Annotated in this window: 44 protein-coding genes, 2 tRNA genes and 1 pseudogene (1 of these 47 running past the window's edge); 22 read left to right on the top strand and 25 right to left on the bottom strand. The window is 64.3% G+C overall.

Translation table 11 applies throughout. From position 1 onward, the window contains the following. Window positions 1–1,209 carry the end of an error-prone DNA polymerase gene (locus GTZ99_RS10410; protein WP_161718620.1) on the top strand. 1,983 nt of this gene lie to the left of the window's left edge, so the window shows 1,209 of its 3,192 coding nt (coding positions 1,984–3,192); the start codon falls outside the window, past its left edge; its stop codon occupies window positions 1,207–1,209. A gap of 15 nt (window positions 1,210–1,224) precedes the next feature. Here GTZ99_RS10410 and GTZ99_RS10405 read toward each other — a convergent pair whose 3' ends face one another. The 6 genes from GTZ99_RS10405 to GTZ99_RS10380 all read right to left on the bottom strand — a co-directional run bounded on the left by GTZ99_RS10405 (window position 1,225) and on the right by GTZ99_RS10380 (window position 8,797). Then, a complete protein-coding gene (locus tag GTZ99_RS10405; RefSeq protein ID WP_161718618.1) occupies window positions 1,225–2,220 on the bottom strand; it encodes an aldo/keto reductase in 996 nt (331 codons plus the stop codon). A gap of 98 nt (window positions 2,221–2,318) precedes the next feature. Continuing rightward, window positions 2,319–3,755, bottom strand: coding sequence for a methyl-accepting chemotaxis protein (locus GTZ99_RS10400; RefSeq protein WP_161718617.1), 1,437 nt, complete (start codon window positions 3,753–3,755; stop codon window positions 2,319–2,321). A 115-nt stretch (window positions 3,756–3,870) separates the two neighbouring features. Next, a complete protein-coding gene (locus tag GTZ99_RS10395; protein WP_161718615.1) occupies window positions 3,871–4,800 on the bottom strand; it encodes a Gfo/Idh/MocA family protein in 930 nt (309 codons plus the stop codon). Between the two features lie 3 nt (window positions 4,801–4,803). Next, on the bottom strand, window positions 4,804–5,796 hold the full coding sequence (gene araD1 / locus GTZ99_RS10390; RefSeq protein ID WP_161718613.1) for an AraD1 family protein: 993 nt from the start codon (window positions 5,794–5,796) through the stop codon (window positions 4,804–4,806). Between the two features lie 52 nt (window positions 5,797–5,848). After that, on the bottom strand, window positions 5,849–7,378 hold the full coding sequence (locus GTZ99_RS10385; RefSeq protein ID WP_161718611.1) for an aldehyde dehydrogenase (NADP(+)): 1,530 nt from the start codon (window positions 7,376–7,378) through the stop codon (window positions 5,849–5,851). Window positions 7,379–7,456: 78 nt separating this feature from the next. After that, a complete protein-coding gene (locus tag GTZ99_RS10380; RefSeq protein WP_161718609.1) occupies window positions 7,457–8,797 on the bottom strand; it encodes a sugar MFS transporter in 1,341 nt (446 codons plus the stop codon). 197 nt (window positions 8,798–8,994) lie between these two features. Between GTZ99_RS10380 and GTZ99_RS10375 the strand changes: the two genes are divergently transcribed. After that, window positions 8,995–10,086 carry an aldose epimerase family protein gene (locus tag GTZ99_RS10375; protein ID WP_406818595.1) on the top strand — a complete coding sequence of 364 codons (1,092 nt, stop codon included), beginning with the start codon at window positions 8,995–8,997 and terminating at the stop codon, window positions 10,084–10,086. 9 nt (window positions 10,087–10,095) lie between these two features. Further along, the gene (locus GTZ99_RS10370) at window positions 10,096–11,886 is read left to right on the top strand and encodes an IlvD/Edd family dehydratase (RefSeq protein WP_161718605.1); all 1,791 of its coding nucleotides are present in this window, start codon (window positions 10,096–10,098) and stop codon (window positions 11,884–11,886) included. A 15-nt stretch (window positions 11,887–11,901) separates the two neighbouring features. On the opposite strand, the gene GTZ99_RS10365 is transcribed toward GTZ99_RS10370, so the two are convergent. After that, a complete protein-coding gene (locus GTZ99_RS10365) occupies window positions 11,902–12,639 on the bottom strand; it encodes a FadR/GntR family transcriptional regulator (protein ID WP_161718603.1) in 738 nt (245 codons plus the stop codon). Window positions 12,640–12,751: 112 nt separating this feature from the next. Further along, on the bottom strand, window positions 12,752–14,824 hold the full coding sequence (locus GTZ99_RS10360; RefSeq protein WP_227711260.1) for a beta-galactosidase: 2,073 nt from the start codon (window positions 14,822–14,824) through the stop codon (window positions 12,752–12,754). A gap of 352 nt (window positions 14,825–15,176) precedes the next feature. Between GTZ99_RS10360 and GTZ99_RS10355 the strand changes: the two genes are divergently transcribed. Together GTZ99_RS10355 and GTZ99_RS10350 are read left to right on the top strand one after the other, a co-directional pair. After that, entirely contained in the window at window positions 15,177–17,423 is a 2,247-nt protein-coding gene (locus GTZ99_RS10355; protein WP_227711259.1) for a TonB-dependent receptor, read from the top strand. A 154-nt stretch (window positions 17,424–17,577) separates the two neighbouring features. Next, window positions 17,578–19,170, top strand: a complete 1,593-nt coding sequence (locus tag GTZ99_RS10350; RefSeq protein WP_161718599.1) for an alpha-N-arabinofuranosidase — start codon at window positions 17,578–17,580, stop codon at window positions 19,168–19,170. Window positions 19,171–19,405: 235 nt separating this feature from the next. Here the strand turns inward: GTZ99_RS10350 and GTZ99_RS10345 are convergent. The 7 genes from GTZ99_RS10345 to pepN all read right to left on the bottom strand — a co-directional run bounded on the left by GTZ99_RS10345 (window position 19,406) and on the right by pepN (window position 26,528). After that, window positions 19,406–19,479: transfer RNA gene (locus GTZ99_RS10345), tRNA-Gly, on the bottom strand. A gap of 78 nt (window positions 19,480–19,557) precedes the next feature. Further along, a complete protein-coding gene (locus GTZ99_RS10340) occupies window positions 19,558–20,094 on the bottom strand; it encodes an adenine phosphoribosyltransferase (protein ID WP_161719187.1) in 537 nt (178 codons plus the stop codon). Between the two features lie 93 nt (window positions 20,095–20,187). Continuing rightward, entirely contained in the window at window positions 20,188–21,006 is an 819-nt protein-coding gene (locus GTZ99_RS10335; protein ID WP_161718597.1) for a cytochrome c1, read from the bottom strand. Between the two features lie 26 nt (window positions 21,007–21,032). After that, window positions 21,033–22,313: a cytochrome b gene (locus GTZ99_RS10330; RefSeq protein ID WP_161718595.1), complete on the bottom strand. Its 1,281-nt coding sequence runs from the start codon at window positions 22,311–22,313 to the stop codon at window positions 21,033–21,035. An 11-nt stretch (window positions 22,314–22,324) separates the two neighbouring features. Beyond that, window positions 22,325–22,888: a ubiquinol-cytochrome c reductase iron-sulfur subunit gene (gene petA / locus GTZ99_RS10325; RefSeq protein WP_161718593.1), complete on the bottom strand. Its 564-nt coding sequence runs from the start codon at window positions 22,886–22,888 to the stop codon at window positions 22,325–22,327. Between the two features lie 234 nt (window positions 22,889–23,122). After that, entirely contained in the window at window positions 23,123–23,902 is a 780-nt protein-coding gene (gene pgeF, locus GTZ99_RS10320; protein ID WP_201742486.1) for a peptidoglycan editing factor PgeF, read from the bottom strand. Then, a complete protein-coding gene (pepN, locus tag GTZ99_RS10315; RefSeq protein WP_161718591.1) occupies window positions 23,895–26,528 on the bottom strand; it encodes an aminopeptidase N in 2,634 nt (877 codons plus the stop codon). Before pepN ends, pgeF begins: the two co-directional genes overlap by 8 nt. A 61-nt stretch (window positions 26,529–26,589) precedes the next feature. On the opposite strand from pepN, the gene GTZ99_RS10310 reads away from it, so the two are divergent. Beyond that, entirely contained in the window at window positions 26,590–27,381 is a 792-nt protein-coding gene (locus GTZ99_RS10310) for a Rossmann-fold NAD(P)-binding domain-containing protein (protein ID WP_161718589.1), read from the top strand. Here the strand turns inward: GTZ99_RS10310 and GTZ99_RS10305 are convergent. The 5 genes from GTZ99_RS10305 to GTZ99_RS10285 are packed head-to-tail and all read right to left on the bottom strand — an operon-like array spanning window position 27,378 to window position 32,089. After that, entirely contained in the window at window positions 27,378–28,277 is a 900-nt protein-coding gene (locus GTZ99_RS10305) for a DMT family transporter (RefSeq protein ID WP_161718587.1), read from the bottom strand. The genes GTZ99_RS10310 and GTZ99_RS10305 overlap by 4 nt on opposite strands. Next, window positions 28,277–29,278, bottom strand: coding sequence for a threonine aldolase family protein (locus GTZ99_RS10300; protein ID WP_161718585.1), 1,002 nt, complete (start codon window positions 29,276–29,278; stop codon window positions 28,277–28,279). Before GTZ99_RS10300 ends, GTZ99_RS10305 begins: the two co-directional genes overlap by 1 nt. Window positions 29,279–29,324: 46 nt before the next feature. Beyond that, complete coding sequence (locus GTZ99_RS10295) at window positions 29,325–30,935, bottom strand: TadE/TadG family type IV pilus assembly protein (RefSeq protein WP_161718583.1); 1,611 nt, start codon at window positions 30,933–30,935, stop codon at window positions 29,325–29,327. A gap of 33 nt (window positions 30,936–30,968) precedes the next feature. Beyond that, a complete protein-coding gene (locus GTZ99_RS10290; RefSeq protein WP_161718581.1) occupies window positions 30,969–31,514 on the bottom strand; it encodes a TadE/TadG family type IV pilus assembly protein in 546 nt (181 codons plus the stop codon). After that, the gene (locus GTZ99_RS10285) at window positions 31,514–32,089 is read right to left on the bottom strand and encodes a TadE/TadG family type IV pilus assembly protein (protein ID WP_161718579.1); all 576 of its coding nucleotides are present in this window, start codon (window positions 32,087–32,089) and stop codon (window positions 31,514–31,516) included. Before GTZ99_RS10285 ends, GTZ99_RS10290 begins: the two co-directional genes overlap by 1 nt. 290 nt (window positions 32,090–32,379) lie before the next feature. Here GTZ99_RS10285 and GTZ99_RS10280 point away from each other — a divergent pair, with 290 nt between their 5' ends. Next, a complete protein-coding gene (locus GTZ99_RS10280; RefSeq protein WP_161718578.1) occupies window positions 32,380–33,378 on the top strand; it encodes a GDP-mannose 4,6-dehydratase in 999 nt (332 codons plus the stop codon). 329 nt (window positions 33,379–33,707) lie between these two features. On the opposite strand, the gene GTZ99_RS10275 is transcribed toward GTZ99_RS10280, so the two are convergent. Next, window positions 33,708–34,298, bottom strand: a complete 591-nt coding sequence (locus GTZ99_RS10275) for a cytochrome b (protein WP_161718576.1) — start codon at window positions 34,296–34,298, stop codon at window positions 33,708–33,710. A 147-nt stretch (window positions 34,299–34,445) separates the two neighbouring features. On the opposite strand from GTZ99_RS10275, the gene GTZ99_RS10270 reads away from it, so the two are divergent. From GTZ99_RS10270 to GTZ99_RS10255, 4 genes are all read left to right on the top strand, one after another. Next, complete coding sequence (locus GTZ99_RS10270) at window positions 34,446–35,921, top strand: glycosyltransferase family 2 protein (RefSeq protein WP_161718574.1); 1,476 nt, start codon at window positions 34,446–34,448, stop codon at window positions 35,919–35,921. 100 nt (window positions 35,922–36,021) lie between these two features. Further along, the gene (locus tag GTZ99_RS10265; protein WP_161718572.1) at window positions 36,022–39,351 is read left to right on the top strand and encodes a transglutaminase family protein; all 3,330 of its coding nucleotides are present in this window, start codon (window positions 36,022–36,024) and stop codon (window positions 39,349–39,351) included. Further along, a complete protein-coding gene (locus GTZ99_RS10260) occupies window positions 39,341–41,830 on the top strand; it encodes a circularly permuted type 2 ATP-grasp protein (protein ID WP_227711258.1) in 2,490 nt (829 codons plus the stop codon). Before GTZ99_RS10265 ends, GTZ99_RS10260 begins: the two co-directional genes overlap by 11 nt. Further along, window positions 41,827–42,723 carry a transglutaminase family protein gene (locus GTZ99_RS10255; RefSeq protein ID WP_161718570.1) on the top strand — a complete coding sequence of 299 codons (897 nt, stop codon included), beginning with the start codon at window positions 41,827–41,829 and terminating at the stop codon, window positions 42,721–42,723. Before GTZ99_RS10260 ends, GTZ99_RS10255 begins: the two co-directional genes overlap by 4 nt. Before the next feature lie 105 nt (window positions 42,724–42,828). On the opposite strand, the gene GTZ99_RS10250 is transcribed toward GTZ99_RS10255, so the two are convergent. Both GTZ99_RS10250 and GTZ99_RS10245 read right to left on the bottom strand, forming a co-directional pair. Beyond that, window positions 42,829–45,279, bottom strand: coding sequence for a TonB-dependent receptor (locus GTZ99_RS10250; protein WP_161718568.1), 2,451 nt, complete (start codon window positions 45,277–45,279; stop codon window positions 42,829–42,831). Window positions 45,280–45,608: 329 nt separating this feature from the next. After that, window positions 45,609–45,683, bottom strand: a tRNA-Thr gene (locus tag GTZ99_RS10245). 54 nt (window positions 45,684–45,737) lie between these two features. Between GTZ99_RS10245 and GTZ99_RS10240 the strand changes: the two genes are divergently transcribed. From GTZ99_RS10240 to GTZ99_RS10200, 9 genes are all read left to right on the top strand, one after another. After that, entirely contained in the window at window positions 45,738–46,040 is a 303-nt protein-coding gene (locus GTZ99_RS10240; RefSeq protein ID WP_227711257.1) for a hypothetical protein, read from the top strand. 136 nt (window positions 46,041–46,176) lie between these two features. Next, the gene (gene gpmA / locus GTZ99_RS10235; RefSeq protein WP_161718566.1) at window positions 46,177–46,863 is read left to right on the top strand and encodes a 2,3-diphosphoglycerate-dependent phosphoglycerate mutase; all 687 of its coding nucleotides are present in this window, start codon (window positions 46,177–46,179) and stop codon (window positions 46,861–46,863) included. A gap of 3 nt (window positions 46,864–46,866) precedes the next feature. Continuing rightward, the gene (gene purE, locus GTZ99_RS10230) at window positions 46,867–47,358 is read left to right on the top strand and encodes a 5-(carboxyamino)imidazole ribonucleotide mutase (protein WP_161718564.1); all 492 of its coding nucleotides are present in this window, start codon (window positions 46,867–46,869) and stop codon (window positions 47,356–47,358) included. Window positions 47,359–47,377: 19 nt separating this feature from the next. Continuing rightward, complete coding sequence (locus GTZ99_RS10225) at window positions 47,378–48,433, top strand: 5-(carboxyamino)imidazole ribonucleotide synthase (RefSeq protein ID WP_161718562.1); 1,056 nt, start codon at window positions 47,378–47,380, stop codon at window positions 48,431–48,433. Window positions 48,434–48,440: 7 nt separating this feature from the next. After that, window positions 48,441–48,926, top strand: a complete 486-nt coding sequence (locus GTZ99_RS10220) for a dihydrofolate reductase (protein WP_161718560.1) — start codon at window positions 48,441–48,443, stop codon at window positions 48,924–48,926. A gap of 10 nt (window positions 48,927–48,936) precedes the next feature. Continuing rightward, window positions 48,937–49,866: a bifunctional riboflavin kinase/FAD synthetase gene (locus tag GTZ99_RS10215; protein ID WP_201742485.1), complete on the top strand. Its 930-nt coding sequence runs from the start codon at window positions 48,937–48,939 to the stop codon at window positions 49,864–49,866. 87 nt (window positions 49,867–49,953) lie between these two features. Further along, window positions 49,954–52,797, top strand: coding sequence for an isoleucine--tRNA ligase (gene ileS / locus GTZ99_RS10210; protein WP_161718558.1), 2,844 nt, complete (start codon window positions 49,954–49,956; stop codon window positions 52,795–52,797). Beyond that, window positions 52,794–53,363: a signal peptidase II gene (gene lspA, locus GTZ99_RS10205; RefSeq protein WP_161718556.1), complete on the top strand. Its 570-nt coding sequence runs from the start codon at window positions 52,794–52,796 to the stop codon at window positions 53,361–53,363. Before ileS ends, lspA begins: the two co-directional genes overlap by 4 nt. Window positions 53,364–53,369: 6 nt before the next feature. Beyond that, window positions 53,370–53,777 carry a DUF3035 domain-containing protein gene (locus GTZ99_RS10200; protein ID WP_161718554.1) on the top strand — a complete coding sequence of 136 codons (408 nt, stop codon included), beginning with the start codon at window positions 53,370–53,372 and terminating at the stop codon, window positions 53,775–53,777. A 77-nt stretch (window positions 53,778–53,854) separates the two neighbouring features. Here the strand turns inward: GTZ99_RS10200 and GTZ99_RS10195 are convergent, their stop codons facing one another. Then, window positions 53,855–55,168, bottom strand: coding sequence for a hemolysin family protein (locus GTZ99_RS10195; protein ID WP_161718552.1), 1,314 nt, complete (start codon window positions 55,166–55,168; stop codon window positions 53,855–53,857). Between the two features lie 54 nt (window positions 55,169–55,222). Beyond that, window positions 55,223–56,017 (bottom strand): 3'(2'),5'-bisphosphate nucleotidase CysQ, encoded by a 795-nt coding sequence (locus tag GTZ99_RS10190; RefSeq protein ID WP_161718550.1) that lies wholly within the window; start codon window positions 56,015–56,017, stop codon window positions 55,223–55,225. Between the two features lie 133 nt (window positions 56,018–56,150). Between GTZ99_RS10190 and sucC the strand changes: the two genes are divergently transcribed. Both sucC and GTZ99_RS10180 read left to right on the top strand, forming a co-directional pair. Continuing rightward, window positions 56,151–57,353, top strand: a complete 1,203-nt coding sequence (gene sucC, locus GTZ99_RS10185; protein WP_161718548.1) for an ADP-forming succinate--CoA ligase subunit beta — start codon at window positions 56,151–56,153, stop codon at window positions 57,351–57,353. A gap of 170 nt (window positions 57,354–57,523) precedes the next feature. Then, window positions 57,524–57,671, top strand: a pseudogene (locus GTZ99_RS10180) (electron transfer flavoprotein subunit beta/FixA family protein); the annotation flags it as partial.

Below are 57,671 nucleotides of genomic sequence, written 5' to 3'. Positions count from 1 at the left end.
GCGGCCGGCTATAGCGATGCCGAGGCCGACCGCCTGCGGCGCGACATGGCCGCGTTCCGCCGCAATGGCCAGATCGAGGAGAACCACCGCAACCGTTTCCTCTCCGGCATGGTCGAGCGCGGCTATGCGCATGATTTTGCCGAACGCTGTTTTGAACAGATCAAGGGCTTTGGCGATTACGGCTTTCCCGAGAGCCACGCGCAGGCTTTTGCATGGTTGTCCTATGTCTCGTCATGGCTGAAATGCCGCCACCCGGCGGTGTTCACCGCCGCGCTGCTGAACAGCCAGCCGATGGGGTTTTACGCGCCAGCGCAATTGGTGCGCGACCTACAGGAACACGGGGTCGAAGTGCGCCCCGTCGATGTCAACGCCAGCGCGTGGGACTGCTCGCTGGAGCGCGACGGGGCGGGCGCATTGGCGCTGCGGCTGGGTTTTTCCCGGCTGGATGGGTTTCGTGCGGAATGGGCGGCCGCGATCACCGCCGCCCGCGCGGCCCACGGCCCCTTTGCCCATGCCGAAGCATTGGCCGCCCGCGCCAACCTGCCACCGCAAGCCTTGCGCAAACTGGCAGATGCCGATGCGTTTGGCTCGCTGGGCCATGGCCGCCGCGATGCCTTGTGGGAAGTGCGCCGCCTGCCGCCGCGCCAATTGCCGCTGTTTGCCGCCAGTGACGCCCCCGAATTGGGCGCAGAGCCTGACGCCGCCCTGCCCGCCATGCCCCCGGCAGAAGAGGTGGTGGCCGATTACCAGACTTTGCGCCTCTCGCTAAAGGGGCATCCGTTGCAATTCCTGCGCGAACGCCTGAACGATCAGGGCATCGTCAGTTGCGCGCAGGCCCAGGCCATGCCCGATGGCCGCCCGGTGCGCGTGGCAGGCGTGGTGCTGACCCGTCAGCGGCCGGGCAAAGGCAACGCCGTGTTCATCACCATCGAGGACGAGACCGGCATCGCCAACGCCCTGTTATGGGCGCGCGACATGGAGGCTCAGCGCCGCGCCGTGATGGCCGCCCGCCTGATGCTGATCGAGGGCAGCATCCAGCGCAGCAAGGAAGGCGTGGTGCATGTCATGGCCCGCCGCATCATTGATCGCACCGATCTGTTGGGCCAATTGAGCGAGACGGATGCAGCTCCCTCCAGCCGCATCCGCCCACCCTTGCGCAGTCACCCGCGCAATGTCCGTATCCTGCCAAAATCGCGCGATTTCCATTAGGCAGGCACAGGCCGGTTACAGCCCGGTCATAGCCTCGGACGCCGGGGTATAGCGCGCGCCGTGGATCTCGATCGCGGCCAGCCGCGCGGCAATATCGGCCAGATCCTGATCGTTCAGCACCACCTGCGCCGCGCCCAGATTTTCCTCCAGCCGGTGCAGCTTGGTCGTGCCGGGGATGGGCACGATCCACGGCCGCTGCGCCAACAGCCAGGCCAGCGCGATCTGTGCCGGGGTGGCGTTGTGGCGCGTGGCAATCTCGCGCAGGGCATCAACCAGCGCCAGATTGGCCGCCATCGCATCGGCCTGAAACCGGGGCAGCGAGGCGCGGAAATCCCCCGCGCTGACGTCATCGGCGCTGGTCATCGCGCCTGTCAGGAACCCCTTGCCCAGCGGCGAATAGGGCACCAACCCAATCCCCAGCTCGCCACAGGCCTCCAGAATGCCGTTGGTTTCGACCTGCCGCGTCCACAGCGAATATTCGTTCTGCACCATGGCCACAGGCTGCACCGCATGGGCGCGGCGCAGAGTGGCGGCGCTCGGCTCGCTCATGCCGAAATGGCGCACCTTGCCCTGCGCGATCAGGTCGCGCACCGTGCCGGCCACATCCTCGATCGGCACCTTGGGATCGACGCGGTGCTGATAGAACACGTCCAGCGTCTCCACCTGCAACCGCTTCAGGCTGGCCTCGGCCACGGCGCGGATGCGTTCGGGGCGGCTGCACACGCCCTGCATCGCGCCGGTGTCAGGATCGATGGCAAAGCCGAACTTGGTGGCGATCGTCACCTGCCCCTTGAACGGCGCCAGCGCCTCGCCCACGTGGCGTTCATTGACCCATGGCCCATACACTTCGGCCGTGTCGAAAAAGGTGACGCCGCGTTCCACGGCTGCGCGGATCATGGCGATGCCATCTTCCTTGGCCAGCGTGTTCGCATAGCCAAAGTCCAGCCCCATGCAGCCATAGCCGATGGCCGAAACGGTGGGGCCATGGCGGCCCAATTGGCGGGTAATCATGCTGCGCACTCCTGTCGTCTGACGTTGGTGCCGATATAGCCCGCCGCGCGGTCGTCGATTAGCCGTTTAATCCGGCATGAACCTGTGAAACACCATCATCAATCCGCCGCAAAGGCGCAACGCAGCGCCCCCCAATGGCGGCCCTGCACGGTGATCGGACAGGACACATGCTTCATCAGCACGAATTTGCCGCCGCCCATGTCCCGGCGATAGATCTGCAACAGGAATGGATCACGGCTGCGCGCCGATGACAGCCCCACCTTGTCCGCATACTGACGGCGGTTGCGGCTGTGGGCGGTGTTCCACACCGGGTCATGCCCCTGCGGCTGGGAATAGATCCGGTTGTGCGTGGCTATATAACCGTTGCGATCGGTGGTCGCGGCAAAGACAATCCGCCGGTCCAGTTCCAGCAGCGGTTCCTGTATTGCAGGCAGGGTGGCATCGGTGAAATCGGTATGGCGCGCCATGTGCTGGACCGGGTTGGTGCCGTGGATCGGGTGATAGGCCTCGTCAAACAATTCGCCCAGACTGATGCGCCCCGACGCCACGCCCTGTTCAAAGGCGGCGTTGATCCGTGCGGCGGCGGCCATGGTCGCCTCGAGGATGGCGGTGTCCTGCGTCTTTACCTCGGCGCGGGCGATGGTCCACAGCAACACCTCGGCCACATCCGACAGATCGTTCAACCCTTGCGATGCCTCGCCAATCTCGGTCGAGGTGGCGATCAGCGCGTTGCTGACATGGTTGATCGTCTCGGTCAGGCCGTTGAAGGCGCGCTCGTGCTCTTCGGTCACGGCGATGACATGGCCCGACTGTTCCCGGATCTCGTGCAGATTGGCGGCGGCGCGGTTGGTGATCTCGATGATGGTGCCGGTCTCTGCCTCGACGGCTGTGGCAACCTTGATGTTGTTCTCACCCTGCGTGATCAGTTCGCGCGCGCTGGAGGTCACCTGGTTCAGCGTCTTGTCGATCTCCTGCGTCGCGTTCTGGGTCTTGTTGGCCAGCATGCGCACCTCATGCGCGACCACGGCAAAGCCCTTGCCGGCATCACCCGCCCGCGCCGCCTCAATCGCGGCGTTCAGCGCCAGCAGGTTGGTCTGCATCGCGATCGAGCGGATGTCGTTCGATATCTTGGAGGCTTCGCCCAACGAGGATTGTAGCGCCGACAGCAAGGTCGAGGCATCGCGCACCGCGCCGGCCAATTGCTGCGTCTGGGCCAGCGAAGTGGCGATCTTGGTGCTCGTCGTGTCCAGATGGTCGGCCGCGCTGGCGATGGTGCCAACGATCTGGCGCATCTCTTCGGTCAGGGCCGATGTTTCGCGGGTAAAGGCGGCGGTGGCGTGCTTCAACTGCCCGGCCGCGTCGCTGCCGCTGCGGCTTTCCTGCGCGATATGTTCGGCATTGCCGACGATATCGCTCAACCGGATCGCCAAATGGCTGATGTGACCATAGATGTCGCTGGCAAGACGCGCGAAATCATCACCATGCGAGACATGGTCTCCATGGCCAAAGGCATCTGTGGCAAATTGCGTGGCCATGCGGCGTATCCTTGCGCCCGCTGCGGATCAGGGCGCAAGGATATGGTTAATCCCGCTAAACCTCGGTCAAAACCGACATCAGAATAGATACCTAATGCCCCGGCAGCGCGGAACGCTATTCCACAAATGGCTCGACCAACCGCCGCTGCCCCAGCAAAAAGGCATCCGCCACATGGCGCAGCGGCGCCACATCCACATCGCTGATGCCATCGGCGATCAGTCGGGCAAAGCGGGCATATAGCGCCGCATATTCGCGATCAGGTCCTTCGTGCAAGGCGTGGGGCAGAACCAGCCGGGCATGCCCAATCGCCACCGACAGCCGCAGCGTGCCGTCATCGGTCTCGACCGTGATGTCCCAAGTCGGCGCGCCGGTTTCCCGCCAATCCATGTTCATGGACATCTGCGTGCCCGACACATCGGTAAAGGCCACATCGGCGGCAATCGGCGCATCGCGGTTGGCGGGCACATACAGCACCGCCTGCGTCGCGTGAAAGGGTTGCGGCAGAATATGTGTGGCAATCGACAAGGCATTGATGCCCGGATCAAACACGCCCAGACCGCCCGCCTGCCAAATCCATTCCTGCCCCGGATGCCATTCGCGCACATCCTCGCGCCAGACGATGCGCACCGCGCGGATCTGGCGCTCGGCCAACCACGCCTTGGCCAGATCGACCCCTGCGGCATAGCGCGAATGCCACGAGGCAAACAGCGTGCGTCCACGCGCATCGGCGATGGCGCGCAATGTCTCGACCTCGGCCAGCGTGGCGCCGGGCGGCTTTTCCAGAAAGACGTGCAGGCCATGGTGCAAGGCCTGCACCGCCAGCGCATGGCGCACCTGCGGCGGGGTGCACAGCGCCACCGCATCCACCGCGATGCCCGATGCCATCAGCGCGTCCAGCGTGGCAAACCACGGCACGTCCAATTCAGGATCATGGTGGCTGACCGCCGCCACCAGATCAAAGTCCGGATTGCCCGCGATGGCCGGCAAATGCTGATCGCGGGCAATCTTGCCCACGCCGATCAGCGCAAAACGAATGGCCCCCATGTCTTACAGCGCCTTGACCAGGACAGGATCGGCAGCGGCCCGTTCCAGCCGGTTGCGCAGCGGCAGGGCAAAGGGCGCGGCGGCGATTTCGAATACATCGCCCGGCTGCGTGCGCACGTCATCGGAAAACGACAGCGTGGCCGTGCCAAAGAAATGCACATGCACATCGCCTGCGCGCCGGAACAGGCCATATTTGAAATGGTGCTGTTCCAGATTGGCGATGGCGTGCGACATGTTGGCCTCGCCCGACAGGAACGGCTTTTCCCAGATCACCGCGCCATCGCGCCGGATCAGACAGGTGCCGCGCACATCGTCGGGCACGGCATCAATCAACAGTTCCGCCCCCAAAGCCGCAGGGCGCAGCTTGGAATGGGCCAGCCACAGGTAATTGTGGCGCTCGGTCACATGGTCGGAAAACTCGTTCGCCAGCGCCAGCCCCAGACGATACGGCGTGCCATCCGGCCCGATCAGATAGACCCCGGCCAGTTCCGGCTCCTCGCCGCCATCCTGCGCGAAATCGGGCATGACCAACGCCTGCTCGGGCCCGACCATCTGTGAACCATCGCCCTTGTAAAACCATTCGGGCTGCTGGCCGGTCTGTCCGGGGGCAGGCTTGCCGCCCTCCACGCCTTCCAGAAACATGCGCATGGAATCGGTCAACTGCTCGCCCGCTGCGGCTGCCGCATGCATCTTGTTGCGCCCCTCGGCCGAGCCAAGATGCGTCAGCCCCGTGCCCGTCATCCACAGATGCGCCGGATCATCATGATCAATCGGGGCCAGCAACCGCCCCGCTGCCAGTTCAGCGGCAATATCCACCGCCGCGCCCTTGCCGGCGACCTCGGCCTCGGCCGCCAACGCACGGCCCGCCGCAATTGCCCGCAACGCCAGTTCGCGGGTGGAGGCCACGCCGTTCAGGAACCACGCCTGATCGCCATCAGCCAGAATGACAGAACGCGCGCCATCATCGGCGCGATGTTGCAACAGGCGCAAGGCCATGGAAAATTCTCCTTGCCCCCACGTCACAACGTGAGGGCCCATCAACAAAAAGTCAGGCCAGGCGCAACACGCCATCGATCAGGCGCGGCGCACCATCCCCACGCGCATCATCGCGCAGTTCGGGCGGCAACAGCGCGGGCGCGATGTTCTGATAGCAAACCGGCCGCAGGAAGCGCTCAATCGCCAGACTGCCAACCGAGGTGCTGCGCGGATCGGTGGTGGCCGGGTAAGGCCCGCCATGCACCATCGCGTGGCACACCTCGACCCCGGTGGGCCAGCCATTGGCCAGAATGCGGCCAACCTTGCGCTCCAGCACCGGCAGAACGCGCGCGGCCAGATCGCCGTCCGCCTCGTCCAGATGCAAGGTGGCGGTCAATTGCCCCTCCAGCCCGCGCAGCACGGTCAGCAATTCCGCTTCGTCGGCGCAGCGCACCAGCAACGAGGACGCCCCGAACACTTCATGCGCCAGCGCCGGATTGGCCAAAAAGGCCGCCGCCGTGGTTTGGAACAGCGCGGCGCCACAGCTGGTCGCTTCGCCCGGCGCGCCAGCGGCCAGTTGCGTCACGCCCGACGCAGCCGCCAAATCCGCAACACCGTCACGATAGGCCGCGCCAATGCCGGCCGTCAGCATGACCTGCGCAGGCGCTTGCGCGACAGCCTCTGCTGCTGCGGCGACAAATGCGTCCAGCCCCTCGCCCTCGATCGCCAGCAACAGGCCGGGGTTGGTGCAAAACTGCCCCGCCCCCATCGTCAGCGACCCGGCAAACGCCGTGCCCAATGCCGCGCCACGCGCCTGCAAGGCGGCCGGCATCAACAGCACCGGATTGATACTGCTCATTTCGGCATAGACCGGAATCGGCACGGGGCGCGATGCCGCCAGCGCCGCCAAGGCCAAACCACCCGCGCGCGAACCGGTAAAGCCCACCGCCGCAATGCGTGGATCACGTACCAATGCCGCGCCCAGTTCCTGCGAAGGTCCAACCAAATGGCCAAACACCCCTGCGGGCAGGCCACAGGCAGCCACCGCGCGGGCAATGGCGGCGGCGACCAGCGCGCCGGTTTCGGGATGGGCCGGGTGCCCCTTGACCACCACCGGACAGCCCGCCGCCAGCGCCGAGGCCGTGTCGCCACCCGCCGTCGAGAAAGCCAGCGGGAAGTTGGACGCGCCAAACACCGCCACCGGCCCGACCGGAATCATCCGCATCCGCAAATCGGGACGCGGCAAAGGCGCGCGATCGGGCATCGCGGGATCAATGCGGATGCCCTGCCACGCGCCATCGCGCAACACCTGCGCAAACAGGCGCAACTGGCCCATGGTGCGGCCACGCTCGCCCTCCAGACGGGCACGCGGCAGACCGCTTTCACGGCAGGCGGCAACGATCAGGTCATCGCCAATCGCCAGAATCTCGTCCGCGATCGCCTCCAGAAAGGCGGCGCGGGCGTGGCGGTCAGTGGCGCGATAGGCATCAAAGGCGGCGTCTGCGGCGGCGCAGGCGGCCTCGACCTGCGCCACGCCATCAACGGCCAGAACCGGACCGGACGGCGCGCCCGTCGCGGCGTCGATCGAACGAAATTCAGTCATCGCAAAACTCCAGTCATGCGGGCAGACGTGAGGGCAGTGCCATCGCACCCGCGCCCACGCCTTTAGTCCGAGTAGAAATCAGAGCCCGGCCGCGTCGGCATCAGGCAAGGCATGCGTGGGACGCGAACCCCACAGCGCATAGAACACCACATAGAGCTCGCAAACGGCGGTCAGGATGAAGGACGCCTGCAATCCGTAGTGATCCGCCAAATAGCCCTGCACCGCGACCAGCGCGCCGCCTGCGATCGCCATGATCAACAGGCCCGAACCTTCTTCGGTCAAGGCGCCCAGCCCGCGAATGCCCAGCGTGAAGATGGTCGGGAACATGATCGAATGGAACAGGCCCACCGCAATCAGCGCCCACATCGCCACAGGTCCGCTGCTGACCACGGTGATCACCATCACCACAAAGGCGCCCAGCGCAAAGACCGCCAGCACAATCCCGGCATCCACCTTTTGCATCACGGCCGAGCCGATGAAGCGGCCCACCATCATCCCGCCCCACAACAGCGTCAGATAGCGCCCAGCCTGTTCCGTCGTCATCGCGCCGACATCGGGCCGGCTGACAAAATTGACGAACAGATTGCCCACCCCGATTTCGGCGATCAAATAGATGAAGATCGCCGGCACGCCCCAGACCAGATTGCGGTGTTGCCACAAGGGGTGGTTCCAGAACCGCTGGAAAGCCGACCCCACCGGGGCCTCAACCGAACGCACACGTCGGGCCGCAGCGCCCATCGCCGGCAGCGGAAAACGCGCAATAACAACCGCCAACACCACCAGCACCGCCGCCACAAGCAGATAGGGCAACATCACGGACTGCGCATCGGCCAGACGTTCGGCCGGGGTCAGGACGGTGCCAGCCGTGGCCGTGCCACCCTTGGTCCGGCCCAGAATCAGCCAGGCGCCAAACATCGGCGCCAGCATCGTTCCGGCCGAATTCATCGCCTGCACCAGATTCAACCGCGAAGAGGCCGTCTCGGGCTTGCCGATCACGGCCACATAGGGATTGGCCGCGACCTGCAACAAGGTGATGCCGCTGGCGATCACAAACAGCATGATCAGCGTAATACCATAGGACGGGATCGAGGCGGCCAAGACCATCCCCAGCGCGCCCGCCGCCATGATCAACAGCCCGGTCACCAGCGATTTCTGGTAACCGATCCGCTCGATCAGCTTGGCCGCCGGGATCGAGGCGAAGAAATAGGCGATGAACCAGACCGATTCAATCAGCGCCGCCTGAAAATAGCTAAGATCAAACACGCTGCGCAGATGTGGCAACAGCGTGCCATTGATCACCGTGATAAAGCCCCACATGAAAAACAGCGTCGCCAACAGTGACAAGGCCGACCCATAACGCGCCGTTTGGCCATGGGCGTTATCGATCTGGGCTGCGGTGCCGGATGTGACGGGGGGCATGCGGTTCCTCTCTGATAGCGGGGCAAGACTAGCCATCTGCGATGGGCAGGCATAGCGGCTTGCGCTTGCTTTAATTGTCGGACTATAGTGAGGGTGCGGTCGCGTCAATGGCCGATACCGACCGGGAGAGGTTCGCAATGCAATTTTCTGTCATCAGGTCCAGCCATCTGGCCTGCGCAGCCTTCATCGCACTGACCATGACGGCGCCCGCCCATGCGGCCTCGGCACAGCGTGAAAACGCGGGAAAACTGGGCGATGGCAGCGCGGTGGAAGCCATCACCCTGCGCGCCGCCAACGGCGTTTCGGCCCGTATCCTGACCTATGGCGCGACGCTGCAATCGCTGATCGCGCCCGACCGGCATGGGCGGCGCGCCGATGTCATTCTGGGCTATGACGACCTAGCCTCCTATGTTGATCACCCCAACTATTTCGGGGTGACGGTGGGTCGCTATGCCAATCGGATCGCCAATGGCCGCTTTGCGCTGGACGGGGTGACCTATCAATTGCCGCAGAACAACAATGGCCAATCGCTGCATGGCGGCGGCCGTGGCTTTGACAAGGCGCTGTGGCGGGTGGTCGCGGTCAAGTCAGGCCCGGTGGCAAAGGTGGTGCTGGCCCACGTCAGCCCGGATGGCGATTCGGGCTATCCCGGCACGCTGACCACCACGGTCACCTATACGCTGGATGAAAAGGGCAATCTGGGCATTCTGTTCGAAGCCTCCAGCGACAAGCCCACGATCGTCAACATGACCAATCACGCGCTGTTCAACATGGCGGGCGAAGGCAGCGCGGGCGGCGCGATGGACAACCGCCTGACGATCCCGGCACGCGCCTATACGCCGGTGACGGCCACGCTGATCCCGACCGGAGAACTGCGCCCTGTGGCCGGCTCGGCCTTTGATTTCCGCAAGGCGCGCCGGTTGAATGACGCGCTGCGCGATGGGCGGGACGCGCAAATCGTTGTCGGGCGCGGATATGACCACAATTACGCGCTGGACAAAGGCGTCACGCCCACGCCCCAACTGGCCGCGCGGCTGACCGATCCCGCCTCTGGCCGTGTGCTGGAGGTGCTGTCGACCGAGCCCGGCCTGCAATTCTATTCCGGCAATTTTCTGGATGGCACGCTGATTGGCAAGCATGGCCATCTCTATCGCATGGGCGATGGCATCGCGCTGGAACCGCAAAAGTTTCCCGATGCCCCCAACCAGCCCGGCTTTGTTTCGGCCCGGATCGATCCGGGCAAACCCTATCGGCACGCGATGATCTATCGCCTGTCCGTCTCGCAGTAAGAAAGCGTCATGACCGAAAAACCCAAACTCCGCAGCCGCGCCTGGTTCGACAATCCCGACAATATCGACATGACCTCGCTCTATCTGGAGCGCTATCTGAATTTCGGGATCAGTCTGGAAGAGCTGCGTTCTGGCCGCCCGATCATTGGCATCGCCCAGACCGGCAGCGACCTGTCGCCGTGCAACCGCCACCATCTGGTGCTGGCCGAACGCCTGCGCGAGGGCATCCGCGAAATGGGCGGGATCGCGCTGGAATTTCCGGTGCATCCGATCCAGGAAACGGGCAAGCGCCCCACCGCTGGCCTCGACCGCAATCTGGCCTATCTGGGGCTGGTCGAGGCGATCTTTGGCTATCCGCTGGATGGCGTGGTGCTGACGACGGGCTGTGACAAGACCACGCCCGCCCTGCTGATGGCGGCGGCCACGGTGAACATTCCCGCGATCGCGCTGTCGGTCGGGCCAATGCTGAACGGTTGGCACAAGGGCGAGCGCACCGGCAGCGGCACCATCGTGTGGAAGGGCCGCCAGATGCTGGCTGCGGGCGAAATCGACGACGAAGGCTTCATCAAGCTGGTCGCCTCCAGCGCGCCCAGCACGGGCTATTGCAACACGATGGGCACGGCCTCGACGATGAACAGCCTTGCCGAGGCATTGGGCATGATGCTGCCCGGCAGCGCCGCAATCCCCGCGCCCTATCGCGACCGGCAGGAATGCGCCTATCACACCGGGCGGCGCATCGTGGAAATGGTCCATGAGGATCTCAAGCCCTCGGACATCCTGACGCTGGATGCGTTCCACAATGCGATTGCGGTGAACTCGGCCATCGGGGGCAGCACGAATGCCCCGATCCATCTGGCCGCGATTGCCCGCCATGTCGGCGTCGACCTGCCGTTGCAGGATTGGCAGGATGTGGGCCACAAGATCCCGCTGCTGGTCAATCTGCAACCGGCGGGCGAATATCTGGGCGAAGACTATTACCGCGCTGGCGGTGTGCCGGCGGTGGTCGCGCAATTGATGGGCCAGGGCCTGATCCGCGAAGGCGCGATGACCGTCAATGGCAAGACCATGGGCGAAAACTGTGCCACGGCCACGATCGAGGACGAGAAGGTGATCCGTCCCTTCCACCAGCCGATCAAGGAAGAGGCCGGCTTTCTGGTGCTGACGGGCAATCTGTTTGACGCGGCGATCATGAAGACCAGCGTGATTTCCGAGGAATTCCGCGCCCGTTACCTGTCCAACCCCAACGATCCCGAAGCCTTCGAGGGCCCGGCGGTGGTGTTTGACGGGCCAGAGGATTACCACGCCCGCATCGATGATCCCGCGGTCGGCATCACGCCCGAAACGCTGCTGTTCATGCGTGGGGCTGGCCCGATCGGCTATCCTGGCGCAGCAGAGGTCGTGAATATGCGTCCGCCCGCCTATTTGATCACCGAGGGCGTCTCGGCGCTGCCCTGTGTGGGCGATGGGCGCCAGTCGGGCACCAGCGGCAGCCCCTCGATCCTGAACGCCTCGCCCGAGGCGGCGGCCAATGGTGGGCTGGCGCTGTTGCAAACGGGCGATCGGGTGCGGATCGATCTGCGCCGGGGCACGGTCAATGTCCTGATCAGCGAGGCCGAACTCGACACCCGTCGCAAGGCGCTGATCGAGGCGGGCGGCTATGCCTATCCGGCCAGCCAGACGCCGTGGCAGGAGATCCAGCGCGCGCTGGTCGGGCAGATGAATTCGGGCGCCATTCTGGAAGGCGCGGAAAAATATCAGCGCATCGCCCAGACCATGGGCCTGCCGCGCGACAACCATTAATTCCCGGAAGCAGGCTCAGGCCGGATCGGTCTGGGCCTGCTCCATCAAGGCGGCGGTGTCATCCAGCGCCAGATCCACCAGCACCCGCATCGCGGCGGCCGCGCCATCGCCATCACTGGCCGCGATCGCGTCATACACCCGCACGTGATCGGGGATGGGGTTGCGTGGCAAGGCGCGCGCGCGCTGTTTATATTGGGTAGTCCAATGCACGGCCGCGCCAATGCTGGCCGACAGCACCATCAGGGCCGGATTGCGCGTGGCGCGCAGCACCGCATCGTGAAAGTCGCGGTCGGCCGCGCGGCCCGCATCGGTGGCCAGCGTATGACGGCGCATGGCCGACAAGGCGTCCTTCATGCGGCGCAAATCGTCACGATCCCGTCGCTGCGCGGCAAAACGCGCGGCGGCCGGTTCCACCACCGAACGCAGCTCAAAAATACCCTGTACGAACGCCGGGTCCGGCTCGCCCGCAAAGGCCCATGCCAGCACGTCAGGGTCCAGCAGGTTCCACCTTTCACGCGGCAGAACGCGCGTGCCGGTCTTGGGGCGGCTTTCCACCAGTCCCTTGGCGCTCAACACCTGCATCGCCTCGCGCAAAGCGCCGCGTGACACATCCATCGCCTCGGCAAATTCCACCTCGGTCGACAGGATTGTGCCGGGCGCATAGACGCCCGACACAATATCCGTGCCCAGCCGATGGGCAATTGCGCCCTGCAACCGTCGGCCGGTCCCGCGCGGCGCACGTTTGGGTGTCACGTCCACAGCAAGTGATGGCGCATCAGCCTCGTCCACTAGTGCCACCTACTTGCATGCACGCCCCCTTTTGCCGCGATCCCATCGGGGATCGCCATGCCTGCGCCGCTCTGGATCAATGCCCATCCTCTTCCAGAATGCGCACGCCCCACGCGGTCAGCGCCAGCTTTTGCCCGGCGCCCACCTTTTGCTGGGTCAACAGATCCTGACCAGCCGCTGGCGCGTCATAGATGGCGCTATTGGCCGAATAGTTCAACACATAGCGGACGTTGTGCCCATTGGTCAGTCGCCCTTTGCGCACGATCAACGGATAGCGCACCGTCTCGCCGCTCTCGGCCCCGGCCTGCCGCACCTCCTCTTGCAGCAAAGCGCCCAACACCTCGTCGCTGGGCATGAAGCCGACATAGGTCACCTGACCACGCCCCCACCCATTGCGGGTAATCGCGGCATAGGACGGCCAGGACGGATGCTTGTAGCGCGCGACGACCTGCGCCGTGGTGGGTTCGACAAATTCCATCCACCACCGCACGGCATTGGCCTTTTCGCCGACCTTGAACGGATCGCCATCCAAGGTCACCCCCACAGGCGCGGCAAATTGCTGATAGCGAATGCCCGCGGCGGCCGCGATGCGTCCCGGCTGATCGGCATAGCGCACGGCGGTGTTTTCATCGGCGAAACCGCTTTTGAAGGTATAGAGCACATGCCCGCCCGCCTTGGCGTAATCGTTCAGCCGGTCGATGTCCGCGTTACTGGCCGCGTACAAGGCGGGCACCACCACCAGCTTGTACCGCGACAAATCGGCCGCGTTGTCGGGTGTGATAAAGTCGACCTCGACATTCTGGCGATACAGCGCATCGTAATAGGCGCGCATCACATCGTTGTAACCGATGGCGCGCCCCTCGGCCTGCGGCTTGAAGCTGTCAAAGGCGGTCAGAGCGGTGTTGCTGACATAGATCGCCACCTTGTTCGCTTTGGTCATATTGGCCAGCTTTGGCCCCAGACGCGCCAGATCAGCGCCGATGGTCGCTGCCTCGCGATAGGTGGCGTTGGGCTGAAAATCCTGCGACAACAGCCCCCGCCAATAGGTTTCGGCCGCATGGGCGGTCGTGCCCCAATGCCAATAGGCCACCATATTGGCCCCCGATGCCAGATGCGCATAGGCCTGTAGGCGCAACTGCCCCGGATAGGGCGTCCATTCAGGAAAGCCCTGCGCGGTGGTTTCCATCACCAGATAGTTCTGCCCGCCCTTGATCGATCGGGCCAGATCGCCGCCCATGGCGATTTCGGCGCCGGTCAGCTTGTCCTGCCCCGGATGATAGATATCCACCCCGGCCACATCCAGCGCCCGGGCGGCCTGCCAATGGTTCACATCGGGCTGGACGCCATAGGAATAGCCGCGCCATTCGAAATCGAAATTTTGCGTCAGGAACTGATCCTTGCGGGCATGGGCACGCACCAAATCGGCCTGCCACGCCAGATATTGGCTGACCAGATCGCGCTGAAACGCGGCAAAGGCGCCCGACAGGCTGGCGTTGATCGACCCGTTGGTGGAGGGGAAATCCTCCCAGCGGTTGATCCGGTTGGACCAGTAATTCAGCCCAAAAGCCGCGTTCAGCGCGTTGAGATCGCCTTTGAACCGGCGCTGCATATGGGCAACAAAGGCCGCCTGCACATTCGGGCCGCTGGTGCCATATGCCTTGGTCTCGTTGTCCAGTTGATAGCCGATCACCGCCGGGTGGTCTTTGACATGCGAGACCAGCGCGACGATCGCGCGCTCAGCCGCCTGACGAAAGGCCGGATTGGTGATGTCCATGTTCTGACGGCGGCCATAGGTGTACGGCCCTTGCGGTGTGATCGCCAGCACATCGGGGTGCTGATTGGCCAGCCATGTCGGGATGGCATAGGTGGGTGTGCCGATGATCACCTTGATCCCGGCCTTGTGCATGGCGGCCAACACGCGATCGATATGGTGAAAGTCAAAAACGCCAGGCGCGGTTTCCATCGTGCCCCAGGTGGATTCGGCGATGCGCACCACGGTGATATGGGCCGCCTTCATCATCGCGACGTCCTGCTCCAGCCGGTCGGCGGGAGCATATTCGTCATAATAGGCCGCACCGAACAGGATGCGGTCGGGCAGCGTTGGCGTTACCGCCTGCGTTTTTGCGATGATTGCTGAAGGTATTGACAAAGAAGCCAAAAATACAGCCGACGCGGCCAAGATCCTGCACTGGTTCGACATGGGCACCCTCTTCTTTTTGACAAACTAAAGCTAAAGTACCAGTTTCCGGATTACTCCCAAACCCATCCGCTGGGCCGGCATTTCAGGCATTTAACGCCCATATTTCAGTATATTTCGGCTGACCGAGCCGGAAACCTGTGCCGTTTGCGCAACACTGGCCGAAAAATCAACCTTTAATTAGTCCAACTTTACCCACCTCACATTGACAACGCTGACAGAAAAATGCCACCGGGCCGCCATCACACACGGCGGCATCTCTGCCCGCCAAAGCAACCAGCAAACCTCGATGGAGAGGCATATCATGAAATCACACCTGATGGTGGGAACCGCTGCGGTTCTCGCCTTTATTGCCGCGCCCGCTTTCGCCCAGGAAGCCCCCGCCCAACCCGCCGCCGAGCCGGCCGTCAACAGCGGCGATATCGTCGTTACCGCCACGCGTCAGTCGACCATGCTGTCCAAGACGCCGATCGCCATGACCGCGATCAGCGCCGAAGGCCTGCGCAATTCGGGCGTGCAGGATGCGCGTTCGCTGGCCGCTGTGGTCCCCAACCTGGCGATCACCGAAAATGGCGACGCTGTGCGCATCTCGATCCGCGGCGTGACCAGCACCGATGGCACCGAAAAGGGCGACCCTTCGGCCGCGTTCCTGATGGACGGCATCTACATCGCCCGTCCCGCCGACCAGCAGGGCAGCTTCTTTGACGTCGAGCGCGTCGAAGTGCTGCGTGGTCCGCAAGGCACGCTGTATGGCCGCAACACCACCGCCGGTCTGGTCAACATCATCACCGCCCGCCCCAAGGACAAGTTCGAAGGCTCGTTTGATGCCAAGTATGGCAACTACGATGCAGTCAACCTGACGGGCATGCTGAACTATGGCTTTGGCAATGGTCTGGGCCTGCGCTTTGCGGCCAACTATGACCGCATGGACAGCACCATCACCCAGCCCAGCGGCGCGATCTATGCCACGGGCGCCTATCGCAACGTGTTCTCCAGCCGCCTGTCGTTCGGCGGCGATCTGGGCAAGCTGAAGTTTGTCATCCGCGCCGACTATTCGCAGCAAAAGGGGTCGCTGTTGAATCAGGTCACGCTGGCCAACTTCTACAGCAACATCAACACGATCGGCGTTGACCCGACCTTCTTGAACCGTTCGGCGGCTGACTATGCGGCGCTGGGCTACAAGCTGGCCAACCCCAGCGCGAAGAACAACAAGAACTACGGCATCATGGGCGAATTCAGCTATCCGCTGACCGATCGCGTCGATGTCACCTATGTCGGTTCGTATCGCAAGACCGACCGCGCGGACGTGCGTGAACTGCTGCTGTTCGGCGTGTTGCAGAACCCGGCGGTGTTCAACGGCAAGTTCAAGCAGGTCTCGCAGGAAGTGCGTGTGGCCTTTGGCCGCGGTCTGCCGCTGCATGGCCAGGTCGGCGCCTATTACTTCAACGAGGAAACCACCCTCGAGTACAATCTGGGCAATCCGCTGGCCTCGCTGATCTCGGCCAACGCGATCGGCTATTCCTTCCCGCAGGGCCCGGTCAAGGCGACCTCGAAGGCTGCCTTTGCCCAGCTGACCTATGACGTCACCAGCGAACTGCACCTGACGGGCGGCATCCGCTTTACCCACGACGACAAGAGCCGCGATGGCAAGACGGTGCTGTACTTCCCGACCGCCGCCAGCTCGTATTGCGGCGCCACCACCTGCGTGCTGAACCTGAACGTGGCCGCGCGCTCGTTTGAAAAGGTGACGTGGAAGGTTGGCCTGGACTATGACGTGCCGGGTCTGGGTCTGGCCTATGCCAGCGTCTCGACCGGGTACAAGGCCGGCGGCTTCAACGATGGCTGCATCACCGGTCAGGGCACCGGCTGTGGCCTGAACGAAAGCCAGCTGTACTATGCCCCCGAAACGCTGACCGCGTATGAAGCAGGCATCAAGTTCAAGCTGCTGAACGGCAAGGTGCGTTTCAACGCCTCGCTGTTCCACTATGACTACAGCAACATGCAGCTGAGCCAGGCGATCACCGTCAACAACGCGCCGCAACTGCTGATCCAGAACGCGGGCACGGCAAAGGTCGATGGCGTCGAAACCGACGTGTCGTTCTCGCCCTGGGCCGGTGGTCAGTTCAACGCCTCGCTGAACTACACCAACGCGCGCTACAGCAGCTTCTTCCCCGCGCTGGCATCGGGCCAGAGCCGCAACTTTGCCGGCATGCCGCTGGATCAGGCGCCCAAGTGGACCAGCACGCTGGGCTATACCCACACGCTGCCGCTGGCCAATGGCGCCTCGATCGAAGCGGGCGTCGCGACCAAGCTGTCGAGCGCCTATTACATGCAGGACCTGTCGTATCTGCTGCTGTTCCGTCAGCCCGGTTACACCAAGACCGACCTGAACGTCAGCTACAAGGCGAACGGCAACCGCTGGTACGTTCAGGGCTTTGTGAAGAACATCGAAAACGCGATCACCGTGGCTTCGGCCTCGTCGGGTATCGCGGCAACGGTGACCTTCCAGGAGCCGCGCACCTACGGCATCCGCACCGGCTACAAGTTCTGATGTCCTCCCTGCCGATAATTCCAATGTCGGCATAAATTGACAGGGCGGGTAGAGTGTCGAACACACTTTGCCCGCCCTCTTTTTTTGGCGCCTGCCGCCACGATACCGGGCCAAGCATCAGTCCGGGCGGATGTGGCCAGACGGAGAAAAGCACATGCGTGGATTTGTCTCAGTGATGACCATGGCCGCCCTGCTGGCCACCTCATCAATTGCTTCTGCCCAAACGCCGGTAAGCGCGCCCGCCCCGATCGCGGGTACCATTGCCGTGGACCAACCCGGCCCCGTCCTGTCGCGCCATATTCAGGGACAGTTCGCCGAACATCTGGGCCGTGACATCTATGACGGCATCTGGGTCGGCCCGGACAGCCCCATCCCCAATACGCGCGGTGTGCGCCGCGATGTGGTCGATGCTCTGCGCGCGATCCGCGTGCCGGTGGTGCGCTGGCCCGGCGGCTGCTTTGCCGACATCTACAACTGGCGCGATGGCATCGGCCCGCGCGCCCAGCGTCCCACGCGCAAGAATGACTGGTGGGGCGGGCTGGAAACCAACGCGTTTGGTACGCACGAATTTTTCGATTTTGCCGAACAGATTGGCGCTGACACCTATGTCGCGATCAACATGGCCACTGCCACGCCGGCAGTGATGCGTGACTGGATGAACTACCTCACCTCGCGCGGGGATGACGCCCTGGCGCAGGAACGCCGCGCCAATGGCCGCGCCGCGCCGTTCAAGGTCGATTTTGTCGGCATCGGCAACGAGGCATGGGGCTGTGGCGGCGCCATGACGCCCGAATATTTCGCCAACGAATATCGCAAATTCGCCACGTTCTTTCACAAGAACGGCTCCACCTTCCACATGCACAACGACAATAGCGCTCTGCGGGTGGCCTCTGGCCCCAACAATGGCGATACCGCATGGATGGAAGCCGTGCTGAAGGCCGCTGGCCCGCAGATGGACGCGATCTCGCTGCATTACTACACCGTCTGGCACGGCGATTGGGAACAGCGCAACACCGCCATGGCCACCGGCTTTCCCGATGCCCATTGGAACGAGATCCTGTTCCAGGCCGCACGGATGGAAGACATCCTCAAGGCCCATATCGCCGTGATGGACAAGGCTGACCCGAAAAAGCGGATCGGCCTGTATGTCGATGAATGGGGCACGTGGTACGCCACGGAAAAGGGCACTGAACCGGGCCACCTGTATCAGCAGAACACGCTGCGCGATGCGCTGGTGGCGGCGATCACGCTCAACATTTTCCACGCCCATGCCGATCGCGTACGCATGGCCAATATCGCGCAGGCGGTGAATGTGTTGCAGGCCATGCTGCTGACGGACGGCGCAAAGCTGGCCAAGACGCCGACATATTACACCTTTGCCATGTATCTGCCGTTTCAGGACGCCACCTTCCTGCCGGTGCAGGTCAGCGCTCCCATGCTGAAGGCCGAAAGCGGCAGCTTCCCCGCGTTCAGCGTCAGCGCCGCCAAGGCCAAGGATGGTCGTACGCATGTTGCCGTGGCCAATGCCGACAAGGACCACGGCTATACGCTGGCGCTGGATCTGGGCGCGCTGAAGGCACGCAAGGTGAGCGGGCAGGTTTTGACCGCCGCCAAGCTGGACGCGCACAATGTGCCCGGCACGCCCGAAGCGATCGCGCCTGCCGCCTATACTGGCGGGCGGATCGTCAAAGGCAAACTGGTACTGAACATTCCGGCCAAGGCCGTTGTGGTGGTTGCGCTGGATTGATGTGATGTCCGGGCATGGCCGTGGTGGTACCCGGCCATGCCCGCATCATCTGGCCATGAACCGGGCGCGCAGCCCGATCCACGCTGCGCCCCGCACCGCGATTGGCCCCCACATTGCCCCCCATTGCGGGGCAACTATCGGCGCACATAGGCGCTCACCAGCGACCGAATAGCGCCAAATCATCCTGTTTTCCGGGCTTTGTCCAGACGGTGGTGAACGGTGATGGTCTGGAAATTGGAGCGGGTAGCGGGAATCGAACCCGCATAACTAGCTTGGAAGGCTAGGGCTTTACCACTAAGCTATACCCGCCCGCTTCAGGTTGATGCGCTTGCCACGCGATGCGCCCCTTCGTCAAGGGCGCCCGCGCGGCTTTGCGGCAATTGCGATTTAGTGGCCGGGGAAATCCATGATCGCGGACACGGCAATATCCTGATCGCGCAATTTGTCCGCGCCGCCCAGATCAGGCAAATCAATCACAAACAGCGCATGGCCCACCTGCGCGCCCGCCTGCCGAAGCAATTGCGCCGCCGCCAGCGCCGTGCCGCCCGTGGCGATCAGATCGTCGATGATGACGATATTCTCACCCGCCGTAATCGCGCCCGGGTCTACCTCCAGCGTGTCGGTGCCATATTCCAGCGCATAGTCGATCGCCAGCACTGGTACCGGCAGCTTGCCCGGCTTGCGCACGGGGATGAAGGGAATGCTTAAGCGCGCCGCCGCCGCCGCGCCAAAGATGAAACCGCGTGCTTCCATGCCGGCGATCGCCTGCGCGCCAGCCGCCGCCGCGCGGTCGGCCAGCAGCGCCACGCTGGCGGCAAAGCCCGCGCCATGACCGATCAGCGTGGTGATATCGCGAAAAAGGATACCGGGCTTGGGGAAATCGGGCACGCTGCGCACCAGCGCCTTCAGCTCGTCGGGGGTCATCATCGGGCCTCCATCAAACGCCTTCCGCCAAAAGAGAAAGCCCCCCGCCTCTGTCCGAGGCAGGGGGCTTCGTCAACGCCTTAGCGCGGTCGATCAGTGCTTCTTGTCAGCCCAGACCGTGCGATAGGACATATAGGCCAGAACCATCGCGAACAGCAGGAAGCCCAGCACCGGCCAGCCGGTTTGATTGCGCTTTTCCAGCTTGGGTTCAGCCGTCCACATCAGGAAGGCCGAGACGTCCGCCGACATCTGTTCGACGGTCGGCTTGGTACCGTCCTTGTACGACACCTGACCTTCGCTCACCAGCGGCTGCGGCATGGCGATGTTCAGGTTGGCAAAGTACGGGTTCCAGTTCAGGCCCGCCGGGATCTTGGCATCCGGGAACTGCTTGAGCACTTCGGCCGGCTGCGGCTGATAGCCGGTCAGCAGCGCATAGATGTAGTTCGGGCCACCATGACGCGCCTTGGCGATCAGCGACAGGTCAGGCGGGCTGCCCTGACCGCCGTACACCACGGGCGGGAAGTGGTCCTTGGCAACGCCATCGTGGGTCTTCACCTCACCGGTGGTGGCGTTGTACTCGGGCACCTTGTACTTGGCGGCGATCGCCTTGATCTCGGCCTCGTTATAGCCAATCTCCTTCAGGTCGCGGAAAGCGACATGCTTGAGCGCGTGGCAGGTGGCGCACACCTCGGTGTAGACCTGAAAGCCGCGCTGCAGCTGTTGCTTGTCGAATTTGCCAAAGGCGCCTTCGAAGCTGAAGCCGCCCTCGGGGCCTTCGGCATGCTTGTGATAGACCGATTCCACAGTGGGCTTGGGCGGCTCGGAGACGTAGCTCGACGCCCCCTTGCCGAAGGACCACAGCAGCGCCACCGAGAAGAAGGCGCCTGCGAGAATGGAGAAGATGCGGATCATGGTTTCTCTCTTTCCTCGTCTTGCGCTTATTCAGCCGGGGCCACAGTGGCGGCCTCGTCCTTGCCCAGCACCGCCTCGGTGATCGAGAACGGCAGCGGCAGCGGCTTCTCGATGGCGGACACCACCGGGATCACCACGAAGAAGTGCAGGAAGTAATACATGGCGGCGATCTGCGAGATCATCACATAGGGTTCAGCAGCCGGCGCGCCGCCGCAGTAGCCCAGCACCAGCACGTCGATCACCAGCAGCCAGTAGAACTTCTTGAACGTGGGACGATAGGTCCCCGAACGCACCGGCGACTTGTCCAGCCAAGGCAGCAGGAACCACACCAGGATCGCGCTGAACATCGCCAGCACGCCCATCAGCTTGGCCGGGATGATGAAGAAGTCAGCGGTAAAGGCGCGCAGGATCGCATAGAACGGCCAGAAGTACCATTCGGGCACGATATGCGCGGGCGTGCTCATCGGGTTTGCCGGGATATAGTTGTCCGGGTGGCCCAGCGCGTTGGGCGCAAAGAACACCATGGCAAAATAGAGGAACAGGAACACGGCCAGACCCACGCCATCCTTGGCGGTGTAATAGGGGTGGAACGGCACGGTGTCGCTCTCGGTCTTGACCTCGACGCCGGTGGGGTTCGACGAACCGGGGATATGCAGCGCCCAGATATGCAGGATCACCACGCCCAGAATGACGAACGGCAGCAGGAAGTGCAGCGAGAAGAAGCGGTTGAGCGCGGCCTGATCAGGCGCGAAACCGCCCAGCAGCCAGATCTGCAACGGTTCGCCCACGACCGGGATCGCGCCGAACAGGCCGGTGATGACCTTGGCGCCCCAGAACGACATCTGGCCCCACGGCAGCACATAGCCCATGAAGGCGGTGGCCATCATCAGCAGGAAGATCAGCACGCCCAGCAGCCAGATCATCTCGCGGGGGGCCTTGTACGAGCCGAAATAGAACCCGCGGAAGATATGCGCATAGACCACGACAAAGAACGCCGAGGCGCCGTTGGCGTGCATATAGCGCAGCAACCAGCCCCAGTTCACATCACGCATGATGTGTTCGGTCGAATCGAACGCAACGCCCGTGTTGGCGGCGTAATGCATCGCCAGCACGATGCCGGTGACCAGCTGGATCACCAGACAGAACCCGGCCAGCACGCCAAAGTTCCAGAAATAGTTCAGGTTGCGCGGCACCGGATAGCCGGCACCGATCGCGTTATAGACGAAGCGCGGCAAAGGCAGCTTCTCGTCCAGCCACACCATCGCCGGGTGGCTCGGCGTGTATTCTTTTGCCCAGGGAAAGCTCATGGGATCTTACCTCAGCCGATCTTGACGACAGTGTCGGAGGTGAATTCGTAGGGCGGCACTTCCAGGTTCTTGGGAGCGGGACCCTTGCGGATGCGGGCGGCAGTGTCATAGGACGAACCGTGGCAGGGGCAGAAATAGCCCCCGAACTCACCCTTCACCTCACCCTCGCCGGCGCCCAGCGGCACACAGCCAAGATGCGTACACACGCCCATGGTGATCAGCCAGTTGGCCTTGCCGGGCTTGGTCCGGTCATCCAGGCTTTGCGGATCACGCAGCGAGCCCACGTCCACCTTCTTCGCCTCGGCGATTTCGGTCGGCGTCAGATTGCGCACGAAAACCGGCTGTTTACGGAACACCGCCTTGATCGCCTGACCCGGCTGGATCTTGCTGATGTCGATCTCGGTCGAGCTTTCGGCCAGCACATCGGCCGAAGGGGCCATCTGGCTGACCAGGGGGTACAGGGTGGAGGCTGCGCCTACCCCGGCCGCGCTAACCGCGGCAACATGGATGAAATCGCGCCGACGCACCCCCTGTGCGGCGTCATCTGAAGTGTCTGCAACAGCAGTCTGTGTCATGATCGACCCTTGCCTTACGCCAATGCCTTGCACCAATAGGCCCTCCGGGTCCGAAGGGCCTGAAACGAAACCAACTTAAGCGCGCTTCGCCGCGTGTATTCAGGTAATCCCCAGCGCCGACGCTCTTTCAGAAATAGCCCCCTGACGGACGCCGGCCTTTTTGGGTTTGATAAACATCAAAACAGGGACTGCCAACCGCCTTTTTCTTGCGACGAGCCGTGAAGCGCGCGCCAATCAGTCCAAACCGATCAGCGAAATCTGCCGCCCATAGTCGGCGCAGGCCTGATGGGTGGATCGGCGGAACGAGAAAAACCTGTCTTCATTCAGATAGGTATCGATGTTCAGGGGGTCGATTCGCACCACCCCTGCGGCCCTTATCCGATGGGCGACATAGGCGCTCAGATCGAATTGCCAGTGCCCTTCGCGGCCCAAAAGAAAATGCGTTTCCTGCCATTCGCCCGCCTGAACAAAGCGCTGGCGGAAGGTTTCGTCCACCTCATAGCTGGATTGGGCGATGCACGGGCCGATGGCGGCGGTGATGCGCTCGGCCCTCGCGCCCAGCTTTTCCATGGCCGCCACGGTCGCCTCGCACACGCCGGTAAAGGCGCCCTTCCACCCGGCATGGGCCGCGCCCACCACGCCTGCCGCCACATCGGCAAACAGCACCGGCGCGCAATCGGCGGTCAAAATGCCCAGCAACAGTCCGGGGCGATCGGTCACCAGCGCGTCGGCATGGGGACGGTCAGCCTCGGCCCAGTCGCCCGCCACCACGCAGGTCGGCGAATGCACCTGATACAGCCCCACCAGCCGCGCGCCCGGCAACACCGCCGCCGCCGCGCGGGCGCGGTTTTCAGCCACGGCGGCCGGATCATCCGCCGATCCCAGCCCCACGTTCAACCCCGCCACAGCCCCCTGTGACACACCCCCGCGCCGCCCCAGAAAGCCATGCGCCACGCCCGCTAGGCCCGCGCTGCGCACGACCTCCACCGGGCCGTCAAACCCTGCCTCAGCCAAGGCTCTTGCTCACCTGCTCGAACGTGTCTTTGGACAGGCCGGGGGTGGCGATGATTCGCTCCAGTTGCGCCTTCATCATCGCGGCGCGCGCCGGTTCGATCCGCCGCCACCGGCCCAGCGGCGGGACAAAGCGCGCCGCCGTCTGCGCATTGATCGGGTCCAGCGCGATGATCAGATCGGCAATCATCCGGTATCCCGCCCCGCTGGCGTCATGGAACGCCCCCGGATTGACCGCCATGGCCATATACAGCGCGCGCACGCGGTTGGGGTTGTGCATGGTGAAATCGGGGTGCCCGGCCAATTCGCCCACATGGCGCAACACATCGCGGTGCAACGACCCCGCCTGAAGCGAGAACCACTTGTCGATCACCAGCGCGTTGCCGGTGTAGCGCTCGCGGAAATCGGCCAGACGGGCGGCCCGCAAAGGCGTCTCCAGCCCGCACAGCACCATCAGCGCGCCCTGACGGTCGGTCATGTTGGTGGCCGCGTCATATTGCGCGGCGGCGCGGGTGGCGGCGTCATCGGGGCGGCCAGCCGCCAGATAGACCAGCGCCTGCGTCTTGACCTTGCGCGCGCCCTTGGCGGCGGCATCATGGCCAAAGGGCACGGCGCTGGCCCGGTCATGCAACGCGGCCAGTTCTTCGGCCAGTTCCGCGCCCAGCCATGCCTTCAACGCCTCGCGCTCGGCATGCAGCAGGCCGGGATCGACCACCGGCAGGCGTTCCGACAAATAGGCGTGGGCGGGCAGGATCATCAGCTCACCCCGCATCAGATCGTCCAGCGCCGCATCGGTCACAATCGCCCGCAAGGCGTTGGCGATGGCAAAGCGGCCCTTGGCGCGGGCGGCATCGCTCAGATCACCCGAGACGGCCGCCACCAGATGGGCGACGATCAGGCTTTGCATCGCCTCATACCGGGCAAAGGGATCATCGTCATGGGCCGCCAGAAACACCAGATCACCCTCTGACGTATCGGTCAACACCGTCACCGGCGCGGAAAAGCCCCGGTTGATCGACAGCACCGGACGCTGGCTATAGCCGGAAAAGCTGTGCGATTCCGATGCCTTGGTCAGGATGATCAGTTCCTCACCGCGATGCGCGCCGGTGGCCGGATCGAACAGGGCGGTGCGCAGCGGGATCGGCACGGGCTGCTTGTCCGGCTGACCGGGGGTGGCGGGCACCTCCTGCGTAAAGTCCAGCGTGACGGTGTCACCCTCGTGGCGCAGGGCAACGGTGACGCGCGGCGTTCCGGCCTGACTATACCACAGGCGGAATTGAGTCAGGTCCAGCCCGGCGCCTTCCTCGATCGCGCGGACGAAATCCTCACAGGTCGCGGCCTCGCCATCGTGTCGGGTGAAATACAGGTCGGTGCCTTTGCGGAACCGTTCCTCGCCCGCCATGACGCGCATCATGCGGATCACCTCGGCGCCCTTGTTATACACGGTCGCGGTGTAGAAGTTGCTGATTTCCTGATAGGAATCCGGGCGGATCGGGTGGGCCAGCGGGCCGCTGTCCTCGGGGAACTGGGCGCTGCGCAGGATGCGCACATCCTCGATGCGCTTGACCGGGGGCGATCCCATGTCGGCGCTGAACATCTGGTCGCGCAGGACGGTGAACCCCTCCTTCAGCGACAATTGGAACCAGTCGCGGCAGGTGATGCGGTTGCCCGACCAATTGTGGAAATATTCGTGCCCGATCACCCCCTCAACCGCGTCGAAATCGGCGTCAGTCGCGGTGTCCGGGTCGGCCAGCACGTAACGGGTGTTGAACACGTTCAACCCCTTGTTTTCCATGGCCCCCATGTTGAAATCGCTGACCGCGACGATGTTGAACAGGTCCAGATCATAGGCCCGGCCAAACGCGTCCTCGTCCCATTTCATCGAGGCGATCAGGCTGCGCATCGCATGGTCGGTGCGGGTTTCATCGCCCTGCCCGTCAATGCTGCCCCGCACCCAGATGTTCAGCGTGACATCACGCCCTTCCATCGTGGTGAACCGGGCGGTGTTGGCCACCAATTGCCCCGCCACCAGCGCGAACAGATAGGACGGCTTTGGCCAGGGATCGTGCCATTCGGCCCAATGCGTGCCATCGCCATTGTCGCCCGTGGCCACGCAATTGCCGTTGGACAACAGCACCGGAAAGGCTGCCTTGTCGCCGCTCATCCGCACGCGATAGATCGCCAGAACGTCCGGGCGATCCGGGAAAAAGGTAATCCTTCTAAAGCCTTCCGCCTCGCACTGGGTGCACAGCATGCCGTTGCTGGCATAAAGGCCCATCAGTTGCGAATTGGCGATGGGGCTGATGGTGGTCTCGATTTCAATGGTGTGGGTGTCATCGGCCAGATCGATCAACAGGTCATGCCCATCCATCCGCCAGTCATTGCGCACCACATCATCCACCCGGATCACGCCGGGGGTCAGCCCATCGCCGTTCAGGCGGATCGTCTGCACGCCATCGCCAGCCGGGTTGCGCACCACGTTCAGCGTGGCCCAAACCGTTGTTTTCTCTAGATCCAGCGTGAAATCCAGCGCCACTTCGGGCACCAGCCAGCGCGGCGGGGTATAGTCCTCGCGACGGATCACGGTGGGGGTGGCAGGGGCGGGCGGTTGGGTCGAGACGCTGTCCATCATCCCCCCTTTCTAGAGCAAGCCTATCGCTTTTCCACCCTTTGCCTTTATGGAAATGCGCATGAAACGGGTGATGATATTCGGTTACGGTTTTGCCGGTCGTGCGATCGGGCGGCAAATGCTTGCCCGTGGGTGGCAGGTCAGCAGCACCGGCAGCGCGGGTGATTTTGCTTTCAATGATAGCAATATGGTGGCGCTTCGACTCGCGCAGGCCGATGTCGTGATCAGTACCGTGCCGCCCGTTGATGGCGCCTGCCCGGTGCTGAGCCATTATGGCGATGGGCTGGCGGGGAAATGGCTGGTCTATCTCTCGTCCACCGGGGTCTATGGCGATGCGCGCGGCGGCTGGGTGGATGAAACCGCGCCGGTCGGAGGCGGGCGCCGATCGGCCCGGGTCATGGCCGATGCGGCGTGGCTGGCGCGGGGGGCGCGGGTGTTCCGCCTGCCGGGGATCTATGGTCCGGGGCGATCCGCGTTCGACCGATTGCGCGATGGGCGGGCGCACCGGATTGCGTTGCCCGATCAGGTGTTCAGCCGGGTGCATGTGGAGGACATTGCCGGGGGCGTGCTGGCGGCGATAGACGGGGACGCGCCGGCGGGGGCGTATAATCTGGCCGATGACCTGCCCACATCGCAAAACACCGTGATCGAGGCAGCCGCCCGCCTGATGGGCATCGCGCCCCCGCCGCTGATGGCGCTGGACGATCCCGGCCTGCCGCCTGCCTCGCGCGCGTTCTATGCCGAGAACCGCCGCGTGGCCAATGGCCGGGCGAAACGGGTGCTGGGCTGGCGGCTGCTCTATCCCACTTATGCCGAAGGGTTGCGGGCGATCTGGCGGGGCGAAAACGCTTAACGCCGCCCCGAAAGCGCCAGCACCAGCCCCAGCATCGCCAGCACCGATCCCCCGATCGACAAGGCGCTCCAGTGGTAGCCTTCGAACACGGTCGAAAGCGCCATCGCCACCACCGGCACCGCCACCCCATTATAGGCCGCCCGCCCCGCGCCCATGGCGCGGATCAGCGCGAAATAGACCGGAAAGGCGATCACCGATCCCACCAGCGCCAGATAGGTCACCCCCGCCCAATAGCCGGGACGCGTTTCGATCACCGGGGCGCCATCGACCACCAGCGCGAACAGCGCATCGGCCAGCGTGCCAAACAGCATCGCCCATGTCAGCATCGGCACCACCGGCATCCGCCGCCCGGCCTGCGTTGCCTGCGCCACATTGGCCACCGAGGCACAGGCCAGCCCGCCCAGCGCAAAGCCCACGCCCGTCAGCACATGGGCGCGATCGACGCTTTGCCATTCCTGCACCATCAACAGCGCGATGCCCGCCATCGCCACCAGCGACCCGGCGACAAACCGCCCCGACATCCGCGTGCCCAGCACCAGCCGCGAGAGCGCCGCATTGGGCACCATCAACAACGCATAGATCACCGCCACCAGCCCGGATGTGACGTAATGTTCGGCGCGATAGACCATCTGGAAATTGCCGAAAAACTGCGCCAGCCCGACAAAAGCGGCCAGCACCATGCCTCCGGGCGGCAAACGCAGGCTTTCGCGCCGCGCGATCGTCAGCGCGATCATACCGATGCTGCCCACGGCAAAACGCCACGTCACCGTCCACGAAGGCGGCGTGGCGCTGATCTGGTCCTTGATCACCAGCCACGTCGATCCCCAGATCAGTGCCAGCAGGACAAAGCCCGCCAGCGCCCGGCCCGACAGCCCCCGATCCTGTGTCGCCCCCATCACAGGCCGGCCAAGGCGCGGGCCAGCGCCGTAACTTCGCCCGCGTCCGCATCCCATGCCGTGACAAAGCGCGCGCCATCCGCGCCCCAGTCGTAAAAGGCAAACCCCTGCGCGCGCAGGGCATCGCGTTCAGTCGCGGTCAGGGTCATGAACACCTCGTTCGCCTGCACCGGGTGCAGCAACCGGCCCGGCGCGGCAGCGGCGATTTCGCCCGCCGCCGCATTGGCAGCCCGCGCATTGGCCAGCCACAGATCGCCCCGCAGCATCGCCAGCAATTGCGCCGCCATGAACCGCCCTTTTGACTGCAAATGGCCAGAGCGTTTGCGGTTGTACCGGGTGATATCGGCCAGATGGGAATCGAAAAACACCAGCGCCTCGGCGTTCATGGCGCCGTTTTTGACACAGCCAAAGGACAGCGCGTCCACCCCGCCATCGCAACTGGCCGCCGCCGGGGTGCAGCCCAGAAACGCCACCGCATTGGCAAAGCGCGCCCCGTCCATATGCAGCCGCAGATCATGCGCGCGCGCGCTCGCGCCAATCGCTGCGACTTGCGCGGGGGTATAGACGCAGCCCGCCTCGGTGGCCTGGGTGATCGAGACCGCCTGTGGCCAGACCTGATGCACATCGCGGCGCAGCGGGGCGATGGCATTGGCGATGGCCTCGGGCGTGATCAGCGCGTGGTCGCCATCGACCAGCATCAAGCCCGCCCCATGTGTAAAGAACCCCGGCGCGCCGCATTCATCCACCTGAATATGGGCGGCGCGGTGGCAGATCACCGCCCGGTGCGGTTGCACCATCCCGGCCAGCGCCAGACAATTGGCCGCCGTCCCGCTGGCCACCCACAGCACCGCGCATTCCCGGCCAAATAGCGCGCCAAACGCCTCGTCCAGCGATTGCGAGAGGGCGTCATTGTCATAGGGCCGGTCGGCGCCATCGGCCCCCTGCATCGCGGCCCAGACAGCGGGGTGAACGGCGGCGGCATTGTCGGACAGGAAAGGCATGGGGCACAGCCTGTGCGCCCCTTGCCCTATCGCGTCAAGCCGCGCCTTATTGCACCAGGTGCGACTGTTGCACCGTCAGCGAGAACAGCGTTTGCAGCGCGGTCGGGATGCTTTGATTGGTTGTCACCTTGTAGAACAGCGGCGACCCGTCCGACCCCACCGAGGCGCAAGCCTTGAGCTGGGTTTCGACGGTGGGCAACAGAGGCACCAGCCAGCTGACACCGGAATGGTAATCAATCGAGGACGCCACATATTCGGTGTACAGAATGGCGATCCGGATGCCCCGGTTCTTGATCGCGGTGCAGCGTGCCAGATGGTCAGACGTCATGTATTGATAATAGCGCCCGCCATACAGATCGTCGTCGGGCATGCCATCGGTGATCAGCAACATCACCCCCTGCGGGCTACTGGCGGTCAGGCCATCGCCCGGGGTGGCCATGGCGGTGTTCATTTCGCCCAGCATGGCATACATGCGGGTGCTGACGGCGTTGTTGCAATAGGTGGTCGTCGGACAGCCCGAGCTGTAGAGATAGGGCTCTGCGGCCGCCAGATCGGGCACTGACGACGCGCTCATGGTGGTGAAATCGGCCATGCTGCTGGTCAGCGTGCGGGCCGAATTGCTTTGCCCCTCGCGCGGATAGTCAAAGCCGTACATCTGCATCTTGTACACCACGCCATTGGCGGTGGCCTGACTGCCGGCATAGGGGATCAACTGCTGCACCGCCGCGCGCGAGTCATCCAGACGCAGGTTGACGTTGCCATAGGATGGGAACCACACCGCCATGTTGCGCGCGATCCACCAGCTGTCGACCATCTTCAGCCGGTTCGAGATCGTCGTGCTGAGCCATTGGGTCGTGCCGTCGGGGTTGTAGACCTGAAACTGGCCCGCGTTGTTGACGTCCTTGAACGCATAGCTGGTCCATGTGGTGGGATCGATATAGATGCGCACGCCCCCCGGCACGCCCGAACGTTGCCCGGCGATGGTGCGGATTTCAACGCCGTCCCAACTGGGGTTCTGGACATGGCAGGCAAAGGCGCAGCCGATGCCATAGCCCGGATTGGACGAATAGGGCGCCGTCACCGCCCGCAGCGCCGAAATGCCCGTGCTGGTCGTGGCCAGCAGCATCGAGGGGCTGGTGTCGAGCACCAGATAGAAATTCATATAGGGCGCCTTGGTCGCCTGCGCCTTGGCCACGCCGGAAATCGGCCACTGGCTCAGCCCCAGCAGGCTGCCGAACAGCGTGTTGACCTTGGCCCGCCACGTCACCACCGCCAGACGGCCGTTGTTCAGCGCGCCCACCGTGCTGATGTCAATGTTCAGGTCCTGCCCCTGATTGAAGCTGACGCTGGGCAGTTCGCCAATATGCCCGGTGAACATCTTGCGCGACACGGCCCCCATGCTGCCTTGCGAGTTCTGCATGTTGGTGGCGCTGACCGCGATCAGCGCGGCCGAGTCCGCCGCCGCGTCGAACTGGCTCTTGACCTTCATCACGCGGGCGTAATCCACGCCAAACCCCACCGCAAAGGTCAGCGGGATCAACACGCCTGCCGCAATCATCAGTACGTTGCCAGAGGTGTCATCGCGCAACCGGCGCGCCAGCACGTGCATCGCGGCAAAGGGAGCGATCAGGCGGCGGATCAGGGCGGGAGCGTTCATGGAAGGGCGACCTTTGGGCACAGGCATCAGGCGTCAATTGGCATTGAGCGGGATCGAACTGGACAAGCGCGGGCTGATCAGCACCGTCTCGGTCATGTTCAGCGTGCGGCTGCGGTACAGCGCGCTGGTATAGGGATAGGTCACCTCGCCATAGATGACATAGGTGCCCACACTGGCCATGGCGGAGGGCATCGCCACGCTTGACCCCACCGTGCGGGCGGTGCCGTTCTGCGCCTGGCTCCACACCACGGTGGCGCTGTTGCCGGTGGCCACCAACAGCTGGGAAATGCGGATCGTCACGCCCGTCGCGTTATAGGGCAGCATCACCTGCGTGCTGGCCGCCATCATGGTCGTCAACTGGCTGGGCGTGACGCTGGCGTTGCGGCTGACCAGATCGGTGATGACATGGGCCGTCACCGTCACCTTGCGCGAGGCGGCAAAGCCATCGGACAGGACATAGGTCATGGTGTAGAGCGAAATCATGATCGGCGCGGCAAAGGCGAATTCGACCACGATCGACCCGGTCTGATCGGCCCACAACCGCCGCCACACCGCGGCCAAAGGACGCAGGGCGCGCATCAGTAATACTCCGTTTTCAGCACGGTGACGGCGGTGATCAGACGGTTGCCGCCCTGATCGGTCACCAGATTGCCGGCAAAGGCCGATGCGGCCGTGGGCCACAGATACATCAACCGCACCACCACGATGTCACCGCGCGAACCCAGCGTATAGTTCATGGTGTTGGTCACCACACCCGACGCGTTATAGGTCAGCGTCACACGGCCCGTGGTGGCCGTGGCATAGGAAGCGGCGGTGTTGACGTCGACATACAGGCGGTTGCACGACATGAACGGGGGCAGCTTGGCACAGGCGGCGGTCTTGAACTGGGCCTGGGTCATGGAGGCGTTCTGGGCCTGACCGGTCATCACAATGCGCCCGGCTTCCTCGACCGTGGATTGCAGGCCCTGTTGCGCCAGAAAAATCAGCGCGATGTTCAAGATGCCCAGCACCAGCGCGATCATCATCGGCCCGATCAGGCCGAATTCCATGGCGATCGCGCCGCTGTCATCCGCGATCAGCTTGCGACCGAATCCGTTTGGCGCCGCCTGTGCGGCGTCAATCTGCGGACGCGCGAATCGCCAGTGCTGCTTCACCGTGGACCTCCTGGAATTACGGGGATTTTCGGGCAAAAGCTTAAACAAGCTGTTAACCCGCGCCGCGCCCGGATTTCCGCGATAAAGCGCGGTTTCCACGCGGCTTTTTCCACAGCCCGTCCCGCAGGCCACCACAGCCGCGCGCCCGGCCGACCTAGGGGCCTTGCCGGATGGCCCAACCCAAACGGAGGCAATTCACCTTTTGGCGGCAGTCATGCTTTGTTAGGCGGTCGGGCGATATGTCGGGGGCGGACACCGGGCATCACACCCCGGCAGGTTGGAGGCGTTTCATGAAGGTTCTGGTGACAGGTGCGGCCGGGTTCATCGGCTATAGCCTGGCGGTGCGGCTGTTGGCGCGCGGCGATACGGTAATCGGGCTGGATGTGGTCAATGATTACTATGACGTCACGCTGAAGGAAGCCCGTCTGGCCCGCCTGCGCGAACTGGGCGGCAACCGCTTTGCCTTTGTCCGTCAGGACTTTGCCGAATATACCCCGCTGGTCGAAGCGCTCAAGGAGCACAGCTTTGACCGCATCGTCCATCTGGGCGCGCAGGCGGGCGTGCGCTATTCGATCACCCACCCGCACGCCTATCTGTCGGCCAATCTGGCCGGCCACCTGAACATGCTGGAAATCGCCCGCCACCGCGGGGTCGAGAATATGGTCTATGCGTCCAGTTCGTCGGTCTATGGCGGCAACACCAAACTGCCCTTTGCCGTCGAGGACCGGGTGGACCAGCCCGTCAGCCTGTATGCCGCCACGAAAAAGGCGGATGAGCTGATGAGCGAAACCTACGCCCACCTCTATCGCGTGCCGCTGACGGGCCTGCGGTTTTTCACGGTCTATGGGCCGTGGGGCCGCCCGGACATGATGATGTGGATCTTTACCAAGGCGATTCTGGAAGGCCGCCCGATCCCCGTGTTCAACAACGGCGATATGTACCGCGACTTCACCTATATCGACGACATCATCACCGGGGTGATGGCATCGCTGGACAATCCCGCCCCCGACGATGGGCTGGAAAAGGCAGGCGGCAGCACCAAACCACACCGCCTGTACAACATCGGCAACCACAAGAGCGAGCACCTGATGAAGGTGGTGGAGATTCTGGAAGAGCAATGCGGCAAAAAGGCCGAGATCGATTTCCAGCCGATGCAGCCGGGCGATGTGCGCCAATCCTTCGCCGATATCGAGGCGATCCGCCGCGACCACGGCTATGAACCCACCACCAGCATCGATGTCGGCGTGCCCAACTTTGTGCGGTGGTACAAGGAATATCACGGGATTTGATGGGGTTGGTGGTTTGGTGCCTCCGGCGGGTTAAGGGCGTTACGCCCTTAACAATCCCCATAATGGCAACGCGGTTTGCTGATCGGCGTCGCACTTGATGGCTATGGCATCGATGTGAAGGCCGCTACGCGGCAGAGCGTATTCCTTGTCTTCCCGCGAAGCGGCTTTACCCATAGCGCAACAGCGCAACGCCAGAACCGCCCCGATTAACGGGATTGTTAAGGGCTCCCGCCCTTAACCCGCCGGAGGCCCCCCCCCTCCAAAACGCAAAACGCGGGAGAAAGGCCAGCGCCCCTCCCCCGCGTACCGTTACGCGAAACCGCGAAACCTTACTTGCCAAACCACATGCGCGAGAGCGACGGCTTGCGGTCGATCAGCGAGTGCTTGAGCGCGCCCAGAATGTGCAGCGCCACGGCCGCGATCAGGACAAAGGCCATGATCTCATGCGCTTCGCCCAGACCGCCGTGCCATGCGTCCTTGGTCACTTCGTCCATGCCGCCAAACACCGGCAGGCGGAAGAAGGGGATGGAACCAAACAGCTTGAGCGGGTTTTCCGCCGCGCCTTTCCATGCCGAATCATGCAGCCAGCCCGACAGCGGCACCAGCACCATCAGCAGGTAGAGCGTGTGGTGGATCGCGGCGGCCAGTTTGGCTTCGGCGGGCTTGGTGCCTTCGGGCAGGGGCGGGGGCGTATGGCCAATGCGCCACAGCACGCGCATCGCCACCAGGCCCAGCACCGTGATGCCGATCGATTTGTGCAGATCGGTGGCCGCGCGCGCGGCGGTGGCGGGAAGCTGTTCCAATTCAACCTGATGCCACAGACCTTCCAGCCCCAGTCCGGCCACCAGGTTATAGATGATGCCGACAGCTATCAGCCAGTGCAGCACGATCGCCACCCCCGAATAACGCTGAATGCTCATGTCCCGCCTCCTGTTACGGTTTGATACGTTGATTGGGTCGCGCAAAACGGACCACTTGGTTAAGGGCCAACCTTGCGACGTTCGTATGACAGACGTGCAGGAACGGCAATCTGCCATTCACCTGCGCTCGACGATTAGGGTGCGATGATGAACTCGATGTCTTCCCAGATGGCGGCTGCTTTTGCGCAGGCATCGCCGCGTCACCGGCGGCGGGCCGTGCCATGGATCAGCGTGGTGATCGGCAGCATCGGGCCAATCCTGTTCCTGATCCTGACGGCGCAGGCATTCCTGCGCAGCAGCATCGCCGGTTGGGCGGTGGGCATCGTCTATATCCTGTATGACACGTTCCTGCTGGGCTTTACGGCGCGGCAGATCCGATCCCTCATCGCGTCGGAAAATGCCGCAACCGCATTGCCCGATGACGCGCCGCGCCCCAGTCTGGGCGTGATCATCGCCGCCCGCAACGAGGCGCCCGTGCTGGGCATCACCATCGACACGCTGGCCGATCAGGACGGCGCGCCCGATTTGATCCTGCTGGCCGATGACGGGTCAAACGATGACAGCCCGGCGGTGATGAAGGCGCTCTATGGGCTGGAGCCGCCGATGCTGGGCACGATCAGCCCGCCCTCGCCCGTGCGGCCCAATCTGCGCTGGCTGCGCCTGCCCCATGGCGGCAAGGCGCGGGCGCTGAACGCCGCGCTGCCGCTGATTGATACCGAAGTGGTGGTGACGCTGGACGCCGACACGCTGCTCGCCCCCGGCGCGTTGAAAGCGATGCGCGATGCCTTTGCCGCCGAACCGCAACTGGTCGCGGCCACCGGCGTGCTGACCCCGATCTGTGGCAAATCGCCCATGGCGCGGGCGTTCCAGTGGTTCCAGTCCTATGAATATGTCCGCAATTTCCTCTCGCGCTATGCGTGGATGGGGCAGAACGCGCTGTTGCTGATTTCGGGCGCCTTTGCCGGGTTCCGCCGCGATGCGGTGATGGAAGTCGGCGGGTTTGACGATGACTGCATGGTCGAGGATTACGAGCTGATCCATCGCCTGCACCGCCACGCCCATGACACGTGTCAGGACTGGACCGTGCGCGTCATCGGCCATGCGCTGGCCAGTACCGATGCGCCGGCCGGGCCGATGGCCTTTTTGCGCCAGCGCCGCCGCTGGTTTGGCGGGTTCCTGCAAACACAGCGCTGGAACCGCGACATGGTGGGCAACGCCGCCTATGGCCGGTTGGGCACGCGGATGTTGCCGGTCAAGGCGCTGGACACGGTGCAGCCGATCTATGGCATGGCCGCGTTCCTGATCCTGATTTATCTGATCGCCACGGGACGGTTTTATGCCGCTGGCCCGATCATCGCCATCATGCTGGCCAAGGTGGCGGTGGACCTGACCTTCCACATCTGGTCGATCGGCATCTACAAACGCTGGACCGGCCAGACCGAAGGGCTGGATCTGGGCCCGGCGCTGCTGGCCAGCTTTGTCGAGCCGTTCTGTTTCCAGTTGCTGCGCCATGCCGGGGCGATCTGGGGCTGGGTGGCGTTTTTGCAGGGCGGGGGCAGTTGGGGCCGGATGCACCGCACCGCGCTCACCGCGCGGGTCGAGGAAGCGCAAGCGGGCGCATGACCCTGTGCCGCCCCCGGCCATGTGGTAATACGCATGCCGGGGGTGGGACGGTCATTTTCGATGTTGCGGTGCAAAATGGTTTGGCGCACAACATGGCCCCATGATCAAGGCCGGGCTTCACCACCTCACCCGCTATTCCTATAGCAAGCCGATCCATCTGGGCCCACAGGTCATCCGATTGCGGCCCGCACCCCACAGCCGCACGGCGGTGCCGAATTATTCGCTGAAGATCAGCCCGGCCAACCATTTCCTGAACTGGCAACAGGACCCGCACGGCAATTGGCAGGCGCGGGTGGTGTTTCCCGATCCGGTCGACCATTTCGCCATCGAGGTCGATCTGTTGGCCGAACTGGCGGTGATCAATCCCTTTGACTTCTTTGTCGAGGATTACGCCGAGACCTATCCCTTCACCTATGACGCCACGCTGGCCGAGGATCTGGCCGCCTATTACGATACCGAGGACCAAGGCCCGCTGTTCGAGGCGATGGTGGAGAAATTCACCGGCCACACGGGGCGTACCATCGACTTTCTGGTCGAAATCAACGCCCATGTGAACCAGACCGTTGGCTATGTCATCCGCATGGAACCGGGGGTGCAGACGCCAGAGGAAACGCTGGAGGTGGGCACTGGCTCGTGCCGGGATTCGGCGTGGCTTTTGGTGCAATTGCTGCGGCGGCTGGGCTTTGCGGCGCGGTTTGTCTCGGGCTATTCGATCCAGCTGACGCCCGATGTGGTGGCGGTGGACGGCCCGGCCGGTGTGGCACAGGACGTGTGCGACCTGCACGCCTGGACCGAGGTCTATGTGCCGGGCGCGGGCTGGATCGGGCTGGACGCGACATGGGGCCTGTTTGCGGGCGAAGGGCACATTCCGCTTTGCACCACCCCGCATTACCGCTCCGCCGCGCCGATCAGCGGCGGTTACACCACCGAGGACGGCAAGCCCGTCGACAGCGATTTCCATTTCGACATGCGCGTGGACCGCATCGCCGAAGCGGTGCGCATCACCAAGCCGTTCACCGACGAACGCTGGGCCAAGGTGCTGGCGCTGGGCGAGCAGGTGGATGCCGACATCCGCGCGCAGGACATGCGCCTGACCATGGGTGGCGAGCCGACCTTTATCGCGGACGGCGATTTTGACGCGCCCGAATGGAATGGCGATGCCGTCGGCCCGACCAAGGCGTTGTACGCCGACCGGCTGATCCGCAAGCTGCGGGACGAATTCGCGCCGGGCGCCTTGCTGCACCATGGGCAGGGCAAATGGTATCCGGGGGAAAGCCTGCCGCGCTGGGGCTATTCGATCTATTGGCGGCGCGATGGCGTGCCGGTGTGGCGCGATGCCAGCCTGATCGCCGGGCAATCGCCCAACCCCGTGCCGTTGAGCGCGGACGATGCCGCGCGCTTCCTCTCGGCCACGGCCACCGCGCTGGGGGTGGAGCCGGACTATGTCCAGCCGGTGTATGAGGACGCCATCGACTGGATCCTGCGTGAGGCCGAGCTGCCCGAAAACACCAGCCCCACCGATCCCAAGCTGGACGATCCCGAAGTGCGCGAACGCTTCATGCGCACGTTCCAGCGCGGGCTGTCGACGCCGATTGGCCATGCCCTGCCGGTGCAGCGCTGGCAGACCAAGGTGCAGCCTGTTCGCCGCTGGATTTCCGAGAAATGGCGCACGCGGCGCGGGGTGCTTTATGCCGTGCCGGGGGATTCGGCGCTGGGCTATCGCCTGCCGCTGGGGTCTTTGCCCTATCTCACGCCGGCGCAATATCCCTATATCCACCCGCAGGACCCGGCCGCGCCCCGTGCGCCACTGCCCGATGCGCGCCAACGCTTGGCCGAACTGGCGCCGCTGCCCTATGTCGCGCCACAGCCACAAATCCACCCCAGCGCGATCGAGGGCGCGGTGCGCACCGCCATCACAGTTGAGGTGCGCCATGGCGCGGATGGCGATTATCTGGTGGCCTTCCTGCCCCCGGTCGAAACGCTGGAGGACTACCTAGAGCTGATCGCCGCGATCGAGACCGTGGCCGAAGACACAAGCCTGCCGGTGCGGATCGAGGGCTATGCCCCGCCCTCCGATCCGCGTCTGGCCGTGTTGAAGGTGACGCCCGACCCCGGCGTGATCGAGGTGAACATCCACCCCGCCGCCAGTTGGGCCGAGCAGGTGGAGATCACCGAAAAGCTGTATGAGGCCGCGCGCCAATGCGGCCTGACCGCTGATCGCTTCATGACCGATGGCCGCGCGGTGGGCACGGGCGGGGGCAACCATATCGTGCTGGGCGGGCCCAGCCTGCTGGACAGCCCGTTCATCCGCCGCCCCGATCTGCTGAAAAGCTTTGTGCTCTATTGGCAGCGGCACCCTTCGCTGTCCTACCTGTTCAGCGGGCTGTGCATCGGCCCGACCAGCCAGTCCCCCCGCATCGACGAGGCCCGCCACGATGGGCTCTACGAGCTGGAGATCGCGCTGGACCAAATCCCCGGCCCCGATCAGCCACAGCCGCTGGCATGGGTGCTGGACCGGTTGTTGCGCAATTCGCTGGTCGATGTGACGGGCAACACCCACCGCACCGAAATCTGCATCGACAAGCTGTTTTCCCCCGATGGCCCCACCGGGCGGCTGGGGCTGGTGGAATTCCGGGCCTTTGAAATGCCGCCAGAGGCGCGGATGAGTCTGGCCCAGCAATTGCTGATCCGCGCCTTGGCCGCGTGGTTCTGGCGCCAGCCGCAGGACGGGATGCTGGTGCGCTGGGGCACGCAATTGCATGACCGCTTCATGCTGCCCCATTGCGTATGGGATGATTTCCTGGACGTGCTGAACGATCTGCGCCGCGCGGGCTATGATTTCGACCCCGTCTGGTTCGAGGCCCAGCGCCAGTTCCGTTTCCCCATCCATGGCAGCGTGCAGGCCGGCGGCGTGCAGCTGGAAATCACCCATGCGCTGGAGCCGTGGAACGTACTGGGCGAAACCGGGGCGATTGGCGGCACGGTGCGCTATGTCGACAATTCGACCGAGCGGTTGCAGGTGCGCGCCACCGGCCTGACACCGGGCCGCCACATCATCACCTGCAACGGCCGCCGCGTGCCGATGACGCCCACCAACCAACCGGGCGAAGCCATCGGCGGCGTGCGGTACAAGGCGTGGTGGCCCGCCAATTGCCTGCATCCGATGATGCCGCCCCATGCGCCTTTGACCTTTGACGTGGTGGACACGTGGAACCATCGCAGTCTGGGCGGTTGTGTGTATCATGTGGCCCATCCGGGGGGGCGCAATTACGATACGGTACCGGTCAACAGCTATGAGGCAGAGGCACGGCGCAAGGCGCGTTTTGCCGATATGGGCCACACACCGGGCACAATCGCTCCGCCGCCCGAGGAGCTGCCGGGAGAATTTCCGATGACGCTGGATCTGCGGCGCGGAGTCCATGTCCGCTGACCCTGTTCTGGATAGCGCGCTGATGGGCGACTGGCTGGCGGCCTATGCCCCGGCGGGTGGGCGCGGGGATCTGTATCGCGGCGCCAGCCCGGATATGGTCGCGCGCTGGCAACAGGTGGCCTGCGGGTTATCGGCGCTGTCTGATGGTCAGCCGTCCGCGTTTCAGGAACAACTGACGCGGCAGGTGCAGGATCTGGGCCTGACCTATCGCCTGACGGGCGATGCGGACGAGCGCGACTGGCCGTTAAGCGCCATGCCGGTGTTGATCGATGCCGCCGAATGGGGGCAGATCGAGGCCGCCCTGATCCAGCGCGCCCGCCTGATGGAGGCGGTGGCCGGGGATATCTATGGCGCGGGGCGGCTGGTGGCCGATGGTCATGTGCCCGCAGCGCTTGTCACCGGCAGCCCCTATTTCGCGCGCAGCATGCGCGGGCTGCGGCCGCTGGCCGACCATTACCTGCATGTCTATGCCGTGGATCTGGCGCGCGGACCGGACGGACAATGGCGCATCCTGTCCGACCGGCTGCGGCTGGCCAATGGAGTGGGCTATGCGCTGGAAAACCGGCTGGCCATCAGCCGCCAGACCGGCAGCCTGCTGGGCGATGTGCATGTGCGGCGCATGTCGGGTTTTTTCGCCGATCTGCGCAGCGGGATTGCCGCCGATTGCGGGCGGGAAAACCCGCGCATCGCGCTGCTCTCGCCCGGTTTGCTGAATCAAAGCCACGCCGAACAGGCCTATCTGGCGCGCTATCTGGGCTTTCCACTGGTCGAAGGGCGCGACCTGATGGTGCAGGAGGATCGCCTGTATCTGCGCACCATCGCCGGGCCCAAACGGATCGACGCATTGTGGCGCTGGCTGGACACCAATGCGCTGGACCCGCTGGCGTTTGACGCGCGCTCCAGTCTGGGGGTGCCCGACCTGTTTGGCGCATGGGCGCGCGGCGGGCTGGAAATGGCCAATTGGCCCGGCGTCGAAGTGCTGGAAAGCCGCGCCATGGCCGCCTTCCTGCCGCGCCTGTGCGGGGTCTTGCTGAACGAGGAACCCCTGTTGCCCAACATCGCCACATGGTGGTGTGGCCAACCGGCCGAGGCCGAGGATGTGATCGCGCGGATCGACGATCTGGTGATCGCCAGCGCTTTTGGCACGCAGGCTGTGGGTCTGCCCGCATCAGGCCGGGTGGTGGGCGCGGACCTGACCGCCGCGCAACGTGCCGAACTGATCGCCGCGATGCGCCGCCGCCCGATGGATTACGCCGGGCAGGAGATCCTGCAAATGGCCACCACCCCCGCGCTGGTGGGGGACGCGCTGGTGCCGCGCCCGTTCACGCTGCGCGCCTTTGTCGCGCGCGACGGGCATGGCGGGTGGAGTGTGATGTCGGGCGGCTTTGCCCGGCTGATTTCGCCCGATGCGATGCCCGGCGCCTTGCTGGACAGTGGCGATCTGTCGGCGGATGTGTGGGTGGTCGATCCCCTGCCCCAACCCCGCCCCGAAGCCATCGGCGATACGCCATCCGCCCCGATCCGGCGCGGTGGTGGCATTCTGGCCAGCCAGACGGCCGACAACCTGTTCTGGTTCGCCCGCTATGGCGAACGGGCCGAAATGACGCTGCGGGTGCTGGGCAATCTGCTGGGCAGCTCGATCGAGGTCGACGGCGCGGGCGAAGGTGAGGCCGAGGCGACCAACGCCATGGTGCAATTGCTGGTGCAATGGGGGGCGATCGCGCCCGATACGGTGGGGCAGCCGCTGGACCGCCTGTGCGCCGCCGCCTTGGCCGAGGCGCAATTGCCCGGCGGCATCCACGCGCTGGTCCGCCGGTTCCAGACGGCCGGACTGGGCCTGCGCCAACGCTTTGCCCGCGATTTCTGGCGGATTGCCAACCGCGCCCTGCCGCCGATCCGCGATACCCACCCGCAGGGGCTGATGCGCTGGACGCGCGAATTGCTGGAACGCTTTGGCGCGCTGGCCGGGCAGATGGCGGAAAACATGGTGCGCGGGCCCGCCTATGACTTTCTGGACATGGGCCGCCGGCTGGAACGGGCGCTGTCGATCTGCCACGTCACCCGCGTGCTGGCCCGGCCGGGCGCCGATGTCGACGCGCTGAACGCGCTGCTGGAACTGTGTCTGGCACAGATCACCTATCGCGCGCGCTATCTGGCGGGGGCGATGCGGTTGCCAGTGCTGGATCTGGTGCTGCTGGACCCGGACAACCCGCGCTCGCTGGTCTATCAGGTGGAACGGTTGTGCGACCATCTGGCGGGGCTGCCACGGTTGCGCGACGACAATCTGCCCGAACGCCCGTTGCGCAGCGCGCGCGGGGTGTTGGCGCTGCTGCAATCCCTGTCGGTCGAGGATATCGACGAGGCCCGGTTGCACGAGATCGAAACCCGGCTGATGACGCTGTCTGAAACCATCGCGGCGCGCTATTTCCTGCCGGTCGAGCGGCAGGCCGCCACAGGGCCAGAGGCGTTGCTGGCATGATCTATGACGTGACGCATACCACCAGCCAGCGTTACGCCGGGCCGGTGCAACTGGCGCAATTCCTGTTGCGGCTGACGCCTGCGCCCTGGCCAGGGCAGGAGGTCACCAATCCCACACTGACCATCACGCCCACGCCCGCCGTATGGCGACAGGAAACGGGCGCTTTTGGCCTGTCGCAGACACGGATCACCATGGGCGGGCCGATCAGCGCTCTGGATATCATCAGCCGGTTTCGCGTGACCGTCACACCGCCCGCCCTGCCCGATGGCGACGGGCCCAGCGTGGCGGCGGTGCGCGCGATGGTGCTGGCATCGCGCGATCTGGGGCCGCGCGGACCGGCGGCCTATTGCCATGCCTCGCCCATCGCGCGGGCAGAGCCGGACATTGCGGCATGGGCCGCGCCCTTGGTGCAGGACGCGATGGGGGTGATCGGCGCGGGCCGGGCGCTGATGGCCGCGATCCATGCCGATTTCCGCTTTGATCCGACCGCCACCACCGCGCAAACCCCGCCCATTCAGGCGTTTCAGGCGCGCCATGGGGTGTGTCAGGACTTTGCCCATATCATGATCATCGCGGCGCGGGCGATGGGTCTGTCGGCCGCCTATGTCAGCGGCTATTTGCGCACCCTGCCGCCCAAGGGCCAGCCGCGGCTGGTGGGGGCCGACGCGATGCATGCATGGGTGGCGCTGTGGTGTGGGCCGGACATCGGCTGGGTGGGGTTTGATCCGACCAACGCCTGTCTGGCCGGTGGCGACCATATCGTGCTGGGCATGGGGCGCGACTATGGCGATGTGGCCCCGCTGGACGGGGTGTTCCACGGCGGCGGCGGCCAATCGTTAAGCGTGGGGGTGGATGTGTTGCCGGTGGACGAGGCCAGCACTGCCCCCGCCTGACTCCGCCTGCCTTAAAAGCAGACGCCCAAAACAGGCAGGGGGCCGGCCGCCGTGTCTGCACACGACCGCGCGGCCCCCGCCTTTTGCCCTAAGCCTGTTGCAGGATCAGAAGCGCATCGTCGCCTGGAACTGCACCGTGCGCGGCATCGCGCCAAAGCCGAACTGATCGGCATGCACGCCCGAAGCCGTCCCCGTGCCGCTGCCGGTCAGCGGGCCGTCAACGCCACCGTTGATGTACTGCTTGTTGGTCAGGTTCTTGCCCAGAACGGCGAACTGCCAGCGGTCATCCTCGGAACCGATGCGCACGGCCATGTCCAGCACGGCATAGGCCGGGTTGCGCGAATCCGGCTGGGCAAAGCCCGACACCAGATAGGCCGACGAATAGCGCACATCCGCGCTGATCCCCGCCTTGAGCGTCGGGCTGATCGAGGTGTCATACGAGAAGCCGATCGCCCCCGTCCAATGCGGCGCCATGCCCAGCCCGCGGCCGGTCAGATTCTGGCGCACGCCTGTCCCGCCCACGCCAATCGCAGCGCCCGTCGCGGTCAGGTTACAGCCTTCGGAAATCGACTGGCCACCATAGCAGGGCGCGACCGAGAACTGGCTGTATTTGGCATCGTTGTAGTTCAGATTGCCATGCAGGTTCAGGCCCGACACCGCACGCGGCGCGAACTCGAACTCCAGCTCGACGCCCTTGGTGATGGCATCGGCCGTCAGCGTCTGGAACGCCACCTTGACCGAGTCGAAATAGTCGATCTGCAGGTTCTTGTACTTGTAGCTATAGGCAGACAAGTTCAGACGCAGCTGATTGTGCATCAGCGTCGACTTCACGCCCGCTTCAAAGCCATGGACGGTTTCGGGGTTGAAGACAAAGTCAGCCGAAGGGTTGGCCGGGTTGACCGAGGCCAGCGAATAGATGCCCCCGTTCGAGAAACCGCCCGACTTGTAGCCGGTCTTGTAGGCGGCATAGAACATGACATCGCGCATCGGCTTATACGTCAGCGTGACGTCGGGCGACCAGTTGTCGAACACCTGATGGGCCGTCACGCGCGAGGCCGAACCCGAAGGCCACACGCCGATAAAGGCCGGGCTGGTATAGGGCTGGATGAACCAGCTGTCCTTGGTCTCGTGGGTGTAGCGCACGCCCGCGTCCAGCTCGAAGCCTTCCAGCAGCTTCCACATCACCTGACCAAAGGCCGAGATCGTCTCGCCATCGGTACGGCTGGCCTTGGTGCCGTCCATATACTGATCGGCGCCCTGTGCCGGGGCGTTGGTCAGGCTGTACGAGACATATTGCGCGAAATCACGGCGGGTCTTCTGGTACAGCACGCCGGCCATCAGGTTCAACGGACCGTCATAGCTGGTCAGCGCGCGCGTCTCGTTCGAGAAAGCGCTCCAGCTGGAATTTTCCGTCGCCCAGACCGAGAAGGCGTTCGAGTCGAACTCGCACGCGCACAGCCAGCGGTTGTTGTTCCAGTTGTAATTGGTGACGTTGGTCAGCGTGACCGAGCCCAGATTATAGCTGAAATTGTTGGTCACCGCGACCGAGCGATAGCGGTTGTACAGGCGGCCATCCTCGGCAAACGGGAAGTTGCGCGCGACTTGCGCGGGCAGATCGTTCTGATGCGTCTGGAAATTGAAGCCGCAGCTGTAACCGGACAGGCCGGTCTTGCCGGTCGGGCACCAGTAGGCGACATAGTTGTACGAGGCGTTCGCCGTGCGGTTCAGGTCAAACGCCACCTTGAACGTATTGGTGATGTCGCTGCTGGGCTGCCACTTGAGCGTGACGCGGCCCAGAATTTCCTTGGCGCCGGGCTGGTCGCTGGAGGTGGGGTTCGAGGTATAGGCCGCGCTGGGCGTGGGCGAATAGGGATAGGTGATGGTGTGGGCGGTTGAGACGTTGTCGTAATAGCCGCCCCAGCCGCGCGTGCCACGCAGCGCCACGCGGATGCCCAGCGTATCGCTCAGCGGGCCCGAAACCATGCCTTCCAGACGCGCCTGCTGCCCCACCACCTCATACGAGGCGCGCAGCGTCGACTGCCAAGTGGCGGTCGGATCGGCGGTCTTGATCGAGATCACGCCTGCGGTCGCGTTCTTGCCAAAGAACAGCACCTGCGGGCCCTTGAGCACCTCGACGCCGGCCAGATCAAAGAAGCCTTCTTCCAGCACGCGGCCCTGACCGTAATAGACGCCATCGACCACCGTGGCGACCGACTGCTCGATACCGATCGAGGTCGAGGACGAGCCGATGCCGCGCAGCGTCACCTGCGCCGCCGAACCGTTCGAGGCATGGCCCACGGTCAGGCTGGGGGTTGCAGCCGCGATCTTTTCGATGCTGGTCATGTCGCGGGTTTCGATGGTCTTGGCCGAAATGGCGGTCACGGCCACCGGCACCGACTGCGCGCTCTCGACCCGCTTGCGCGCGGTGACGATGATGTCGCTCAGGCCGCTGTTGGCCTCGGGCGCGGCGGGCGCGGTCTGGGCCATCGCCTGCGGCGCGGCCAGCGGCAGCACCGTCGCTGCCGATACCAGCAGCAAGTTGCGGAATGTAATCATCTATGCCTCCCCGTTGTAAACAACCGCCGGGCGTCTGTATGGCCCGGTCATGCGCGAACGTTTACGGAGGCAAAGGCGGATCGACGCCTATCCTTATGGCCAATCCAAATAGAGGGTTGACCAACAGCGCAACCCTGTACGCCCGCAAGGAACAGGCACAGCAGCGCTTTTACACAAAACATCTGGCCGGACAGGCGAACTGATCATTGGCTTTTGGGATGATCGAGGGCGTTCACCCGCGCCCGGCACAACGCGCGCGCTGATCGTGATGGGGGCGCAATGAGCCGCAAATCCGGGATGTGGGGGATACCGCCCGCAGGCGGGAACTGTGGTGCTGCTGGGGAGGATTGAACTCCCGACCTCAGCCTTACCAAGGATGCGCTCTACCACTGAGCTACAGCAGCACACCACAGTTTCTCGCCGGTTAGCCCTGCTGGGCCTCGGCTGGAGGCGCGCTATTGGCCGGGGAAAACACGAATGTCAAGCGGTCGATGCAGTTGTTTCTTGAGCAAATACAACAAAGGCGGCACAAGGGGCGCCGAAAGAGCCCCATGATGACCGAAAAATCCGCAGAATCCGGGGCCAGGCCCCAAAGCCGCGAGGATGTTCTGGCCGCCAAGCTGCGCGAGAATCTCCACCGCCGCAAGGCGCAGGCCCGCGCCATCACCCCACCCGCCGCCCGCACAGCAGGCGGCGAATCCGGCGAATCCCGCCCGCAGGATGGCCCGCCCCCCGCGCCATCACCCGAATCACGCGGCTGATCGGCGGGCGGTTGGGTCAAAACGCGCCCTTTCCAAACCCCCCCCAAGGGGCTAGGGGCCGGATAAACAGCGGGATCACGCGCGCGTCGCGCCCGCCAATCTGTGCATACACCCATCAAGAGGGAGTGGGATTACAGTGCCTCGCCTTATTCTTGTCCGTCACGGCCAAAGCCAGTGGAACCTGGAAAACCGCTTCACCGGCTGGTGGGATGTCGATCTGACGCAAAAGGGTGAGGGCGAAGCCCGCGCCGCCGGCGCCCTGCTGCGCGAAAAGGGCATCCTGCCCACCGTCGCCTTTACCAGTTTCCAGACGCGCGCGATCCGCACGCTGCATCTGGCGCTGCATGCCGCCGGTCGCAGCTGGATCCCCGAATACAAGGACTGGCACCTGAACGAGCGCCACTATGGCGGGCTGACCGGGCTGGACAAGGCCGAGACCGCCGCCAAGCATGGCGAGGAACAGGTCAAGATCTGGCGCCGTTCGTTCGACGTGCCGCCCCCGGTGCTGGAAGACGGCAGCGAATTCGACCTGAAGCAGGACCCGCGTTACGCCGGGATTGCCATCCCCAGCACCGAATCGCTCAAGCTGACGATCGAGCGCGTCCTGCCCTATTACGAGCAGGCCATCGCCCCCCAGCTGGCCAAGGGCGAGACGGTGATCGTCGCCGCCCATGGCAACAGCCTGCGCGCGCTGGTCAAGCATCTCTCGAACATCTCGGACGAGGACATCCTCAATCTGGAGATCCCCACCGGCCAGCCCATCATCTATGAGCTGGACGACAATCTGGTCGCCACCGACCGCTACTATCTTTCGGAGCGTTAAGTCATGACCCGTCCCGGTGCTCTCGTCTCGATCGTCATGGGCAGCCAGTCCGACTGGCACACCATGAAAAAGGCCGCCGATATCCTGACCCAGCTGGGCGTGGTGCATGATGTGCGCATCGTCTCGGCGCATCGCACGCCTGATCGCCTGATCGACTTTGCCAAGAGCGCGGCGGACGAAGGGTTCAAGATCATCATCGCGGGCGCGGGCGGCGCGGCGCATCTGCCGGGCATGGTGGCCAGCATGACGCATCTGCCGGTGCTGGGCGTGCCGGTGCAGAGCAAGGCGCTGTCGGGCAAGGACTCGCTGCTCTCGATCGTGCAGATGCCCGCGGGCGTGCCGGTCGGCTGTCTGGCCATTGGCGAGGCGGGCGCGACCAACGCCGGCCTGCTGGCGGCCAAGATGCTGGCGACCAGCGACCCGGCCCTGTCCGAGCGGGTGAAGGCGTTCCGCGTGGCGCAGACCGACAGCGTTGCTGAACGTCCGGTCGACTGAGCGGAGCAGAATTGGCGCGATGATTCCTCCGGGCGAGACGATCGGCATTCTGGGTGGCGGCCAATTGGGCCGCATGCTGGCGGTGGCGGCCGCGCGGCTGGGCTATCGGGTGCATATCTTCGCGCCCGAGGCTGACAGCATCGCGGCCGATGTGTCGGCAGCGTTTACCTGTGCGGCATGGGATGACACGGCGGCGATGACGGCATTTGCCGCCGATTGCGCCGTCATCACCTATGAGTTCGAGAATGTGCCGGTCGGCCCGCTGGCCGCGCTGGGCGATGTGCCGTTGCTGGCCCATCCCCGCGCGCTGGAAACCGCGCAGGACCGCCTGAACGAAAAGACCTTTGTCACCGCATTGGGTGGCCGCCCCGCGCCCTTTATGGCGGTGGACAGCCGGGCGGATCTGGACCGGGCGATGGCCACCATCGGCACGCCGGGCATCCTGAAAACCCGCCGCGATGGGTACGATGGCAAGGGACAGTGGCGCATCATGTCGCCTGCCGATGCCGAAGGGCTGGACCTGCCCGATCAGGCGCTGATCTATGAGGGCTTTGTCACCTTCGAGGCTGAATTCAGCGTCATTCTGGCGCGTGGCGCGGATGGCGACATCCAGTTCTGGGACAGCGCGCTCAACATCCACAAGGGCGGCATTCTGGACGTGACGCAGGTGCCCGCCCCGGCGCTGATTCTGGATCAGGTGCCCGCCGCCCGCGATCTGGCGCGTCAGGTGGCCGAGCGGCTGGATTATGTCGGCGTGCTGACGCTGGAATTCTTTGCCACCGCCGATGGGCCGGTGTTCAACGAAATGGCGCCGCGCGTCCACAACTCGGGCCACTGGACGATCGAGGGCGCGCTGACCAGCCAGTTTGAAAACCACATCCGCGCGATCTGTGGCCTGCCGCTGGGCCTGACAACCTTGGCGGTCAAGGGTGCCGAGATGAAGAACCTGATCGGCGATGATGCGCATGACTGGCCGACGATTCTGGCTGATCCGGCCAACCATCTGCACCTGTATGGCAAGGCCGCGGCCCGCCCCGGGCGCAAGATGGGCCATGTCACGCGCCTGACTCTGTGACGCGGGGATGACGCGCATTGTCCTTGTTGTGGCGCGCGCCGCCAATGGCGTGATCGGCGCCGACGGGACAATGCCGTGGCACCTGCCCGCCGACCTGAAGCATTTCAAGGCGGTGACCATGGGCCACCCGATGATCATGGGGCGCAAGACGTTTGAATCGCTGCCCGGCCTATTGCCCGGCCGCCGCCATATCGTGCTGACCCGCGATGCCGGTTGGGCCGCGCCGGGGGCCGAAACCGCGCCCGATATCGATACCGCGCTGGCGCTGGCGGGCGATGTGCCACAGGTGTGCGTGGTGGGCGGCGGGCAGATCTATGCCCAGTTCCTGCCGCGCGCCGATGTGATCGAGATCACCCATATCGATGCCGCCCCCACCGGCGATACGCTGATGCCCATGCCGGGGGCCGAATGGGTCGAGGTGGCCCGCAGCGATCACCCTGCCCAAGAAGGCAGGCCAGCCTTTGCTTTTGCCACGTTGCATCGGGCGGTATAGGCGGCTTCCCATGATTCGCGTGTCCTCCCGCAACCCCTTGCCCGAAGCCTTGCGCGGCGCGATCATCGCGCTGGGCAATTTCGACGGCTTTCATCGCGGCCATCAGGCCGTGGTGGGCGAAGCCATCGCCTGGGCCAAGGCCGAGGGCCGCCCGGCCATCGTCGCCACCTTTGATCCCCATCCGGTCGAGTTCTTTGCCGCCGGCTCCGCGCCCTTCCGCCTGTCGTCGCTGGATCAGCGGCAGGAATGGTTTGCCGCCGCCGGGGCGGACGCGATGCTGGTGTTTGTGTTTGACGCCGCCATGGCGGCCAGCAGCGCGCATGACTGGGTGCATGGCGTGCTGGGCGCGCAATTGGGCGCGGCGGGCGTGGTGACGGGCGAAGACTTCACCTTTGGCAAGGGGCGGTCGGGCACGATCGCCACGCTGCGCGAACTGGGGGCAGAGGTTGGGCTGCGTTCGCGCGCGATTGGCCCGGTGACCGATGAGGGCGAAGTGGTGTCCTCCAGCCGCATCCGCCGGGCGTTGCAGGCCGGTGACATGGCCGCCGCAACGCGCCTGCTGACCCGCCCCTTTGCCCTGCGCGGCCATGTGCAGCATGGCGACAAGGTCGGACGCACCATCGGCTTTCCCACCGCCAATCTGGCGCTGGGCGATTATCTGCGGCCCGCCTATGGCATCTATGCGGTAACGGGGCGTTTGCCCGATGGCCGCGTGCTGAAGGGCGCGGCCAATATCGGCATCCGCCCCCATTTCACGCCCCCCAAGGAACTGCTGGAACCGCATTTCTTTGACTTTGCCGGCGACCTGTACGGACAGGACATCGAGATCGCCTTTCACGCCTTTTTGCGGGGCGAGGCGCGGTTCGAGTCGCTGGAGGCGTTAACCACGCAGATCGGCCATGACTGTGATGCGGCGCGGGAAATTCTGGAATCGGTCTGATCACCGCGCAGAATCCGTGTTTGCCCTGATGTTTCCGGGCCGATCATGGTTTGCAGGAAACCGCGCCAGACGCTAAGGCACCCGGCCATGACCGAAAAGCGCGACTATCGTAACACCGTCTTCCTGCCGAAGACCGATTTCCCCATGAAGGCCGGCCTGCCGCAAAAGGAACCGGGCATTCTGAAGGGATGGCAGGATCAGGACCTGTACCGCCGCCTGCGCGACGCGCGCGCGGGCCGGGAAAAGTTCATCCTGCATGATGGTCCGCCCTATGCCAATGGCAACATGCATATCGGCCACGCGCTGAACCACATCCTCAAGGACATGGTGGTGCGCAGCCAGTCGCTGCTGGGCAAGGACGCGCCCTATGTTCCCGGCTGGGACTGCCACGGCCTGCCGATCGAGTGGAAGGTCGAGGAAGAATACCGCAAGAAGAAAAAGAACAAGGACGAGGTTCCCCCCAAGGAATTCCGCGCCGAATGCCGCGCCTATGCGCAGACATGGGTGAACGCCCAGCGTGAGCAGTTGAAGCGTCTGGGCATCAACGCCGACTGGGACAACCCGTACCTGACGATGGACTTTACCGCCGAGGCGACGATCGTTGCCGAATTGCTGAAGTTCGCCCGCAGCGGCCAATTGTATCGCGGCGCCAAGCCGGTGATGTGGTCGCCGGTGGAAAAGACCGCCCTGGCCGAGGCCGAGGTCGAATATGAAGACATCACCAGCACCCAGATCGACGTCGCCTTTGAAATCGTCGAGGCGGTCGATACCGATCTGATTGGCGCCTATGTGGTGATCTGGACCACAACGCCCTGGACGCTGCCGGTCAATCAGGCCATCGGCTATGGCGCGCATATCGATTACCACCTGATCGAGGCGGACGGGAACAAATACCTGATCGCCGAACCGCTGGTGGAGGCCTTTATCAAGCGTCTGGGCCATGAGACGCATGACCTGCACTTCTTTGTAAAGGGTGCCTCGCTCGCCGGGACCAAGGTGCGCCACCCGATGGCCCATGCCTTCCCCGAATCCGAATTCTACACCCGCCCGCGCCCGCTGTTGTCGGGTGAATTCGTCACGGTGGAATCGGGCACCGGCTTTGTCCATCTGGCGCCCGACCATGGCGAGGATGACTTTGCCCTGTGCAAGGCGAACAAGATCAACCCGGTGTTCGCCGTGGATGGCGATGGCCGCTATCGCGCTGACTGGCCGTGGCTGGGCGGCGAAGGCAGCGTCATCAATCCCAAGTTCAACGCCCCCGATGGCCCGATCTGCACCGCCCTGCGCGAAGCAAACGAGGGTGGCCATGGCGGCCTGCTGGCGGCCAGCGCCGATTACAAGCATTCCTATCCCCACTCGTGGCGGTCCAAGGCCAAGGTGATCTATCGCTGCACGCCGCAATGGTTCGTGCCGATGGACAAGGATCTGGCCCCCCTGCACGAGGCCGAGGACATGTTTGACCTCGCCACGATCCTCTCGCCCGACACGCTGCGCAACCGCGCCAAGGCGGCGATTGACGCCACCCGCTTTGTCCCGGACAAGGGCCGCAACCGCATCGGCAGCATGGTCGATGGCCGCCCGGACTGGGTGCTCTCGCGCCAGCGCGCGTGGGGTGTGCCGATCACCCTGTTCGTGGATCGCAAAACGGGCGAATATCTGAACGACCCCGCCGTCAACGCCCGCATCATCGATGCCATCCGCGCCGAGGGTGTGGACGCATGGGAAGACGCCCGCGCGCAGGAATATCTGGGCGCTGACTACAACCTCGAGGATTACGAGCGCGTCACCGACATTCTGGACGTGTGGTTTGACTCTGGCTCCACCCACGCCTTTGTGCTGGAAAGCGGCAAGTGGCCCGACCTGCTGCGCCCCGAAGGCTATACCGGGCCCAAGGCGGACCTGTACCTTGAAGGCTCGGACCAGCATCGCGGCTGGTTCCAGTCGAGCTTGCTGGAAAGCTGTGCCACGCGCGGCCATGCCCCGTATAAGGCGATCCTGACCCATGGCTTTACCATGGATCAAAAGGGCATGAAAATGTCCAAGTCGCTGGGCAACACGGTCGATCCGTTGAAGGTGATGGAGACCTATGGCGCGGACATCATCCGCCTGTGGGCGCTCTCGGTGGACTATACCGAGGACCACCGCATCGGTGACGAGATCCTGAAGGGCATCGCCGACCAATACCGCAAGCTGCGCAACACCTTCCGCTATCTGCTGGGCGCGCTGGACGGGTTCAGCGACGCCGAACGCGTCGATGTGGCCGCCATGCCCGAGCTGGAGCGCTATGTTCTGGCGTTGCTGGCGCGGCTGGATGGCACGCTGCGTCAGGCGATCGCGGATTATGACTTCAACAGCTATGTCCGCGCCCTGACCGACTTCTGCAACGAGGATCTGTCGGCCTTCTTCTTCGATATCCGCAAGGATTGCCTCTATTGCGATGCGGTGGATGATCCCAAGCGGATGGCCTATCGCACCACGCTGGACATCCTGTTCCACGCGCTGATCCGCTATGCCGCGCCCGTGCTGGTATTCACGGCCGAGGAAGTGTGGGCATCGCGCTATCCCGAGGCGGACAGCGTGCATTTGCTGGAATGGCCCGAACTGCCGCAGTCCAGCGTGGATGAGGACAAGTGGTCCGCGATCCGCGCCACCCGCATGGCCGCCAACGAAGCGATCGAGCCGCTGCGCCGGGAAAAGGTGATCAAGTCCAGCCTTGAGGCGGAATACACCTATGCCGGTGATCCGGGCGACACCGATCTGGCCGAAATCTTCATCGTTGCGGCCGTCCACACCGGGCCTGAGACCAAGGTGGAAAAGACCGGGCACCACAAATGCGGCCGCTGCTGGCGTCACCTGCCCGAGGTTGCCGAGGACGGCGATCTTTGTTCACGTTGCGATCAGGTTGTGTCGGGCATGGACGGCGCGGAATGACGATATTGCGCGCGCATATTCAGGGATTGTGGGTGGCGGTGGCCACCTTCGCCGGTGATCAGCTGGTCAAATGGCTGGTCAGCGGGCCCTTGGCGCTGCGCGCGCTGCACGAAGGCCGGGTGATCAACGGCCAATGGGATGCCGCCACCCCCGATATCCCGCTGCTGCCGATCTTTGGTCTGTCGTGGGCCGAAAATTACGGCGTGTCGCTGGGCCTGTTCACCGCCAATTCCGATGCCCAACGCTGGGCGCTGGTGGCGATGACCGGGCTGATCGCGGCAGGGGTGCTGATCTGGATGTTGCGCGAAACGCGCCGCGCCGACACGTTGCCGCTGGGCCTGATTCTGGGCGGCGCGCTGGGCAATATTCTGGACCGTGTGGCGCTGGGCCATGTGGTCGATTACGCCGATCTGCACTTTGGCGCGTGGCGTCCGTTCCTGATTTTCAACCTGGCGGATGTGGCGATCACCTTTGGCGTCCTGATTATCCTTGCCCGTTCGTTTCTTTCGCGCGAAAAGCAGGCCGGCGACACGTCTGAACCGGCCTATCCCGCCCCGGAGAGTTAAGAGTATATGCGCAAGATTTCCGCTGTTCTGGTGGCCTGTGCCACCACTGTCCTGCTGACCGGTTGTGGTGCGGGCGGGTTGTTCAATCGCGTGCGTCCCGATGAATTCGCGGTGCAGCGTCAGGCGCCGCTGTGGGTGCCGCCCGATTTCGCGCTGACTCCGCCGCAGCCGGGCGCGCCCCGTCCCGCCAGCCGCACGCAGCAGCAGGAAACGCTGGACGCGATGTTCGGCGGCCCGGCACAGCGCAGCGGCGTGGAGCGTAGCGTTGCCGCCCGTACCGGCGCGCCCGATCCCTCGATCCGTTCGACCGTGGCCGATCCGCGCACGCTGACCGCGACCAAGGGCGGCGTGACCAGCGACATCATCGCCGCGCCTGCCGGTGACGGCCGTGAGGCGCGGGTGACCGGGCAGTAAGCCCCCACCCAACAGCAAAAGGGCGGCCCCGCACAATCGCAGGGCCGCCTTTTTTATTGGCCATCGTCTGTCCAGTGTCAGGCGTTTTCGGAGGCCGGTTCCAGCCGCGAAACCAGCAGCTTGTCGATCTTGCGGCGGTCCATGTCCACCACTTCCCAGCGCCAGCCGTCATGGATGAAATGGTCGCCTTCGCGCGGCAGGCGCTTTAGCACTTCCAGAACGAAACCGGCAGCGGTGGCGTAATCGCGGTCATCGGGCAGATCCAGCCCCAGCCGGTCGGCCAGCGCGTCAGCGGGCAATCCCCCGGCGATCAGCATCGAGCCATCCTCACGCTCGACCACCATCGGCACGTCACCTTCGTCCAGATGGCTGACGAAATCGCCGACGATGGCTGACAGCAGATCGGCGGGCGTCACGATGCCCTCCAGATGGCCATATTCGTCATGCACCATCGCCATCGACACGCCCGACTGCTGCAACACCCGCAGCGCGTCCATCGCGTCCAGCTGGTCAGGCACCGCCTCGGCCTTGCGCAACAGCGCCCCCAGATCCAGCGGCCCGCCCGCCATCAAGGCCGCCTGCACCTCGCGCACCTTGACCACGCCGACGATATTGTCAGGCGAGCCATCGGCCACCGGCAACAGGCTGTGCGGGCTGCCGCGCAATTCGGCGCGAATCTCGGCCTCGCTGGCGTGACGGTCGATCCAGTCGATCTCGGTCCGGGGGGTCATCAATTCGCGCACCGGCCGGTCGGCCAGACGCATGATGCCGGTCATGATCGCGCGCTCTTCCTCCTCGATCACGCCATGGCGGGTGGCCTCGGCAAACATCAGGTGGATCTCTTCCTCGGTCATGCGGTTGGCGTCAGTGTCCACCCGGCCAAACAGCCGCAGGATCATCCGCGTCGACACATCCAGCAACCACACCAGCGGCGCCATCATCCGCGCCATCAGCGCCATCGGCGGCGCGGCGAAGCAGCCGATCGCCTCGGCATGGCGCAGGGCCAGTTGCTTGGGCACCAGTTCGCCGATGATCAGGCTGACAAAGGTGGTGACGGCCAGCACCAGAATGCTCGAGAGATGCTCGGCCAATTCGCCCGACATGCCCGCCGCCGCCATGCGCTGGGCCACCGGGGCCGACAGCGCGCCTTCGGAAAAGGCGCCCGTCACCAGCGCGATCACCGTGATCCCCACCTGCACGGTCGAGAGCAGCTTGCCCGGATTGTCGATCAGCCGCAGCGCGACACGCGCGCCCCGGTTGCCCCGATCGGCCGCCACCCGCAGCCGCGCCGGACGCGCCGACACAATCGCCAGTTCCGACATGGAAAACAGGCCATTGAGCACAATCAGGCCGCAAATGACGGCCACATCCGTCCAGGGAAAGTTCATCACCCCCCTTCCCTAGCAGCATCTGCCGCGCGCGCGAAGGGCCATGCGGAGGAAAGCTTATCCCGGCCCGCCCACGGGGTTCTGAAGAAAGGCCAACGCATCGGCGTGGATGTCGGGTGCGGTGGCCAACACGCCGTAATCGCGCGGGTTCATCTTGTTAAAGCTCAGCTTTTCGCCATGGGCATCGGTCACGCGCCCACCCGCCTCGTGCAGGATCAGGGCGGCGGCCGCGATGTCCCATTCATAGCCCCAGCGGGTGCTGGCCACTATATCCGCCTCATCCGCGGCGATCATCGCCATGCGCAGCGCGATCGAGTTCGGCTTGTCCACCATGGTCAGCGGCACCCGCAGGTCGGGCGGCAGGACGGTTGTGGGGACGCGCGCGCCGGGCAGATCGGTCCTGCGACTCGCTCGCAACGGGGTGCCATTGCGGGTTGCCCCGCGCGCCGCCTCCGCCCACCAGAACTCGCCCCCCTGATCGACCATGCGCGCCGGAGCATAGAGCGCCCCGATCAGCGGCCGCCCGGCCGAAATCAGCGCAACCGACACCGCCCAGCCGCCCAGCCCGGCGATAAAGTCGCGCGTGCCGTCAATCGGGTCCACCAGCCAGATCAGCGAGCCTTCGCGGCGCGCCAAACTGTCCCCTGTCTCTTCTGATAGCCACCCTGCCGAAGGTAACAGGTTGCCCAACGCGTCCTTCAGATAGGCGTCCACCGCCATGTCGGCCTCGCTCACCGGGTTATTTGGCGCTTTTTCCCAATGATTCAGATGATTGCCCTGCCCAGGCCAGAACGCCATGGCCATCTTGCCCGCATTGCGGATGATGTTTTCTAGATGCGCCCGGTCAATCATGCGTCCACTGCGGTCCGATCAAAGTTTGCAATTGATAATCATTCGCACACGTAAGTCTTTTCAATCCGCGCCGGCTGTGCTTATGCCCGCGCCAGACAAAGGGCCGTAAGGCCAGCAATAGCGGGATTTACCGATGAACGTCCATGAATATCAGGCCAAGGAACTGCTGGCCAAGTTCGGCGTGGCCATTCCGGCCGGCCATGCTGCCCTGACCGTTGAAGAAGCCGTCGCCGCCGCCAAGCAGCTGCCCGGGCCGCTGTATGTGGTCAAGTCGCAGATCCACGCCGGTGGCCGTGGCAAGGGCAAGTTCAAGGAACTGCCTGCTGACGCCAAGGGCGGCGTCCGTCTGGCCTTCAACCTGGACGAAGTCGAATCGCACGCCAAGGAAATGCTGGGCAACACGCTGGTCACCATCCAGACCGGCGAAGCTGGCAAGCAGGTGAACCGCCTGTATGTCACCGATGGCGTTGACATCGCCCATGAATATTACCTCTCGCTGGTCGTTGACCGCAAGAGCAGCCGCGTTTCGTTCATCGTGTCGACCGAAGGCGGCATGGACATCGAGGACGTGGCCCACAACACGCCGGAAAAGATCAGCACGATCAGCATCGACCCCGCGTCGGGCTTCCAGCCGCACCACGGCCGCGCCATCGCCTTCGCCCTGAAGCTGAAGGGCGACACCAACAAGCAGGCGCAGGTGCTGGGCAAGCAGCTGTATGACGCCTTTGTCGCGCTGGATTGCGACATGCTGGAAATCAACCCGCTGGTTGAGGACAAGTCGGGCAACCTGCTGGTGCTGGACACCAAGATGAGCTTTGATTCCAACGCTCTGTTCCGCCACCCCGAGGTCATGGCCCTGCGCGACGAGACCGAGGAAGACCCGGCCGAGCTGGAAGCCAGCAAGTATGACCTGGCCTACATCAAGCTGGATGGCAACATCGGCTGCATGGTGAACGGCGCGGGTCTGGCCATGGCCACCATGGACATCATCAAGCTGAACGGCGCCTTCCCCGCCAACTTCCTGGACGTGGGCGGCGGCGCCACCACCGAGAAGGTGACCGCCGCGTTCAAGATCATTCTGTCGGACCCCGCGGTCGAAGGCATTCTGGTCAACATCTTTGGCGGCATCATGAAGTGCGACGTCATCGCCGCCGGCATCATCGAGGCGGCCAAGGAAGTCAGCCTGTCGGTGCCGCTGGTGGTCCGTCTGGAAGGCACCAACGTCGAAGCCGGCAAGGAATTGCTGAACAATTCGGGCCTGCCGATCGTGGCCGCCAATGATCTGGGCGACGCTGCCGTCAAGATCGTGGCCGAAGTGAACAAGGCCAAGGCCTGATTTATCGGGGCCTGAAGATGCAGGCCCTGACCGACAGGCAGTCACGCATGTGATACGGATGGCCCCGCAGCGCTGATGGTGCTGCGGGGCTTGACGTTTGATGGCATGATTGTCATGCCGCATAGCATTTCTGCCCATTTCTTCGTTCATTGCGGAAAGGAACCGCGCACATGAAGCTGCTGGTACCCGTAAAACGGGTGATGGATTACAACGTGAAGCCTCGGGTGAAGGCGGATGGTTCGGGTGTGGACTTGGCGAACGTCAAGATGAGCATGAACCCGTTCGACGAGATCGCGGTTGAGGAAGCGATTCGCCTGA

Origin of the sequence: Novosphingobium ovatum, assembly GCF_009909235.1 — a bacterium.
Classification (GTDB): domain Bacteria; phylum Pseudomonadota; class Alphaproteobacteria; order Sphingomonadales; family Sphingomonadaceae; genus Novosphingobium; species Novosphingobium ovatum.
Note: the sequence above shows the minus strand (reverse complement) of the source record. Positions and strands in the feature narration are given on the sequence as shown.

Bases quoted from the DNA above. Each gene is read 5' to 3' on its own strand.
- GTZ99_RS10260 (WP_227711258.1), top strand. From the start codon at position 39,341: ATGTCCGCTGACCCTGTTCTGGATAGCGCGCTGATGGGCGACTGGCTG.
- ileS (WP_161718558.1), top strand. From the start codon at position 49,954: ATGACCGAAAAGCGCGACTATCGTAACACCGTCTTCCTGCCGAAGACC.
- GTZ99_RS10310 (WP_161718589.1), top strand. From the start codon at position 26,590: ATGAAACGGGTGATGATATTCGGTTACGGTTTTGCCGGTCGTGCGATC.
- GTZ99_RS10200 (WP_161718554.1), top strand. From the start codon at position 53,370: ATGCGCAAGATTTCCGCTGTTCTGGTGGCCTGTGCCACCACTGTCCTG.
- sucC (WP_161718548.1), top strand. From the start codon at position 56,151: ATGAACGTCCATGAATATCAGGCCAAGGAACTGCTGGCCAAGTTCGGC.
- GTZ99_RS10370 (WP_161718605.1), top strand. From the start codon at position 10,096: ATGACCGAAAAACCCAAACTCCGCAGCCGCGCCTGGTTCGACAATCCC.
- GTZ99_RS10220 (WP_161718560.1), top strand. From the start codon at position 48,441: ATGACGCGCATTGTCCTTGTTGTGGCGCGCGCCGCCAATGGCGTGATC.
- GTZ99_RS10265 (WP_161718572.1), top strand. From the start codon at position 36,022: ATGATCAAGGCCGGGCTTCACCACCTCACCCGCTATTCCTATAGCAAG.
- GTZ99_RS10405 (WP_161718618.1), bottom strand. From the start codon at position 2,220: ATGATTACCCGCCAATTGGGCCGCCATGGCCCCACCGTTTCGGCCATC.
- lspA (WP_161718556.1), top strand. From the start codon at position 52,794: ATGACGATATTGCGCGCGCATATTCAGGGATTGTGGGTGGCGGTGGCC.
- GTZ99_RS10225 (WP_161718562.1), top strand. From the start codon at position 47,378: ATGATTCCTCCGGGCGAGACGATCGGCATTCTGGGTGGCGGCCAATTG.
- GTZ99_RS10330 (WP_161718595.1), bottom strand. From the start codon at position 22,313: ATGAGCTTTCCCTGGGCAAAAGAATACACGCCGAGCCACCCGGCGATG.
- GTZ99_RS10355 (WP_227711259.1), top strand. From the start codon at position 15,177: ATGAAATCACACCTGATGGTGGGAACCGCTGCGGTTCTCGCCTTTATT.
- GTZ99_RS10270 (WP_161718574.1), top strand. From the start codon at position 34,446: ATGAACTCGATGTCTTCCCAGATGGCGGCTGCTTTTGCGCAGGCATCG.
- GTZ99_RS10300 (WP_161718585.1), bottom strand. From the start codon at position 29,278: ATGCCTTTCCTGTCCGACAATGCCGCCGCCGTTCACCCCGCTGTCTGG.
- GTZ99_RS10340 (WP_161719187.1), bottom strand. From the start codon at position 20,094: ATGACCCCCGACGAGCTGAAGGCGCTGGTGCGCAGCGTGCCCGATTTC.
- araD1 (WP_161718613.1), bottom strand. From the start codon at position 5,796: ATGGCCTTGCGCCTGTTGCAACATCGCGCCGATGATGGCGCGCGTTCT.
- GTZ99_RS10255 (WP_161718570.1), top strand. From the start codon at position 41,827: ATGATCTATGACGTGACGCATACCACCAGCCAGCGTTACGCCGGGCCG.
- GTZ99_RS10375 (WP_406818595.1), top strand. From the start codon at position 8,995: ATGACGGCGCCCGCCCATGCGGCCTCGGCACAGCGTGAAAACGCGGGA.
- GTZ99_RS10400 (WP_161718617.1), bottom strand. From the start codon at position 3,755: ATGGCCACGCAATTTGCCACAGATGCCTTTGGCCATGGAGACCATGTC.
- petA (WP_161718593.1), bottom strand. From the start codon at position 22,888: ATGACACAGACTGCTGTTGCAGACACTTCAGATGACGCCGCACAGGGG.
- GTZ99_RS10350 (WP_161718599.1), top strand. From the start codon at position 17,578: ATGCGTGGATTTGTCTCAGTGATGACCATGGCCGCCCTGCTGGCCACC.
- GTZ99_RS10385 (WP_161718611.1), bottom strand. From the start codon at position 7,378: ATGACTGAATTTCGTTCGATCGACGCCGCGACGGGCGCGCCGTCCGGT.
- GTZ99_RS10190 (WP_161718550.1), bottom strand. From the start codon at position 56,017: ATGATTGACCGGGCGCATCTAGAAAACATCATCCGCAATGCGGGCAAG.
- GTZ99_RS10335 (WP_161718597.1), bottom strand. From the start codon at position 21,006: ATGATCCGCATCTTCTCCATTCTCGCAGGCGCCTTCTTCTCGGTGGCG.
- purE (WP_161718564.1), top strand. From the start codon at position 46,867: ATGACCCGTCCCGGTGCTCTCGTCTCGATCGTCATGGGCAGCCAGTCC.
- pepN (WP_161718591.1), bottom strand. From the start codon at position 26,528: ATGGACAGCGTCTCGACCCAACCGCCCGCCCCTGCCACCCCCACCGTG.
- GTZ99_RS10215 (WP_201742485.1), top strand. From the start codon at position 48,937: ATGATTCGCGTGTCCTCCCGCAACCCCTTGCCCGAAGCCTTGCGCGGC.
- GTZ99_RS10380 (WP_161718609.1), bottom strand. From the start codon at position 8,797: ATGCCCCCCGTCACATCCGGCACCGCAGCCCAGATCGATAACGCCCAT.
- GTZ99_RS10250 (WP_161718568.1), bottom strand. From the start codon at position 45,279: ATGATTACATTCCGCAACTTGCTGCTGGTATCGGCAGCGACGGTGCTG.
- GTZ99_RS10290 (WP_161718581.1), bottom strand. From the start codon at position 31,514: ATGCGCGCCCTGCGTCCTTTGGCCGCGGTGTGGCGGCGGTTGTGGGCC.
- GTZ99_RS10295 (WP_161718583.1), bottom strand. From the start codon at position 30,935: ATGAACGCTCCCGCCCTGATCCGCCGCCTGATCGCTCCCTTTGCCGCG.
- GTZ99_RS10305 (WP_161718587.1), bottom strand. From the start codon at position 28,277: ATGGGGGCGACACAGGATCGGGGGCTGTCGGGCCGGGCGCTGGCGGGC.
- GTZ99_RS10395 (WP_161718615.1), bottom strand. From the start codon at position 4,800: ATGGGGGCCATTCGTTTTGCGCTGATCGGCGTGGGCAAGATTGCCCGC.
- GTZ99_RS10275 (WP_161718576.1), bottom strand. From the start codon at position 34,298: ATGAGCATTCAGCGTTATTCGGGGGTGGCGATCGTGCTGCACTGGCTG.
- GTZ99_RS10280 (WP_161718578.1), top strand. From the start codon at position 32,380: ATGAAGGTTCTGGTGACAGGTGCGGCCGGGTTCATCGGCTATAGCCTG.